Here is a 57,253-nt window from a genome sequence, read left to right on the forward strand (position 1 = left end):
GCGGGAGCCGGGCGCGGATGGCCCAGGAGCCGAGCGAGCGAAGCCCGGGTGGCCCAGGAGCCGAGCGAGCGTGGCCCAGGAGCCCAGGAGCCCAGGTGGCCTGGCGGCCGGGTCGCTGGGTCGTCGGGTCGGGCGGGAGGGCACGTGTCAGGTCGACTGACGGTCGTCCGGCTCAGGTGCCTGGTCCTGCTCGGAAGGGGCGTCGTCCGGCACCCGGGCGTCGTCGTCGGTCAACGCGTCGTCCGACGGCTTGCTGTCGTCGCCGAGCCGACGTTCGGCCTCCCGGACCTCCTGATCCAGCCTGGGGTTCTCCTCGTCGGGACCGTGCGACATGACGACCTCCATCGGACGCGACCGGGGACCTCCGAGCACCCACGACCGGGCACCTCCGAGGCACCCACGACCGGGGACCTCCGAGCACCCACGACCGGGCACCTCCGACTACCCGGCCTGACGGCGGGGACACCGGTACACGGTGCGCCGCCGCGCACCAAGAGGATCAGCTGTCGTCGGCGACCCGGGAACCCACGGCCCTGAAAACAGGCGGCTGCCTCGATCGCGAAGGTCGCATCGGGACCGGGTACCGAGCGGTTGGCTGGGTACCGAGCGGTCGGCTGGGTACCGAGCGGTCGGCTGGGTACCGAGCGGTCGGCTGGGTACCGAGCGCCGGGCCGGCCGGCGAGCGCGCCGGGCTGGAGCCCAGGAGCGTTGCCGGCCCGGCCCGGAGCCGGATCAGCGCTGCTTTAGCTCGCGCCAGGAAGGGTGGGTGCCGCGCCAGGCGTCGGCGAGGATGGCCGCCGAGGCCCGGCTGGGGCACTGCTGCACCCGCTCACGACCCGACGCCCCACCGATCTGGGCGCGGACCTCCCAACCCTGCCCGTCAGTACGGATATACACGTCCCGGCGCCCGCGCGGGGTCGTGTCTCCGTTCCACCAGTGCTCCTCGACCTTCATTCGCCGACCGTATAGCAATTTTTGCGTCGAGGGTACGGCGCAGGCGGGTGGATACCAGGGCGATAGCCATAATTCAGGCGTACTTCGACCGATCCGGTGACGGGGAGGAACCGCGATGGCGGATCCTCCCCGTCCTGAGTGGCGGATCAGGCTGTTATCAGATATCGCTGAACGCACCGGCCAGGGCATTGGCCAAGGCGTCCTGCCCCGAGGGGCTGGGGTGCGGCGAACCACCCTCCTGAGTGATCTGGATGTCACTGGGAGTGAAGGGTGGCGGCGTTGCCACCCGGACAGCCGGGTCGAACGGGACGCCGAGCTGGATAGCCCAGTTGAGATCGTTGATCACACCCCGCACGGTGCCCACCCAGAGCGGATCGATCAGCGGTTGCAGTGTCGACACCGGCGCCTCCGGCAGGTACGAGTGCACCCCGGTCGGCAGGAACGACTTCAGCTTGGCCCAGGCGTACAGGCCGACGTCGACGTTCGCCGGGGTGATGTCGTAGTACAGCATCCACACCACCTTGTCGGCGCCGGCGCCCAACAGCGAGTTGACGATCCTGGTGGCGTCGCCGGTGATGCCCGCGTACTGGGCCGGGCCGTTGTAGCGCGGCACACCGATGTTGACGTAGTAGTCCTCGCCGACCGGCAGGTCGAGCCAGAAGTTGCAGCCGCCACCATTGGTGACGATGCCGGCCTTGCCGCCCACGGCCGCCCACTCGAAGCGGAACACGCCGTACGGGTCCAGTGTCTCCGCCGCGAACTCGAGACCGCGGCACATGGCCAGCCGGGTCAGCACGGTGGTCCAGTTGGTGTTGTTCACGCCGCCGGTGGTGGCGTGGTACGCGTTGTGCCCGTCCGCCTTGGCCTTCGCGATCCGGGCGGTGGCGAGGCCGAGCGGGCTGGCCACCCGACCCCAGGCGTTGCCGCAGGCGTCGGGGCCGGCACGACCGGCGATGATGTCGCCGGTGCCGTACCCGGTGCGCGCGTAGTTGTCGTAGTCGACGACGCTGCCGTCCATGTCGAAGTAGCGCCGGCCGTAGCTGTAGACGCCGTTGTTGCCGGGCATACCTCGACCGTCGGACGAGGTCATCTGGCAGCCGGGGCCCACACCGAAGCCGAACTGGTGGTGCGACGAGCTGATCGAGTCCCCGGTGAGGGTCAGGACCGTGTCGTCCGAGACCGTCTGCACCTCACGGCAGCGGATCCGGTCCTTGTTCGCGTCCACCAGCGTCGGGTTGCCGCTCACGTTCGGGCATCCGGTCGGCGGCGGGGGTGGTGGTGGAGGCGGTCCACCGGTGGGTCCGGTGGGCGGGTCGGTCGGCGGCGGGTCGGTGGGCGACGCCGATTCGCTGGGCGACGCCGAGTCGGACGGGGAGGCGCTGCCGGACGGCGAGGTGCTCTCCGACGGCGAGGCCGTCCCGGACGGCGACGCGCTGTCCGACGGCGACGCACTGTCCGACGGCGACGCACTGTCCGACGGAGAGGCGCTGTCCGACGGCGAAGCACTGTCCGACGGCGACGCACTGTCCGACGGGGACGCACTGTCCGAGGGAGACGCACTGTCCGAGGGAGACGCACTGTCCGAGGGAGAGGCAGTGTCCGACGGTGAGGCGGTCCCGGACGGTGACGTCGTACCCGAGGGAGAGCTGCTGCCCGACGGCGAGGCACTGCCGGACGGGCAGGGCGTGCCGGTCGGTGACGCCGTGGAGGTGGGCGACCCGGTGGGCGACGCCGTCGACGTGGGTGCCGTCGCGCTCGCGTCGGGCGCCCCCTGCGCGACCGCCTCCGCCGACATCGGCGGCCGGGTCTCCCGGGTCGGCGAGGTCGAGGCCGACGGCGACTCCGTGGGGTCGGGGCAGCCGGTGGCTGCGGCGGCATTGTGGGTACGGATCTGCGTGAGCCGTGCCTCGACCTCGGCCGGGAGTTTCCCGCCCGGCTTGACGCACGGGTCGAGCAGCCAGGTCGTGCCCTCCAGCTCGCGGGTGCACGGTGGGGCGTCGTACGACACCGGCTCCGGCTTGGCGACCACGGGGGTGGACGGGGCACCGCCGGCGGTCGGAGCGACCAGCGTGGTGGCCAGGGCCACCACCACCGCCACCCCGATGGCGAAGAAAGCATTGTGGACGTGGACTGACCTGGTGGGTCGCGGTCCTGGCGGCCCGCTCGTATCCAGTTGGCTCATGCCGTCCTCCAGGGGACTGAAAGGCACCGGTAGGTGTTACCGCACGGTAGGCAGGCGTGCGGTAACCCGGTAGATCAGTCGTCCTTACCTACTGTGGAGAGCGGATCGCACCCGGTGACCTGTACCCCGCGCCCGGTTGGTCGTGGCCGAGCACCACCGCCAGCTCGTGACGATTGCGGACGCCGAGCTTGGTGAAGACCCGGGCCAGGTTGTTGTTGACGGTGTTGACCGAGAGCCCCAGGCGGTCGGCGATGCTGCGGCTCGGCAGGGCCACCGCGAGCAGGGCGACGTCGCGCTCCCGGCGGGTCAGCGTCGCCTGCTCGGCACCCGGAGCAGTCGCGGCGAGCAGTGGCGTCCGGACGGGCCGACATTTTTGGGCCAACGTCGCGGCCCGCTGCGCCACCGCCACCCGGGGCCGGCCGTGTCGGGCGTACGCGCGGGCGGCGGCGCCGAGCACCTCCGCCGCGAGCAGGGTGTGCCCACGGGCGACGAGGTCGTCCGCCGCCGTCTCCAGCGTTTCCCCGTCCTCGCGGAGGAGGCCGTCGGCCGCGCTGGCGAGCGTGGACGCCAACCCGCCGAGGTGTCCGGCGAGGTCGACCAGCCGGTCCCGTACCGGCTCCGGCGCGCCCAGCCGAGCGCACTCGTAGAGCGCGACCGCCTCGATGGTGGGCTGCTCGCTGCCCCGGGCCAGGTCGGCGGCGTTGCGGGCGGTACGGATCGCGGCGGTGAGGTCGCCCTCGGCCGCCTCCACCCAGGCGCGGTTCAGCTCGACCCACGGGTGGAAGATCCGGTTGGCGGCGCGCTCCCGGGCGTCGGCGGCGGCCAGCCACCGGCGGGCGCCGGGCACGTCACCGGCCAGGGCTCGGACGCCGGCCAGCTCGGCCCAGTAGGTGCGCACCAGGTGGTACTGGTCGTTCTCCTCCACCAGTGCGATGGCTTCCCGCAGGTCGGCCTCGGCGGCGGCGAGGCGACCCTGGGTCTTGCCGATGATGCCCCGGAACCCCGCCCACACGGCGACCATCCCCCGCGCGTCGCTGGCGACCGCGTCGCGGTAGCCCTGATCGGCCAGCTCGGCTGCCCCGGTCAGCTCCCCGGCGGCATAGCGGGCGTAGCAGAGCCCCAACCCGACCTGGGCCTCGTTCCACGGCAGCCGCTCCGGCTCGGCGGCGAGCACCGCGCGGCCCCGCTCGGCCAGCTCCGCCGCGAGCCCGAGTCGGCCGAGCATCCCGGCCGCCGAGGCAGCGCCCATGGTCGCCCAACTGGCGGCGCGTACGCCGATGTCGGGTCGGGTCAGCACGGCCTGGCCGACGTCCAGCGCCGCCTCGCATCGTCCGTCGTAGAACAGCACCCACGACCGGGTGGCCTCGGTCAGGTCGTGGCCCGGCGAGCCGGCCGGCACCATCGCCAACGTCTCGTGTGCCTCGTCGATCCGGTCCAGGCCCCAGTAGAGCAGCCCGGCGCGGGTGATCGCCCAGATGGCGAGCCGCTTGCTGCCGGGCGGCGGGGCCGGCGGCAGCATGTCGAACGCCTCCTGGCTGCGCGCCTGGTACTGCAACACCCGGGCCAGCAGCCATTGTGCCTCCCAGCCCTGCTCCGCGTCGTAGGCGGTGCGGGCCAACCGCTCGGCCAGGTCGATGTCGAACCGGTCGATGGCCTGGCGGGCGGCGGCCAGCGCGATGCCCGGGTGGCGGACGCTGCCGGAGCGTAGCTGCCACACCCCGGCGACCAGCGCGTCGTCGCGGCGGCGCAGCGGCATACTGGCGAGCACGTCGGCGAGCTGCCCGAAGACCGTCCGCGAGCGGCTGGCCGGCATACTGGCCCGCAGCGCCTCGCCGTAGAGCGGGTGGGCCATCCGCAGGGCCGTACGGGCGCCGGAGCGTTCCGCGACCGCCATGCCGCTGCGTTCGGCTGCCTCGATGGCGGCGGAGTCGGTGAACCGTTCCAGCAGGGTCAGGGAGAGCGGTTCGCCGCAGGCGACCACCTCCAGCACCTGGCGGGCGGCTGGCTCCAGGGCGCGCAGCCGGGCGCTGACCAGCTCGGCCAACCGGGGGCTGCCCGAGGCGGTGCCACGCCACCGCCAGACCCCGCGCGACTCGACCAGCCCTCCGGTGTCCATCGCGTCGGCCAGCAGCTCCCGCAGCAGCAGGGGGTTGCCGTCGGCGAGGCGCGTGAGCCGGCGACGGCTGATCGCGTCGAGCGGACCGGGTGCGGCCTCGTCGAGCAGGTGGTCCACCGCGGTCGCCGGCAGCGGGCGTACGTCCAGTCGGCGGCCGGAACCGGCCCACAGTGAGGTGAGCGCGTCGGAGAGCGGCTCACCGGAGCGGACGGTCGCCACCGCGGTCGCCAGGCCGTGCACGGCGAGCTGGTGCAGCAGCCCCGCCGAGGGCTCGTCCAGCAGGTGCGCGTCGTCGATGCCGATCAGCACCGGACGACCGCCGCCGCGCCGGGCGAAGTCGCGCTCGACGCTGACGACCAGCCCCACCGGGTCGGCGCGGGGTCGGGTCGGCGCGGGAATCAGGTGGGAGACGGCCCCGAACGGGATGGACCGGGCGGCCCCGGTCGCGGAGACCCAGTGACACTCCACGCCGTCCCCGGCGGCCCGTGTCATCGCCTCGCGCAGCAGTCGAGTCTTGCCCACCCCGGCGTCGCCGACGAGGACCAGGCCGGGCAGTTGCGCCGACACGACGTCCTCGATGGACTTCAACTCGTCGTCGCGGCCCACGAGTGGCCACTCGCCACGTGCCGGCATACCGACGCTCACCTCGCCCTCGGGGCAGCCCTGCCACCCACCCTATGGGCTTCTCCGGCACCTCCGCTCGATGGCGGTCGATGACCGGTGCGGGCCACTCACCCCTGTGCGGTGAGCAGGTAGTCGTCGGCTTCCGGGCTCCAGCGCAGGTCGACCACTCCCTCGGTGGCGGCGGCCTTGCAGAACTGGAGGAAGCTGCGGTAGCCGAGCTTCTTCTCGCTGAAGTCGGGGCGGGCCCGGCGAAGCTGGTTCTTCAAGCCGGACAGCGCCACCGGGTTTCCGCTGCTGCCCAGCTCGGCCACCACACCGCGGAGCAGCCCGAAGGCCACCTCCCGGTCGCCGTGCTCGGGCAGCGAGACCTCCGGGTCACCCTTGGCGGGGCCCTCGGCCAGCTCGATCACGGTCTGCTCGGCGAGGTGCCGCAGCAGTTCCCCGAAGGTGCGGAAGCCGTAGTCGGACTCACTGAACGTCGGGTCCTTGCGCAGCAGGGTGCGCTTGAGCCGGGAGGCGGTGACCTCACCGTTGGCGCTGCCCTGTAGCCCGGCCACGGTCTGGGCGACCAGCACGGCGAGTGCGTCGACGTCCCGGCCGGGCTCCTCCCCGGCGGGCCGACGGTCCACCTCGGGCTCGCGCTCTCGCTCCCGCTCGAGCTCCTGCTCCGGCGGGCGTTGGTCCGTGCCGGCCGGCCGGCTGGAACGGCCCCGCCGGCTGCGGGTCGGTGGGATGTCCACGCCCTCCAGCCGGTCGTAGTAGAGGAACTCGTCGCAGGCCGGCGGGAGCAACGCCGACGTGGACCCCTCGACCCCGACACCGATGACCCGCTTGTTCAGCTCGCGGAGCTTGTGCACGAGAGGGGTGAAGTCGCTGTCGCCGCTACAGATCACGAAGGTGGAGATGTAGTCGCGTTCGAAGGCCAGCTCGATCGCGTCGACGGCCATCTTGATGTCCGCGGCGTTCTTACGGGACGCGCCCATCCGTTGCGGGATCTCGATCAGCTCGACGTGCGACCGGGTGAGCATCCGGCGGTCCTCGTCGAAGTACGACCAGTCGGCGTACGCCCGGCGGACCACCACGCGACCTCGTTCGGCCAGCGCGTCCGCGATGGGCCGGAAGTCGAAATCCGCGCCGCCACGGTGGTCGCGTGCGCCCAGCGCGAGGTTTTCGTAGTCGAGGAAAAGGGCGATCCGGTCTTCTTGATCCACGGGGGTCAGCCTACGCCCGGCCGTGAGCTGGGCGGGGCAGGCAACGCGGGACATCTCAACTCGACAACCGTCCATTTCTTGCGGCCCTATAGCCCGTTATTTTCATTGTTCGATAGGCGTCTTGCAGTGCGATGTCTGGTGCTGCATCATGACGATCAATGTCGGGCGTCGGGGGAACGCCGGGCGGACCTCCACCACCACCCACTCAGGAGGGTCACCGATGTTTCGCAGCCTCATGCCGGCGCGGGGACGCCCCGGCAGGCCCAGCGGCACCGCTGTCGCGCTCGCGGCCGGCCTCGCCGTGCTGGTCGCCGGGCCCACCGTCGCCGCCGCCAGTCCATCCACGTCCGGCGGCGCCCAGCCGGTCGTCACCCGGGCCGCCCTCGACCCGGCATTGGTCGCCGGGCGCGGCGCGGACGTCGACTTCGTCGAGCAGGAGGCGGAGAACGCCCGCACCACCGGCGAGATCATCGGGCCCGACCGCTCCGCCTACACGCTGCCCGCGGAGGCCTCCGGCCGCCGGGCGGTCCGGCTCACCCCCGGCGAGTACGTGGAGTTCGTCCTGCCCAGCGCGGCCAACGGGATCACCGTGCGGTACAGCATCCCGGACGCGCCACAGGGCGGCGGGATCACCGCGCCGCTGCGGGTCGGGGTCAACGGCAAGCACGTGCGCACCATGACGCTCACGTCGCAGTACTCGTGGCTCTACAACCAGTACCCGTTCTCCAACGACCCCCAGGCCGGGCTGCTGCACCCGGACTGGTGGATCACCGAGTGCCAGTGCGTGCCGTCGGCCACCACGCCGGCCCCGGTCATCAGCACGCCGTTCCGGCCCACCCACTTCTACGACGAGCAGCGGCTGCTGCTCGGGCGCACCTACCGGGCCGGCGACAAGATCCGGCTCACCGCGCCGCCCGGCAGTGCCGCCGCCTGGACCGTCATCGACCTGCTCGACTCCGAGCTGGTCGCGCCACCGCACGTCCGGCTGCTCGCGGCGAACGTGCTGGCCTTCGGGGCCGACCCCACCGGCCGGCGGGACTCCGCCGACGCACTGGACCGGGCCATCGCCTTCGCCAAGCGCACCCACCTCAAGGTCTACATCCCGCCGGGCACCTACCAGGTCAACCGGCACATCATCGTCGACGACGTGACCATCGAGGGCGCCGGTAACTGGCACACCATCATCAAGGGCCGTGAGGTCGCCCTGCCGACGCCCGCGCCGGACGGCTCGGTGCACACCGGCGTCGGTTTCTACGGCCGCGAGGCCGCCGACGGCGGCAGCCGCAACGTCCACCTCTCCGGTTTCGCCATCGAGGGAGACGTCCGGGAACGCATCGACACCGACCAGGTCAACGCCATCGGTGGCGCGATGAGCGACTCGACCATCGACGGGCTCTACCTGCACCACACCAAGGTGGGCGTGTGGTTCGACGGGCCGGCGCGCAACGTCCGGGTCACCAACAACATCATCGTCGACCAGATCGCCGACGCGCTCAACTTCCACACCGGTGTGACCGACTCCGTCGCGGCCCACAACTTCGTCCGCAACACCGGCGACGACGGCCTGGCGATGTGGTCGGAGAAGACGGCGAACGCACGCAACACGTTCGACCACAACACCGTGCAGTCACCGACGCTGGCCAACGGCATCGCCATCTACGGCGGTACGGACACCACCGTCTCGCACAACCTCGTCGCCGACCCGGTGCGTGAGGGCAGCGGCCTCCACGTCGGTGCCCGTTTCGGCGCGGAGCCGTTCACCGGGCACCTGAGGTTCACCAACAACACCACCGCTCGCGCCGGCACGTACGAGCTGAACTGGAACATCGGGCTGGGCGCGATCTGGATCTTCGCCCTGGACCGGAGCATCGACGCGGACATCCAGGTGACCGGCGACGCCTACCTCGACAACACGTACAACGCGATCATGCTGGTCAGCGACTGGCCGGTGAAGGACCTCTACTCGATCACCAACGTGCAATTCCGGGACGTCCGGGTCGACGGCACCGGCACCTCGGTGGTCAGCGCCCGTGCGGCCGGGTCCGCCTCGTTCGCCAACGTGGACGCGCGCAACGTGGGCGCGGTCGGCGTCAACAACTGCGGTTCGTTCCACTTCACCCCGGCCGGTTCGGAGTTCACCCTGACCGACCTCGGCGGCAACGACGGCGGTTGGCTCGCCCCGTGGCTGCTGCCCAACACCATCACCTGCGACGACCGGCCACCCGTGTCGCCGCCCCCGCCTCCGGCGCAGTGGTGAACGCGGTGGGCGGTCCGACTCGTCGGGCCGCCCACCGCACGTTCAGCGCGTCCGGGCGTACGCCAGCGGCACGGTTGTCGGCTGACCGTCCCAGCTACCGAGCAGAGTGGGCCCGGTGGCGTCGCCGGGGCCCGGCCGACGGACGACGACCAGGTCGGCGGAGTCGGTGACGATGGTGGTGTCGTCCTCGTCGACCACCCGACGCACGGCGCCGACCGGTGCCACGTCGGCGTCCCCGGTGCCGCTGACGGCGATCGTCACGGTCGGCTCGCGCAGCTCACGCCGACCGTCCACCTCGAAGTACTGCTCGGCCTGACCGCCACCGGCGAGGATCGCGTGGGCGAGCGCGGCGACGTAGACCGGGTCCGCGCAACCGTCGTACACCCAGCGCGTGCCGAGCACCGAGTGCTCGGTGGTGCCGACCAGCCAGTCGTCGGCCCCGTCGAGAGGCGCGGCGCGGTAGGTGAGCGGAACCTGGTGGACCGGCCCGTCGGCGGTGCTGACCAACATCGTCTCGATGCCGACCTCGTCGGCCGGGTCGTCGAAGCGGTACGCGCCCCGACTCACCAGATCGGCGGCGGTCAGGCCGCCGGTGACGCCGGCCAGTTCGCCAGCGACGTCGGTCGGCCCGAGGAACCAGGGTTGGCTGGGCAGCCAGGCCGCCAGGAGGTCGAGCTTCGTGGGGCGCAGCGTGGCCCGGTGCAGCAGTGCCATGACCGCAGCCTAGGTCAGAGGCCGGCGCAGGGTTTGCCGTCCACCGTGCAGGTCTCCGGTTCGCGGGCCTTCGGCCGGTTGTCGCGTACGTCGAAACGGAATGTCTGCGACCCGCCGGCGGGCACGGGCGCGCCGGTGAAGGTGACCGCCCGCCCGTCCTGTCGCCAGTCCGCGCCGTCGGCGTCGTCGACGGTGCTGCCGTCGGGGAGGTTGACCACCACGACCCAGCCCTCCACGGCGGTGGCGGCAGGGTTGCCGAGGACCACTTCCCCGGTGTAGCCGAACAGCCGACTGGAGTCGGTGTCGTAGCTGGCGGTCAGCGGCGGCGGGGGCGGCGGGGCGGACGCGAGGGACGGCGACGGCTTCGCCGACGGGCTCCGGCTCGGGCGGGCGGTCGGCGACGCGGACGTTCGGGAGGGGCGTACCGAGGCGGTCGGCTGCGGAGTGACGGCGACCGCGACGGGCGTCGCGGACGGCGACGGCGACGGGGCCGAGGGCGGCGCGGCGCGCTGCTCCGATCCGGCGGGAAGTGCCACCCACGCCGCCACCCCTCCGACGGCCACCACCGCGATCAGCGCGGCGGCCACCTGCCGGCGACGCCGACGGGCACGGGCGGGCCCGCCCGGGGCGCCGACCAGCGGCAGTTCTGCCGTCATCCCGCCGTCGACGCGCCGCAGATCGACCTGTCGGAAGGCGAGCCAGTCGAGGATCGCCGGCAGCCGTACGGTCAGCGCCTGCCGAAGTTGCTGCTCGCGTGGTTCGTGCTGCTCGGCGGACCACGCGCCGTGCGTGGTGACCTCCCGCATCTCCAGCCGACAGCCCTGCTTGGTGGCCGTGACCGCACAGGTCAGCTCGCTGAGCCGGCCGGCCTCGTCGCAGGCCAGCACGAGAAGTTCGGGCTCCCGCCGCTCGGTCACCTCGACCTCGACGTTGGCCTGGAAGCCGGGCAAGCCGGCGGTGTGCAGCAGCAGCCGGTCCGGTACGCCCTCCACCGTCTCGGCCTCGGCGAACCACCGGCCGAGCAGCTGTCGGTCGGTCAGTGCGAGCCAGACCCGGTCGGGTGGGTGGGACAGGTCGACCTGCGCACCGATCTCGATCACGGCGAGACTCTAACGGGTTTCCGGCCCACCCTGCCCCGCCCGCCCGGGCCGGTTGCCGGCGCCCTGGTCATCCCCAGCGGGTCGACCGCTCGACCGCTGCGGCGAGCGCCGCCCGCGCCCCCGCCCCCACCTCGGTGACCACCTCGGCCGCCGGCAGGTCCCGGGCCAGCGGGTGCGCCTGCCCGGCCCACAGGTTGGCGACCGACGCGTCCCCGTCACGACGGGCGGCGGCGAGCAGCGGACGTGTCAGGTGCAGCACCTGGGGGTAGCCGGTCGGCGCCGCCGCGTCGTGCTGGCGAAGGAAGTCGTTGGCCAGGCCACGGGCCCGCTTGCCGGTGAACGACCGGGTCAACGCGGTCGGCGCGGCACTGGCCACTGCCGCCCGGTGCATCGGTGAGCTGCCCGCCTCCGGGCACCGCAGGAACGCCGTGCCGAGCTGCGCGGCGGCGGCACCGGCAGCCAGCACGGCGGCCACCGCGGGGCCGTCGACGATGCCGCCCGCCGCCACCAGCGGCAGGTCGCAACCGGCGGCGACCAGCCGGAGCAACGGCAGCAGCGCGTAGTCGTCGTCGTCCGGCAGGCCACCACGATGCCCACCGGCCTCGGTGCCCTGCACCACCACCGCGTCCACGCCCAGGTCCGCGGCGGCGGTCGCGGCGGCCGGGCGGGTGACCGTGGCCCACACCTCGGTGCCCCGCTCGCGCAGGGCGGCCACCGCCACCCGGTCGGGCAGCCCGAACACGAAGGACACCACCGGGACCGGGTCCGCGAGGAGCGCGGCCAGCTTTTCTGGGTACGCGTCGTCGCCGCCCACCGGTGCGCCCAGGCTCACCCCGCGCTCGGTGGCCTGTGGGGCGAGCCGTCGCGCGTACGCCTGGATGGCGGCCTCGTCGACGCCGCCGGGATCGGGCAGGAAGAGGTTGACGCCGAACGGCCGGTCGGTGCGGGCACGGACCTCGGCGACGTCGGCGACCAGCCGGCCGGTGTCGATCATCCCGGCGGCCAGGAAGCCCAGCCCACCGGCCGCGGAGACGGCTGCCGCGAGCGCCGGCGTGGACGGGCCGCCCGCCATCGGGGCGGCGACGATCGGGTGACGCAACGTGGACAGCACGGACATGGGCCCATCCTGCCGCACCGGCCCGCCCCCTCACCGACGCGCGGTGTACCTCCACCGCAGCACACCGGCCACGGCCAGCAGCGCCAGCAGGGTCCCGCCGCCGACCATCAGCGGCCAGGTCCGACCCCCGAGGCCGACGGTGTCCTCGGCGATCGGACGGACAGCGGTGGGCAACACCGGGGCGACGGATGCCGTCGGGTGTGCGGCGGTCACCGGCCCGTCGGGGGCCGGGTACCGCAGGATCGTCGGGCGGGTCCCCGGCGGCTGGTCGGCGGATTCGGAGACGGTGAGCAACGACCCGCCGTCGCGGCTGTAGGTGATCGACTCGCCCTGGGGTTCGTCCGGCAACGGGGTGATCCGCGGGGTGCCGGAGGTCAATGCCTTGACCACGTCGCCGTCGGGCACGTCGTACTCGAAGGCGTCGGCGTAGCTGCGCAGCACGACCCGACGCCCGTCCGGCGCGTTCGCCGCGCCGGTGACCACACCCCGCCCGACGAACGAGAACGGGTTGCTGGTGTCGGTCGTCGGAAGCGAGACCTGGCCGGCCGGGGCCAGCGGCGTCGTCGCGCCCGGCCGCAGCGCGGTGCTCGGCGCGTACAGGAAGACTGTGCCGCTGCCACCCTTGGTGACGATCAGGGGCTGGCCGTCCGCGTCGAGCAGCAACGCCTCGGCGTCGTGCGGGCGGTCCGGGTACGCCATCCGGTGCAGCACCGGCTTGTCCTTCCCGGGCGCGAGACGCCACACCGCGACCGTCGTGCGGGAGCGGTCGTTGTCGCCGATGTCGGCGACCCAGACGGTGCCGTCCCGGCCGACGGCCAGGTCCTCGGTGTCGCGAGGCTGGGTCGGGTAGGACACCGTCCGGACCACCGCGCAGCGCTGGTCGAGGAAGAAGATCCGGCGGCGGGCCTCGTCGTCGGCCCCGTCGTTGACCACCACGTACCCGTCGTCGGTGGCGACCATCCCGGAGATCTCCTTGAGCCGGTCGTCGCGTATCTCGCACACGGGCGCACCGGCGGCCGCCGCCGCGCCCGCCGTACCTGGCGTGAGCAGCACGGCAGGTGTCACCACGCCGGTGAGCAGGGCCGCCAGCACCGCCCCGACACGGGCACGTCGCCCCCACCTCAACCGCCCGCGTACCCGCATCGCCCACCCTCCTCGTCGCGGCCGTGACCCGGCCACCCGCCCATCCTGGCCGATCCCGGCCACCCACGGCGGTCATCCGGGGGGTAGGCGTCTGTCGAGGCAACCACCTGGGGGTCGCGCCGCAGCGCGCGGCACCGGCCGTGGCGGGTCCGGGGCCGCCCAGGGCCGGTCCCACCGGGGTACGGCGTGGACCGGCCGGGCGTCCGCTACCGGGTGGACCAGCGCTGCGCGCCGGTGCCGTTGCACGTCCAGAGCTGGGTGGTCGTGCCGTTGGCCGTGCCGGCGGAGGTCAGGCTCACGCACTTGCCGGCGGAGGTGAGCACGATCGTCCCGTCGGTGCGGAAGGTGAAGCGCTGCGCGGCGGTGCCGTTGCACGTCCAGATCTGCACCTTGGTGCCGTCGGCGCTGGCCCCCGCGTTCACGTCCAGGCACCGGTCGCCGTAGACCCGCAGTTCCCCGGCGGCGGTCCGGGTCCAGCGCTGGTTGGTGCCGCCGTGGCAGTCCCAGATGATCGTGGAGGCACCAGCGGTGGTGCTGGCGCCGGAGACGTCCAGGCAACGCCCGGAGGTCGGATTGACCAGGCCGACGGGGGCGCCCACCGGCGGCCCGCCCGCCGGAACCAGGCTGTCGGGCACCGAGCGCAGCGCGTCGTACCAGCGGGCGGCCATCTTGTCGTACCCGCCGGCATTGGGGTGGACGCCGTCCGCGAGGTCGGCGGTGGTGAGCGCGGCATGCATGTCGACCAGGTGCACCTTGCTGCCCTTCTGCGCCACGATGCCGGGGATCGCCGCGTTGTACGCCCGTACCCGGGCCTCCAGGTTCGGGTCGGACTCCGGGGTGATGGTGGCGACGAAGATGTCCGCGCCCGGAGCCGTCGACCTGATCTTGTCGATGAGACCGGAGAGTCGGGCCGGAGCGTTGGCCAGGTTGTAGTTCTGGTTCACGTCGTTCGTGCCGATGTGCAGCAGCACGGTACGCGGGTCGGTGGCCCGCAACCAGGTGACGATGTTGGCGTCGAGCTGGTCGATGCGCCAGCCCGAGTGACCCTCGTGGTCGTGGTCACCGAGGCTGGCCGGCCCGTTGAACCCCGAGCCCACGAAGTCGACCGTGTAACCGCCCGCGGCCAGTCGCTGCCACAGGTTGATCCGGTACCCGCCGGGCACGTTGAACCCGTCGGTGATCGAGTCACCGAGCGGCATCACGCGTACGCCGCCGTTCGACTCCGCCTGGGCGGGTGCGACCTGGGCCAGTGCCAGCACGGCACCGAGGACGAGCCCGAAGCCGCCGGCGGCGGCCCGTCGTGCGTTCCATCGCATGGGTGTTCCCTCTCCTCGCAGGTGGTCCGGGATCTCGGTGTGGTGCCGTCCGCCGAAAACAGCAACCACGTCCCGACACATCCATTGATGCTTGACGATTGACGAGGTGCCCCGGACCGGCAACGGCACGGGTACGAGCCGAACGCCGCGCTGGCTGCGCCGAACGGTCCCGAAGACCACCCGCCGTGCAGACGGAGGCTTCTACTGCCCATGCCGCCGGTTGCCGGCGACGCGGTACACCTCCAACCGGTCCCGAGCCCAGGACAGCGCCTGACATCCCTGCGGTCGGCACCGCTCGCACGATCCGCGTGCGTCGTGCTGCGCGACGGTCTGCTGGGCCAGCATCGGCACCCACACCGACCGGGGCAGCTCCTGCTCGATCACCGGCGATACGCCCTGAGCGTGTCCCGTGCCCAGCTCAGCATCTCGCACCTGCCGTCCTGACACTGCCCGCAACGGCCGACGATCCGATGCTCGCCCGGTGGCTCGTCATGCTGGGTGATCACTCGCTGAGCAGTCCAGATGACCAGTGCCGGCGTTACGGGTCCATCGTCCATGGCCACGGCTGCACCTCCGTAGGGGCAGGTTCGGCCACCGATCCCTGATCAGGTGACCGAACCGCTATCCGTGCACCCCGCCAGTTGCCGACCGACAGGAGCGCTACCAGAAACCTGCCATGGCTACCCATTGCTAGTCAAGCACTCTCCATGGGTGATTGAGTGGACGGTGCCGACCGATAGGGGAACCACCAGTGCCGCCGCAGTACGCCTACCAGCGCGTTGCCGATGACCTAACAAAGCGGATCAAGGCAGGAGAGTTTCCGCCCGGCTCACGCTTGCCGAGTCGGGCGCAGCTGTGCGAGCAGTACGAAGTTTCGAGCTTCGTCGCCGACCGCGTGTTCCTCATCCTGAAAATGCAAGGGCTCACGGAGTCACTGCCCGGCTCCGGCGTCTACGTCAAGGACAGCAGCCCGGACCAGTGAAGGTTAGGGGCGTTCGACAGGCGCTCCCTGCATCCTGAACGGCCACCTCGCAGTGGCCGTTTCCGTGCGCCAGCATTCCCCTCGGCGCGATACGGCCGCCAGGCGTGCGTTCATCCGCAACGGGTAGGCAGCGGCCCGGCGGCATGTCGACACCCGCTGGTCAGGAGGCTCCGATGAGCACGTACCCCGATGATCAGGGCGAGACGTTTCCTCCCCCGGAGGCCGATGCCCAAGAGCAGCGGCAGAACGCCGTCGACTACGGGCCGCCGGACCGGGTGTCGGGTGACCTCGACCCGGAGGCGTCCGAGGCGGACCTGGCCGAGCAGGGTGCCTTCCCGGCGGGCACGCTGGAGGAGGTGACGTCGCTGCCGGCCGACGCCAACCCGGCCGACGCCCTCGAACAGCGCCAGGAGATCCCCACCCGCGACGAGGGCCGTCGGACCTGACCGCGTACACCGCCGGCCCGCCGCCCACGTCGGGGCGGAGGGTCGCCAACGTGTGTTATGCCTGTGAGTCATAAAAATGACTCACAGGCATAACGCTCGTGCGGATGTCGGCGCCCGGACGGTTCAACCGGCCCAGCCAGCTCAGCCGGCCCAGCCGGCCCAGCCAGCTCAGCCGGGCCCAGCCGGCCCGCCAGCTCAGCCGGCGACGACCTGCCAGAGCAGGAAGGCGTTGAGCGCGACCACCAGGACGGCAACCAGGGACGCGGCGGCGGTGGTCAGCGGGTGGTTGACCAGGTTGCCCATCAGGTCGCGGCGTCGGGTGAAGGCGACCACCGGGATCAGCGCGAACGGGATGCCGAAGCTGAGGATGACCTGGGACAGCACAAGGGCGCGGGTGGGGTCGAGGCCGATGGCGAGCACGGCCAGAGCGGGCAGCAGGGTGACCAGGCGGCGGAGCAGCAGTGGGATCCGCCGTCGCAGGAAGCCCTGCATGATCACCTCCCCGGCGTAGGTGCCGACACTCGTGGAGGCCAGCCCGGACACCAGCAGTGCGACGGCGAACCCGAACGCCGCGGCGGTGCCGATGGTCTGGCCGAGCCCGGCGTGCACCCCCTCCAGGCTGTCCGCGCCACCCGGGCCGCCGCCACGGAAGCTCGCAGCGGCGATCAGCAGCATGGCGAGGTTGACCGCGCCGGCCGCGCTCAGGGCGAGCAGCACGTCGGTGCGTTGGCCACGGAACAGGATCCGGCGCTCGGTGTCGTCGGCGGCGGGGATGCGGTCGCGGGTCAGCGCCGAGTGCACGTAGATGACGTGCGGCATGACGGTGGCACCGAGGATGCCGGCGGCCAGCAGCACGCTGTCGGTGCCCTGGAGTCGCGGCACCAGGCCGGCCATCGCGGAGCCGGGGTCGGAGCCGGAGGCCAGCAGGTTCGCGGCGAAGGCCAGGACGATCACACCGAGCAGGACGGCGATGGCGATCTCGAAGGCGCGGTACCCGCGCGAGCGCAGGGCGAGCACGGCGAACGAGGCAGCGCCGATGATGAGCCCGCCGGGCAGCAGTGGGATGCCGAAGAGCAGGTACAGGGCAACGGCGCCGCCGATCACCTCGGCCAGGTCGGTGGCCATGGCGACAAACTCGGCCTGCACCCACATCACCCGGTTCACGGGCCGGGGCAGCCGCTCCCGGCACAGCTCGGGCAGGCTGCGCCCGGTGGCCAGACCCAGCTTCGCGGTGAGCGTCTGCACCAGCATCGCCATCAGGTTGGCGACGGCCACGACCCAGACCAGCAGGTAGCCGTAGCGGGCACCCGCGGCGGAGTTGGTGGCGAAGTTGCCCGGGTCGACGTACGCCACGGCGGCGACGAACGCGGGGCCGAGCAGGATCAACCGCCCGCGTACGCGCCCCCGGGCGCGGGCCACCTGTAGTGGAGTCGCCCTCGACGTCGTCAGTTCGTTGGTGACCATCGCACACCTCCCCGTCCACACGGATCGCTGCCGGTCCTTTCCCGTCCGGCTGACCCGTCGGTGCCAACCTCTGGCCTGCTGGTGCCAGCACCGTCGACACGCCGGGACTCCCCCTGTGACGCGCCGTGCCGGAGCGGACTCGCCGCGCCGGCCTTGACAGCAGGCCGGCCGCCGATGAAGCTGTCTACTAGTCCTACTGTCGTAGGACAACAGGAAGGATCATCACGAGTGATCGAGTTCGTACTGGACAGCCGGTCGAAGGTGAACACCTACATGCAGCTCGTGCAGCAGGTGAAACAGGCTCTGCGGGTCGGCCTGCTGACGCCGGGCGACCAGCTGCCGAAGGTCCGGGATGTCGCGCAATCCCTGGCGATCAACCCGAACACGGTGCTGAAGGCGTACCGGGAACTGGAGATCGAGGGTCTGGTCGGCGGCCGACCCGGGGTGGGCACGTTCGTCCGGCGCACCCTGGCCGGCGCCTCCCTGCCCAACCAGGCCGAGCTACGCGACGACCTGGTCGCCTGGCTCGACCGGGCGCAGGCCGCCGGTCTCACGGCGGAGGACGTCATCGCCCTGGTGGAGACCACCCTGCGCGCCACCCTCGCCGACGATGCCCCGCGCAAGGAGCACGCATGAGCGGAACGAGAGGACAGAGAATGGACATGGTCTTGGAAGCCGACCGGCTGGGCAAGCGGTACGGCAGCACCTGGGCGTTGCGGGACTGCTCGTTACACCTGCCGGCCGGCCGGATCGCCGCGCTGGTCGGGCCGAACGGCGCGGGAAAGAGCACCCTGCTGCACCTGGCCGTCGGCCTGCTCAAGCCCGACGCGGGCGCGGTCCGGGTCTTCGGCAGATCCCCCTACGGCGACACGGAGGGCCTGGCCGACATCGGGTTCGTCGCCCAGGACACCCCGCTGTACCGGGACTTCACCGCCGCCGAGCTGGTCATCGCCGGCGGCAAGCTGAACAGGCGGTGGGACGCCGCGTTGGCCCGCCAGCGGTTGGCGCAGCTCGGCATCCCACCGGACAAGCCGGTCGGCAAGCTCTCCGGCGGGCAGCGGGCCCAGGTGGCGCTCGCCCTCGCGCTGGCCAAGCAGCCCCGGCTGCTGCTGCTCGACGAGCCGGTGGCCAGCCTCGACCCCCTGGCCCGACGGGAGTTCCTCCAGTCGCTGATGGGCAGCGTGGCGGACTCCGGCACCACCGTCCTGCTCTCCTCGCACCTGCTGGCCGACCTGGAACGGGTCTGCGACTACCTGATCGTGCTCAACTCGGCCCAGGTGCAGCTCACCGGCCCGGTCGAGGACCTGGTTGCCGGGCACCGGCACCTGGTCGGCCCACGGCACGACGGCGGCGTCATCGGGGGCGTCGCCGCCGTGATCCGGGCCAGCCACACCGACCGGCAGTCCACGCTGCTGGTCCGCACCGACGGCCCGGTCACCGACCCGGCCTGGACGGTCCGCGAGGTCAGCCTGGAGGACGTCGTGCTGGCCTACCTGGCCGACGGCACCACGCAGACCAGTCACAGCGAGTGGGGAGTGGCAGCATGATCTGGCTGACCTGGCGGCAACACCGCAAGCAGGCGTTCTACACCCTGCTGGCGCTCACGGCGCTCGCCGCTCTGCTGGTGCCGATCGGCCTGTCGATGCGGCACACCTTCGCCGACCTCGGGCTGACGGACTGCGCACGCCAGCTCGCGGACGCCAATGTGGCGGCGGCGACCCGGGAGGCCTGCGACGCAGGCTTCCGGCGTTTCGGCAACCAGTACGGCGGCCTCAACCTGGTGGCCGTGCTGTTGATCACCCTGCCGGCGCTGGTCGGCCTGTTCTGGGGCGCCCCGCTGGTCGCCCGCGAGGTGGAGCACGGCACGCACCGGTTCGTCTGGACCCAGGGCGTCGGCCGGACCCGCTGGGCTCTGGTGAAGTTCGGGCTGGTGGGCGCAGCCGTCGTGATCCTCGCGGCGGTCTACGGGCTCGGCATGTCGTGGTGGGTCGACCCGCTCACCCAGGTCGCGCACGAGGGTCGGCTCGGCATGATCGTCTTCGACCTTCAGGGCATCGTCCCGATCGGCTACACCCTGTTCGCCGTCGCGCTGGGCGTCTTCGCCGGCACCGTCTGGAAGCGGATGCTGCCCGCCATGGGCATCACCCTCGCCGGGTTCATCGGCGTACGGGCGGCGGTGGAGATCCTGGCTCGACGGCACTACCAGCCGGCCCGCACCCAGACCTTCCCCATCGAGGGGGAAGGGCCACCGGAGATCAGCCGGGGGGACTGGATCCTCACCCAGGGCGTCCGAAACCCCGACGGGACGTTGATCGCGGAGGACACCCGGATCCAGTGTCCGCCGGGTGGAAAGGGGCCGGAGGGTCGGGCCTGCGGGGCGGAGCTCGGCATCGAGCCGGGCGCGTACAACTGGCAGTCGTACCAGCCGGCGGACCGGTTCTGGCTGTTCCAGGGCATCGAGACGGGCATCTTCGTCGCCCTCGCCCTGCTCCTGCTCTATCTCGCCGTGCGCCGGATCCGTCGGATCGCGTAGCGGGCGACGGGTGCTCGTCGGGGGGCGGGGGCCTCGGCGAGCACTCGTCAGCGGAGTCGGATTCCGGCCCGTCGCCAACGCGACTGAACGCATCCGTCCGATCACGATCAGTGCTCCGATGTGGACCGCGGAGCCCGTATCCGGCGGGTCGAAGCGATGGGAGCACACGCGTGAAGTCCAGAATCCTCCGTCGGGTCGCCGCGTCAGCCGTGGCCCTCGCCTGCGCCATGCTGGGCGCGGTGGCGTTGCCGGCCGCCCCGGCGACGGCCAGCCCCATCCGCAACGCGACCGCCTGGTCGGTGCTGCTGTGCAAGTTCAGCGACAAGCCAGCGGAGCCACAACCCCCGTCGCACTTCGCCAACTTCCTCACCGCGGCCGGGGTCGGCACCGGTGGGGTGGCGGACTACCTCGCCGACCAGTCCGGCGGGCGGGTGTCGCTGGCCGGCTCGGTGGTGCGGGGCTGGTACACGATGCCGTACACGTTGGCGCAGTTCCAGTCGACCGACCGGTGGACCCGGATCCAGCGCTGCGTGGACACGGCGGCGACCGCCGGCTACGCGGTGCCTGCCGGCAACCGGATCGCGGTCATGCTCAACGACTGGGTGGATTCCGGCGCGGCCGGTGGCCGGGTGCTGCTCGACCCGGGCGCCTGGAACGTCGGCTTCGCCGCACACGAGATGCTGCACGGCTACAACCTGGGCCACTCGTTCTCCAACGACACGACGTACCAGAACGCGCCGTGGTCCCAGCCGGGCGAGTACGACGACCCGTGGGACGAGATGAGCGCGATGAACATCTACGCGTTCAACACCGCGAACTACGGCACCAGCGCGGTCGGGCTCAACGGGCCGCACCGCGACGAGCTGGGCTGGCTGCCGAAGAACCGGATCTTCACCATGGGCGCCGACGGGGTCGGCTCGCGCGCCCTAACCCTGGCCCCGCTGGAGGTGCCCGCCGCGAGTGGCCCGCAGCTGATCCGGATCCCGTTCGACCCGGCCGACCTGTTCCGCTACTACACCGTCGAGTTCCGCCGCAAGACCGGCTGGAGCGCCGCCATCCCCGCCGACACGGTGCTGCTGCACGAGGTCCGCAACGGCACGCCCACCCTGCTGCGTACCGGGCCCGGCGGCGGGCCGGCCCAGTCGCTCAACGCCAACGGCGTGCAGATCGGCGTGAACTGGCTCTCCGGCAACGCCGCGTCGGTGACGGTGACCACCGACGTGGTCAACCGCTGCCTCCAGGGCTACGTCTGGCGCGAGGCCCGCGCCGGCGACCGTGTCTGTGTCACCGGTGCGACCCGCAGCCAGGTGTGGGCGGACAACGCCGCCGCGGCGAGCCGCTGGGTGAACGGTCCGTACGGCCCGCACACCTGCGTCGCCGGCTACGTCTGGCGTGAGGCGTACGCCGGGGACGACGTCTGTGTCACCGGTGCGCAGCGCAGCCAGGCCGCCGCCGACAACGCCGCCGCCGCGTCCCGGCGCAACCCGGCCCGGCTGGTGTCCGGCCCGAACACCTGCGTCAGCGGGTACGTCTGGCGCGACGCCGACCAGTCCGACTACGTCTGCGTCAGCGGCACGACCCGCTCGCAGGTGCTGGCGGACAACGCGGTCGCCGCAAGCCGCTGGGTCAGTGGCCCGTACGGCCCACACACCTGCGTCGCCGGCTACGTGTGGCGCGAGGCGTTCATCGGCGACGACGTCTGCGTCACCGGTGCGCAGCGCAGCCAGGCCGCCGCCGACAACGCCGCCGGCCCCGGCCGGGTGCTACGGCCGGGAGGCTGACGGACCGCGCCCCCGGTGGGTCGACCACCGGGGGCGCACCCGTCGGGCGGGTCAGCCGGCCAGTCGCCGGTAGCGGGCGACCGAGAGCGGCAGGAAGATCGCGACCAGGACGACCGGCCAGAGCACCGCCAGCCACGGATAGTGCTGCGCCGCCCAGGAGTCGCCACCCCAACCGGGGTTGCCGAACAGCTCGCGGGTCGCGCCGACGGTCGCCGACAGCGGGTTCCAGGCGGCCACCGCGCCGAGCCACGCGGGCATGGTGGACGGTGCGACGAACGCGTTGGAGAGGAAGCCGAGCGGAAACTCCAGGGTCTGCACGGCCACCACGGCGGTCTGCCCGCGGGTGACCAACCCGAGGAAGATGCCGACCCAGATCAGGGCGAAGCGCAGCAGCAGGATCAGCCCCACCGCCGCGAGCGTGGCACCGCCCCCGCCGTGCGCCCGCCAGCCGATCGCGAGACCCGTCACCAGCAGGACCGCGAGGGTGACCACGGCGAACAGCAGGTCGGCCACGGCCCGGGCCACCAGCGGGGCCAGCGGTGAGACGGGCATCGACCGGAGCCGGTCGGTCATCCCTCGTTCCAGGTCCTCGGCGACGGCGATCGTGGTGAGGCTGATGCCGAACACCATGGTCATCACGAACATGCCGGGCATCAGGAACTCCCGGTAGCTGCCACCGCCGGGCACCTGCAACGCGCCACCGAACAGATAGGCGAACATCAGCACGATCAGGATGTTGAAGCCGAGCGAGGCGACCAGCGGGCCAGGGTCGCGTCGCCACCGGGCCAGGCCGCGCCAGATCAGGGTGCTGCTGTCGGCCAGGAGGGCCGGCCGACCGGGCGTCAGGTCCACCACCGGGGTCGGGACGCTCGCCGCGCTCATGCCGCCACCTCCTCGGCGGTTCGTGTCGGGTGCCCGGTGAGGTGCAGGAACACGTCGTCCAGGGTGGGGCGGCGCAACGCGACGTCCGCCACCGGGACGTTCACGGCGTCGAGCGCCCGCAACACGTCGACGAGCGCGCCGGCCTGGTGGCCGACCCGAACGCTGACCATCCGCCGGTCCACGTCGACCGTCGGCTCGCGGTCGGCCACCCGGCGTACCTGGGCGACGGCGGCGGCGAGGTCGGCCGGGGCCGCGACGACCACCTCGATCCGGTCGCCACCGAGTTGGGTCTTGAGGTCGTCCGGGGTTCCCTCGGCGATCACCCGGCCGGCCTCGACCACCGAGATCCGGTCGGCGAGTTGGTCGGCCTCGTCCAGGTGCTGGGTCGTGAGCAGCACGGTGGTGCCGGCGCGCACCAACTCCCGGACCGACTCCCACACCTCGTTGCGGCCACGCGGGTCCAAACCCGTCGTCGGTTCGTCGAGGAAGAGGACCGCGGGAGCAAGGATCATCCCGGCCGCCAGGTCGAGCCGACGGCGCATACCTCCCGAGTACGTGCTGACCGGCTGCTCGGCCGCGTCGGCGAGACCGAAGCGTTCCAGCAACTCGACCGCCCGCTGGCGGGCCCGGCGGCGACCCAGGTGGAACAGCCGGCCGAAGAGCACCAGGTTCTGCCGACCGCTCAGCGCCTCGTCGAGCGCGGGATGCTGCCCCACCAGCCCGATGCGGTAGCGCACCTGGTCCGGCTGGCGGGACACGTCGAACCCGGCGACCTCGGCACGACCCTCGTCCAGTCGCAGCAGGGTGGACAGGATGCGTACCGAGGTGGTCTTGCCGGCCCCGTTCGGGCCGAGCAGGCCGCACACCGTCCCCTGCGGCACCCGCAGGTCGAAGCCGTCCAGCGCGGGGCGGTCCCGATACCGCTTACGCAGGCCTTCGGCCACTATCGCGTCACCTCTTGTCGTCACAGCGCTCCTCTCCCGCAACCACCAACGGCCGCTACCGTACAACATACGGTAGGCAATACGGGAACGATGCGTCGACTAGTTTCGGGACATGACGATTTCCCTGGACGGGCGGCGGTTCCGCGCGGTGGCGGACGTGGTCGCCGGCGAGGTGGGCACGCAGACCGTGTTCGCGTACCACGAGCGGGCCGGCGAGGTGTGGGCCGAGTACGCCGGCGGGTCCATCCGACGCGGCCACCTCGTCGGCACCCGCGAGAACGACCGACTGGACTTCCGGTACGTCCAGCTCAACGCCGACGGGCAGACGTCCTCGGGGCACTGCGTCTCGGAGGTGTCGATGCTGCCCGACGGTCGGGTCCGGCTGCACGAGACCTGGTCGTGGGAGTCCCGGCCGGGCAACGGCAGCAGCGTGCTGGAGGAGGTGCCGACTCCCTGACGGGGGTCGGCAGTCGCGGCTACGCGGGCTCGGTGGTTGCGGCCTGGCCGGCCACGCCGACGTTGAGCGGATCGGCCAGGAGTTTGTCGAACGCCAACTCGGCGGCGCCGATCAGGACGGCGTCACGACCGAGGGCCGCCGCGCGCAGCCGCAGGTGCTCGCGGGAGGCCGGCAGCGGCATGGTCTCCAGTCGCTCGCGCACCACGTCGGCCCCGGCGGTGAAGATGTCGCGCAGGGTTCCCCCGAACACCACGGCGTCCGGGTTGACCACGTTGACCAGGTTGGCGACACCGAAGCCCAGCCAGTCGGCGACCTGCTCGACCGCCTCCCGGGCGGTCCGGTCGCCGTCTGCGGCCGCGCGCAGCACCTCGGCCACCGCCCCGCGGTCGCTCGGGTCCCGGCCCGCATGCCGCAGCAACGCGGCTTCGGAGATCTCGGTTTCCCAACAGCCGCGTGAGCCGCAGCCGCAGGGCAGACCGTTCGGGTTGACGACCATGTGACCGACCTTGCCGCTGTGGCCGCGGTGACCGATGATCAGCCGGCCACCGACGATGATGCCGGCACTGATGCCCAGGTCGCCGTGCAGGTAGATGACGTCGTCGATGCCCACCGCCACCCCGCGGACGTGCTCGGCGACGCCGGCGATGTCGGCCAGGTCTCCCGCCACGAAACCCGGGCCGGCGCGGAACTCCGCCTCGAGCGCGGGGCCGAGCGTCTCGTCCACGCTGGCGATCCGGATCCTGCCGTCCGGGTCGCGGGTGGTGTCGGTGACCGCGACCGCGCCGCCGACCAGCAGCGCGTCGGGGGCCACGGCGCGTTCCATGTCACGGACCAGGTCGGCGAGGGGCCTGACGGCGTCGATCGCCGACATGCCACCGGGTCGAGGAATCTCCCGCAGATCGAGGATCTGCCCACCGAGACCGACCCGGGCGGCGCGCAGCCGGTCCGCGTCGATGCTCAGGGCGTGTGCGTAGACCCGGTCGGAGCGGGGGCTGACCACCAGAGAGGGCCGGCCGGCGCGGCGGGCGGTGGTCGGCGCCTCCTCGGTGACCAACCCACTGGCCACCAGGTCGGCAGCCAGGGCGCCGATGGTGCTGCGATTGAGGCCGAGCCGACCGGTCAGCTCGGCCCGGGACGTCGGCCCGTGCAGGTGGACGTAGCGCAGCACGGCGCCGAGGTTCTGTCGCCGAATCTCCTCCTGGCTGGCGCCGGGAACGGACGGCAGCGGGGAGTCGGTGGTGCGGCCGACGCCGGCTGGCCTGGACCGGACGGGTGTCGCCACGGTCAGACCTCCTTCCGGGTCGGTGCCGGGTGATGCGGGACTGTCAGGACGACGATGGGTCCCGGAAGAGGAGACCCGGGACCCATCGGCGTTGCTGCCTACCGTGCGGTGATTACTTGGTGAGCGGCGCGAGCTTCGGGTCGCTGGCGTACGCCTCAGCCGCGTTCGCCTTGGTGACGGCGACCGGCGGGAGCAGGTACGTGTCAACGACCTTGCTGCCGTTGTTGTAGGACTTGGTGTCGTTCACCTGCGGGGCGTTACCGGCCTGGAGAGCCTTGACCATGTTGATGGTCTCCTTCACCAGGTTGCGGGTGTCCTTGTTGATCGTCATGTACTGCTCGCCAGCGACGATCGACTTGACCGACTCGACCTCGGAGTCCTGACCGGTGACGATCGGGGTCGGCTTGCCAGCACCCTTGACCGAGGTCAGGATGGCGCGGGCCAGAGTGTCGTTCGGGGAGAGGACACCGTCCAGCTCCTTGTTGCCGTAGGTCGAGGTCAGCAGCTGGTCCATGCGGGCCTGCGCACCCTCGGCCTTCCAGCCCTGGATGGCGGTCTGCTTGACGTCCTTCTGACCCGAGGCGACGACGACGTTGCCCTTGTCGATCTCCGGCTTGAGCACGTCCATCGCGCCGTTGAAGAAGACACCGGCGTTGTTGTCGTCCGGCGAGCCGGAGAACAGCTCGATGTTGTACGGGCCGTTCGGCTTCTTGGCCTTCATGCCGTCCAGCAGGGCCTGGCCCTGGAGCTGGCCGACCTTGAAGTTGTCGAACGCGACGTAGTAGTCGAGGTCCGGCGTGTTGGTGATGAGCCGGTCGTAGGCGATGACCTTCACGCCGGCCGTGTGGGCAGCCGCGACCTGGGTCGACAGCTGCGCGGCGTCGGTCGCGCCGATGACGATGACCTTGGCGCCCTTGGTCACCATGGCGGTGATCTGAGCCTGCTGGTCGGCAACCGTGGTCGACGCGCCGGCGTACTGCACGTCACCCTGGAAGCCGGCCTCCTTGAGGCCGTTGGTGAACAGGTCACCGGCGAGAACCCAGTTCTCCGAGGTCTTGGCCGGGAGGGCCACGCCGATCAGCGAGTTCGCCGGGAAACCCTTGGCGGCCTCGCCACCGGAGTTGGAGTCGCCGTCACGGCCGGAGCCGCAGCCGGCGAGGGCCAGCATGGCGGCGGCGCTGATGGCCACCACCGACGTGCCGAAGAATTTACGCATGGTGAGGACTTGCCTTTCTAGATGGTGAGGCGGGTGGAGAGGTCGGTGGCCGTCAGCCGGACACCGCTGCCTTGGCGGGCTCGCGCTCCGCGTCCGGCGGTGAGGCGGGTGGGGCGGAGTCGTCGCGGCGGAAGGGCCGCATCAGGCTCCCGACGATCGAGAAGCGCCCCTGGCTCTTGTTGTAGACGTCGATCGCGACGGCCAGCAGCAGGACCAGGCCCTTGATGATCTGGACGCGGTCGGTGCCGACACCCATGAGCTGGAGGCCGTTGTTGAGCACGGCCATGACGAGACCACCGACGATGGAACCGCTGATGGTGCCGATACCACCGGCGACGGCCGCGCCACCGATGAAGACCGCGGCGATGGCGTCAAGCTCCCAGCCGTTGCCGTCCTGAGGGCCGGAGGCCGCCGAACGGGCCACGAAGATCATGCCGGCCAGCGCGGCCAGGATGGACATGTTCATCATGACGAAGAAGTTGACCCGCTTGAGCTTCACGCCGGACAGCTCGGCCGCCCGGGAGTTGCCGCCCACCGCGTAGATGTGCCGGCCACCGGCGGTGTTGCGGGTGTAGAAGGAGTACGCGATCACCAGGACCAGCAGGATGATGCCGGAGATCGGGAAGCTGGTGCCGACGCGACCGCTGGCGAAGCGCAGCGCCGCGAAGGCGATCACGCCGACCATGATGGCCATCCGCAGGATGGAGATCCACATCGGCGCCGGGTCGGCGTCCATCGCCCGTCGGGTCTTGCGGGCCTGGATCTCGCGCCACACCACCGCCACCGCAGCGATCAGACCGAGCAGCAACGTGGCGTTGTTGTAGCCCGTGTTCGGACCGAACTCGGGCAGGAAGCCGGAGCCGATCTCCCGGAAGCCCTCCGGCACCGGGACGGTGCTCGCGTTACCGATGAACTGGTTGCCGCCGCGGAACAGCAGCATGCCCGCCAGGGTGACGATGAACGCCGGCACCCCGATGTAGGCCACCCAGAAGCCCTGCCAGGCGCCGATCACCGCGCCGATGGCGAGGCCGAACAGGATGGCGGCGGGCCAGGGCAGATCCCACTCGGTCATCGACTTGGCGACCAGGATGCCCGCGAAGGCCGCGACGGAGCCGACCGACAGGTCGATGTGCCCGGCGACGATCACCATGAGCATGCCGATGGCCAGAATCAGAATGTAGGAGTTCTGCTGGAACAGCGCGATCAGGTTGTCCGACCGCAGGGTGAGGCCATCGGTCAGGATCTGGAACAGGACGACGATCGCCACCAAGGTGAAGATCATCCCGAACTGGCGAGCGTTGGAGGTGGTGCCTCCGAACAGGTTCTTCTGAAGGTCCTTCAATCGGCTCATCGTGTGGCCATCTTCTTCGTCGAGGTCATCTGCTTCATGAGGTTTTCCGGGGTGGCGTCCGCCCGGGCGATCTCGCCCGTGATGGCACCTTCGAACACGGTGTAGATGCGGTCGCACAGCCCGATCAGCTCAGGCAGCTCCGAGGAGATGACGATGACGCCCTTCCCCTGGTCGGCGAGCCGCTGGATGATGCCGTAGATCTCGTACTTGGCACCCACGTCGATGCCGCGTGTCGGCTCGTCGAGGATCAGCAGGTCCGGGTCGGTGAACATCCACTTCGCCAGGACGACCTTCTGCTGGTTGCCGCCGGAGAGCTTGGAGACGCTCTCGTCGACCGTCGGGGCCTTGGTCCGCAACTCCTTGCGGTACGACTCGGCCGCCTGGTATTCCTCGACCTCGCTCAGGACGCCGTGGTGCGAGATCTTGGACAGCTTGGCCGCCACCGTCGAGGACTTGATGTCGTCGAGCAGGTTGAGGCCGATCGCCTTGCGGTCCTCGCTGACGTACGCGAGCCCGTTGTCGATCGCGTCGGCGACCGACTTCAGGACGATCTCCTTGCCGTCCTTGATGATGGTGCCCGACTCGAACACCCCGTACGAGCGACCGAAGATGCTCATCGCGAGTTCGGTACGGCCCGCGCCCATCAGACCGGCGAAGCCGACGATCTCGCCTCGGCGCACCACGAAGCTCTCGTTCTTGCAGACCTGCCGGTCGGCGGAGATCGGGTGCCGGACGTTCCAGTTGCGGACCTCGAAGAAGACCTCACCGATCTTCGGGGTGTGGTCCGGGAACCGGCTGCTCAGCTCGCGGCCGACCATGCCCCGCACGATCCGGTCCTCGTCGACCCCGTCCGCCTTGACGTCGAGGGTCTCCACGGTCCGGCCGTCGCGCAGGATGGTGATCTGGTCGGCGATCGCCTCGATCTCGTTGAGCTTGTGCGAGATCATGATCGAGGTGATGCCGCGGGAGCGGAACCCACGGAGCAGGTCCAGCAGGTGCTTGGAGTCGGCCTCGTTCAGCGCCGCGGTGGGCTCGTCCAGGATGAGCAGCTTCACGTCCTTGGCGAACGCCTTGGCGATCTCCACGAGCTGCTGCTTGCCGACCCCGATGTCCTTGATCAGGGTGTCCGGGTCCTCTTGCAGACCGACCCGGGCCATCAGGTCCAGCGCCATCCGGTTCGCGGCCTTCCAGTCGATCGCGCCCCGCTTGCGCGGTTCGTTGCCGAGGAAGATGTTCTCGGCGATCGACATTCCGGGGATGAGCGCGAGCTCCTGGTGGATGATCACGATGCCGGCGTTCTCACTGGCCCGGATGTCGGAGAACTTGCTCTCCGAACCCTGGTAGATGATCTGGCCGTCGTAGGTGCCGTGCGGGTAGACCCCGCTCAGCACCTTCATCAGCGTGGACTTGCCCGCGCCGTTCTCGCCGCAGATGGCATGGATCTCGCCGGCGCGAACCACCAGGTTGACGTCGGAGAGGGCCTTGACTCCAGGGAACTCCTTGGTGATGGAGCGCATCTCAAGGAGGATGGGCACGTCGCTCATCGCTCGTACCACCTCGCCAACGTCATCGGTTGCCTCCGGAAGGTTGAACCTTCACTTGGTTTTGTTGTTGACGGCAACGTATTGCGGCCGGAGGGTCATCCGCAAGGCGAGGGCCTGTTGAAAATGTAACAATCCGGCAATATAGACGTCACGCTGTCTTCGCCCGTCACAGCCGCCCCCGCAGTCCCACCCGGCACCCTCGTGTGCCGGTGGCAACGTTGTCAAATGATAGCCACGCCGCCGTTGGCTCCAGCAGCCCTTGACAAGCCCCGCCACCAGGGGTGATTCACAACGACCGGACGAAGATCGACGCACCCGCGGGCCCCGCCACCATCGAAAGATCTTGATCGAGCCGCGACGCCGACACTCCCTCGGGGACGCCGCGGCAACCCTCGACCAACGGTGTGACCCACGCCTCTACGGATGACCCGGATCGACGACGGTCGCCGTGACACGCCCGCCACCAGGAGAGGGATCCGCACCTTAACGCCCATTAAGGTCGATTCGCGGCCGTCGACCACGATCCGACCGGTCAGCTCGGGCGCAGCACCGCCTTGATCACGCCGTCCTCCCGGCGGTCGAAGCGGCGATAGAGCTCGGGAGCGTCGGCGAGGGTGCCGTGGTGGGTGACGATCATGCTGGGCCGCGCCCGGCCCGCGACGACCAGGTCCCGCAGCAGGACGGTGTAGCGGCGGTCGTGGGTGCGACCGAACCGGACCGCCACTCCCTTGCTGAACAGCGCTCCCCACGGCGCGACCAGGTTCTCGTGGCCGTCCGCGCCAGGGCCGGGGTGCGGGTCCCGGTCCGGGTACACCCCGGCGACCGCGATCGCTCCAGCGGCATTGACCAGCCGGGCCGCGTCGGCGATGACCTGGTTGGGACGCTCCCGCTCGGGATGCTCGCGGTCGCGGGCCTGGAACCCGACCGCGTCGATGACCTTGTCCACCCCACCCAGCTTCTCCTCGCCGAGCGGCAGCCCGGCCCGGGACCGGTCGGCGCGGATCTGCTCGACCGGGTCGCCGTGGCGGAAGTCGATCGGCACGGCGCCGATCTCGCCGGCCTTGTCGAGCCGGGCGTCCACGCCGTCGACGCTGTACACGACCCGGGCGCCCCTGAGCAGCGCCGAGTAGGCGCCCAGCAGACCGATGGTCCCGGCACCGAACACGGCGACCGTGTCACCCGCCTCGACCCCGGCGAGGGTCGCCGCGGCATGCCACCCGGTGACGAACGCGTCGGCGAGCAGCACGAAGTCGTCCTCGTACGCGTCCCCCGGCTCCCCGGGCACGGGTACGCAGTTGGCGTCGGCCCACGGCACCCGCAGCAGGTCGGCCTGGGCGCCCCGGTACGTGCCCATCCCGGCGTAGCCGTACGCCGCGCCCGGCCCCTCGGCCCGGGCCCGCAGACAGGCCGCCGAGAGCCCCCGCGCGCACATCACGCACGTCCCGCAGAACAGGTGCGTGGGGATCACCACCCGCGTGCCGGGCCGGACGGTCTGCACCGCGGCGCCCACCTCCTGCACCACACCCAACGGTTCGTGACCCAGCACCAGGCCGGGCTCGGCGCTGGTCCGTCCGTCGTACATGTGCAGGTCGGTGCCGCAGAGCGCGGTGGAGGTGATCCGCACGAGGGCGTCGGTCTCCGCCTCCAGCGTCGCGTCGGGCACCTCCCGCACGTCGACGGTCCGGACGTCCGCGTAGACGACGGCTCTCATCCCGGCACTCCTGTTCGACAGCGGAAAGCCGGTCTTCCCCCGACTGCGCCGTTCATGCCCCTGGACGGCTTCGGGCATCCCCGACGGCGACAGCCCGTCAGCCCATCGAGTGCACCCGCTCGGGCTCGATGGTCAGGATGATCCGGACCTGGGCTCGGCTTCTGCGGATCCGAGATCGCCACCGCCACCCGGGGGTCACGCCGGACGTTCCGCGTCTTCTGGTGGGTCTCCACCGTGTTGATCAGGATGTGGGTGCCGTCGGTGTCCGCCCAGGTCTGGGTGAGCTGCGGCGAGCCGTCGGGCATCAGGGTGGTCAGGTAGCAGGTGCTCGGCTGAGCCACCACCACCGACCGGGCGGGCAGGCAGGCGGGCGGGCAGGCCGGCACGGTCCACACCGGACGTAGCATCGGCGGTGCACGATGTTCAGGCGGACCACTCACCCACCGGATCGGGCACTCGACATGACGACCGAGCAGACCACGTCTCCCCCGCGTACCGGCGTCGGCATCACGGCCACCGGTCTGGGCCGCACCGTCCCTGGCGGCCGCCGGATCCTGGACGACATCTCGCTGACCATCCAGCCCGGCGAGGTCGCCGCCGTCATCGGCGTCAGCGGCGCCGGCAAGACCAGCCTGTTGGAGACGCTCGCCCGGGTACGGCGGCCGGCGACGGGCACCGTGGCCCACGACGGGGCCGACGCGGTCCGCGCGATCGGCTTCGTGCCGCAGGACGACATCATCCACCGCGAGCTGCCACTGGCCCGCACCCTGCGGTACGCGGCCCGGCTACGCCTCCCGTCCGCGACCGGACCGACCGAGATCAGCGACCGGGTCGCCGAGGTGCTCGACGAGCTACGGCTCACCGAGCGGGCCGCAGTGCCGGTGGGCCGGCTCAGCGGTGGTGAGCGCAAGCGCGCCAGCATCGCCGTCGAGCTGCTCGACCGGCCCGGCGTGTTCTTCCTGGACGAGCCCACCTCCGGGCTGGACCCGGCGATCGCCGTGGAGTTGCTCCGGGTGCTGCGGACCCTCGCCGACGCGGGGACCACCGTCGTGCTCACCACCCACCAGATCACCGACGTGGACCACTGCGACCGGGTCGTGGTGCTGACCCGCCAGGGCCGCCTGGCGTTCTCCGGCACACCTGCCGCCGCCCGGGAGTTCTTCGGCCTGCGGTCCCTCGCGGAGGTGCACCTGTGCCTCGACGAGGAATCCGACCCGGCCGCCTGGCCCGACCGCTTCGCCGCGTACCGCGACAGCGCCCCGCCGGCCCGCGCGACCGATCATGGTGACGTCTCCGCGCCAGCGCCCCGGCGGATCGGCCGGCTGCGTCAGTGGGCCGTCCTCACCGCGCGCAACGCGGAGATCGTCGTCCGCAACCGGCTGACCCTGGCGATCCTGCTCGGCTCGCCGCTGATGGTGCTCGGCATGTTCGCCCTGCTGTTCCGCCCGGGGGCTTTCGACCCGACCCGGCCGAGCCCCACGGTGACCGTGATGATCCTGTTCTGGATCGCGTTCGGCGGCTTCTTCTTCGGGCTGACCTACGGGCTGTTGCAGATCTGCACCGAGTCACCGATCCTGCGCCGCGAACGGCTGGCGGGCGTCCGGCTGGTGCCGTACCTGATGGGGAAGGTCGCGGTGCTGCTGCCGCTGCTGGCCCTGGTGGACCTGGCCCTGCTCGGGGTGTTGCGCGGCATCGACCGGCTCCCACCGGTCGACGGCGCGGACTTCGCCGCCCTGTACGCGACCCTGCTGCTCTCCTCGGCGGCGGCGCTCGCCCTCGGTCTGCTGTGCTCCGCGGCCGTCTCCGACCCGGCCCAGGCGACGCTCATGCTGCCGATGCTCTGCTTCCCGCAGGTGCTGTTCGTCGGCGCGATCCTGCCGGTGCCCGCCATGGCGACCGGCGGTCAGTGGCTCAGCTACGCGATGTCGAACCGGTGGGCGTTCGAGGGTTTGGGGCACACCGCCGGGGTGGAGCGACTCTGGCGGGAGGGCGGTTCCCCGCTCGGCCCGCCGCTGCTCGCCACGTACGGTGACAGCTTCTCCCGGCCGGTGTGGGTCAACTGGCTGGTGCTCGGCGGCTTCGCGGTGCTCTTCCTGGGCGCCACCTGGGCGGTGCTGGCACGACGGGGCTCCCGTGCCGCGGCCTGAGCCGCCGCGCACCTCCCCGACCGGGCTGCCGGGTTACGCCGCCACCGGGCGGATCGACGACCTGCGTGCCACCGAGTACCGCCACCTGGACACCGACGGTCAGGTGTACCTCGACTACGCCGGGGCCGGGGTGGCGGCGCAGACCCAGGTACGCGAACATCACGACCGGTTGCTGGCCGGCCTGTACGGCAACCCACACTCGGAGAGCCCCACCAGCGCGGCGGCAGGTTCGCTGGTGGACTCGGCGCGACGTGCGGTGCTCGACTTCTTCCACGCCGACCCGGCCGAGTACGCGGTCGTCTTCACCCCGAACGCCAGCGGCGCCTGCCGGCTGGTCGGCGAGGCGTACCGCTTCGGCCGGGCCGCGCCGCTGGTGCTGACCTGGGACAACCACAACTCGGTCAACGGCATCCGGGAGTACGCGCGGGCGGCCGGCGCGTCCGTGCGCTACGTACCGCTGAGCGGGCCGGAGCTGCGGGTCGCGGAATCGGACCTGACCACGATGCTCGACGCCGGCCGGCGCGGGCTGGCCGGGCGGTGGGGCCGTGTCGGTGGTCGCGGCCTTTTCGCCTACCCGGCGCAGAGCAACTTCTCGGGCGTGCAGCACCCGCTGGGCTGGGTGGAGCTGGCCCACCAGCACGGGTACGACGTGCTGCTCGACGCCGCCGCCTTCGCGCCGACGAACCGGTTGGACCTCGGCGTCGTCCGACCGGAATTCGTGTGCCTGAGCTGGTACAAGCTCTTCGGCTACCCCACCGGGGTCGGCGCGCTGCTGGCCCGGCGCGACGCGCTGGCCCGACTGCGCCGGCCGTGGTTCGCCGGGGGCACGATCCGCGCGGTCAGCGTGCAGGGCGACTGGCACCGGTCGATGGATGACGAGTCGGCGTTCGAGGACGGCACGCTCAACTTCCTGAGCATCCCGGACGTGGAGTTCGGGTTGCGCTGGCTCGACTCGATCGGCGTCGATCTCGTGCACTCCCGCGTCAGTCTGCTCACCGAATGGCTGCTGGAGCGGCTGGTCACCCTGCGGCACGACACCGGTGGGCCGCTGGTCCAGGTGTACGGGCCGACGACGGGTGCGGCCCGCGGCGCGACGGTGACCTTCAACCTCCGCCAGCCGGACGGCACCCTGGTCGACGAGCGGTTGGTCGCACGGGAAGCCGCAGCGGCCGGCTTCTCCCTGCGTACCGGCTGTTTCTGCAACCCGGGCGCGGGTGAGGGCGCGTTCGGGATCGGGCGGGAGTCGCTGCGGCGGCGACTGTTGGCGCGGGTCGACACGATCGACGATTACCTCGCCGCGTTGCGGCTGCCGACGGGCGGCGCGGTCCGCGTCTCGTTCGGACTGGCCTCCACCGCGACCGACGCGGAACGCTTCGTCGCCTTCGTCCAGTCGACCTACCTGAACCGTGACGTCGGCGTCGACGCTGCTCTGCCGCCCCGGCTGCGCTGCTGACCTGCCCGGCGACGCGCGCTAGCTGACCTGGGCCACGGGCGCCGGGCGGTGCTTGATCTCCTCCATGAAGGGGAACTGGGCGGTCAGCTCGGCGATCGTCAGCCCGGCCTGCCAGGCCGCCGCGACCTTGGCGACCTGCAACAGGTCCATCACGTCGCCGCGCGCGAGGACCTCGCCCGAGACCCGCAGATCGATCATGAAGTATCGGGCCTGCGATCCCAGCTTCACGCAGACCACACCCTGCTCGGAGTGCAGCTCGGCACAGGTGAACCGGCTGCGCCCCTGCTCGGGAGAGGTGACCCGGCCGAGATCGAGCCCATGGCGGGCCGCGGTTTCGATGAGCGCGGGGGCCAGGCCACCCCGCTCGACCAGATCCGGGTAGAGGCGCACACCCAGCGCCGTCGACGCGTCGCTCATGACTGACTCCCACTTCCTTGTGACAGAGACCAGCAGCGCGCAGGTTACGGGGAGGTTTCCCGCACGCCTCGCCATCCTGTCCCGGGTGGACGCCTCACGGCAATAGGAAGGGTCGATTCGACCGCTATCGAGTAGCACTCGGCCACGGCGACCTGCTTCGATGGGATCACCGCCGTCCACCTCGGAGACATCGACCGGTCTCGTGTTTCGGCCGCGCGCCGACCCTCCACCGCTCACCGCGCAGCATCGGGCGGTAACGGACGGTTGGCATATTGGAAACAGTCTTGACAGAAAAGCATGATATCGACATGCTTCATTCTAGAGAGCGCTCTCCGCCCTCTCCGGCACGCAGCCTCCGCCACCCCCTCGCTGAGGAGCCTCCCGTGTTCACAGCCCGTCCCACCCTCCGCTTCCGTCCCCTCGTACTCATGGCGGTCGCCCTCGTCGCGACCGCCGCGGCACTCGTCGTCCCGCCGCATCCCGACCGGGCCGAGGCCGCCATCGGCCCGATCAGCTGGCAGGACGAGTTCAACTCCCCCGCCGGCACGCCTGTCGACCAGAACAAGTGGCGGTTCGACATCGGCGGCAGCGGTTGGGGCAACAACGAGCGGCAGTACTACACGAACAGCACCAGCAACGCCGTCCACGACGGCCAGGGCAACCTCGTCATCACGGCCCGCCGGGACAACCCCGCCAACTACCAGTGCCACTACGGGCGCTGCGAGTACACGTCGGCCCGGCTGCTCTCGGCGGCCACCTTCACCCAGACGTACGGTCGGTTCGAGGCTCGGATCAAGATCCCGCGTGGTCAGGGCATCTGGCCGGCATTCTGGATGCTCGGCACCGGCGGCGGGTGGCCCGACGCCGGCGAGATCGACATCATGGAGAACATCGGCCGGGAGCCCAACACCGTGTACGGCACCGTGCACGGACCCGGCTACTCCGGCGGCGGCGGCATCACCGGCAGCCGCACCCTCGGGGCACCGCTCGCCGACGGCTTCCACACCTACCGGGTCGACTGGGAGCCGAACGTGATCACCTGGTACCTGGACGGGGTGCAGTTCCACCGGGTCGACCCCGCCCGCCTCGGCGGCAACCGCTGGGTGTTCGACCACCCCTTCTTCATGATCCTCAACGTGGCGGTCGGCGGCAACTGGCCCGGCTACCCGGACGGCTCCACCCAGTTCCCCCAGCAGATGCTCGTCGACTACGTCCGCGTGTCCAGCTACACCTCCGGCGGTGGTGGCGACCCGGCTCCCGGCACCAGCCGGATCCGCGGGGCACAGAGCGGTCGCTGCATCGACATCCCCGGCGCCAACCCGGTCGAGGGCGCCAAGTTGCAGATCTGGGACTGCAACACCAGCGCCGCCCAGAGCTGGACCTTCGCCACCGACGGCACCGTCCGCGCGATGGGCAAGTGCATGGACCCCGCCTGGGCCGGCACCGCCAACGGCACCGAGGTCAACCTGGTCAGCTGCAATGGCAACACCGCGCAACGCTTCACCCTCAACGCGTCCGGTGACCTGGTCAACCTCAACGCCAACAAGTGCGTGGACGTGCGGGAGGCCAACCCCAACAACGGTGGCAAGCTGCACCTCTGGGACTGCCTCGGCGCCGCCAACCAGAAGTGGTCCCGCGTCTGACGACACCAGCACCGACGAGTGGGCCGTCCGAGCACAGCTTCGGGCGGCCCACCGCCGTGTGCGGCCCACCATCGCGGGCCGCCCACCGCCGCAAAGGGCCCGGATGTGCGGCCCACGCAGCGTCCGACTCCTCCCATCACCCGGGCGAATCCGAATTCAGCCGATGGCGCAGCAGGTTGACTTCTGCCCGCTATGTTCGGATTAATCCAGATACCGGCCGCTCCGGGAGTGAACTCATGTCGCACCACCTCGACACCCCCCTCGCCGCCCAGGGCGGCCAGCTCTACATCGACGACCTGTACGTCTTCAACGGCAACCGCGCGACCGTCTTCGTGATGGACGTCAACAGCTCGGTGACCAAGGCGGACATCAAGCGCGGCTTCCACGCCGAGGGCCGTTACGAGATCAAGATTCACGTCAACGGCGCCGAGATGGAGGATCTGACCTACCGGTTCGCCTTCGGCGAGCTCGACGGCGACAACAGGCAGACCCTCCAGTTGTACGAGCTGACCGGCGCGGACGCCCGCGACGACGCCGCGATGGGCACCCCCATCGCGGAGGGACGCACCGGCGAGGTGACGACCGGCGGCAACGTGCGGATCTGGGCCGGGCGGATCACCGACCCGTTCTACGTCGACCTCGACGAACTCGCCACCATCAACGGCGCGGTGAAGAACGGGTCGAGGGTGGACCGCTCGGCGTGGCGCGTCGACCAGGCCAAGAACAGCTTCGACGACACCACCGTCGAGTCGATCGTCCTCGAGGTCTCCCACGACGAACCGTTGCTGCGCGACGGCACCGAGATCGGCGTGTGGTGTCGCACCCTGCTGGCGACCGACGCCGGTGGCTGGCGCCAGATCAACCGCGCCGGCCACCCCATGATGTGGCCGATCTTCTGGCCGCACGACACCGACTTCTCGGATCCCGCCAACTTCCGCCACCCCAGTCGCGACCTCACCGAGGACGGCGAGGAGATCGCCAACGCCGTCGCGGGTGTCGTCGCGGCGAACGGGACCGCGCCCGACCCCCAGGCGTACGGCTGGAGCGTCGCCCGGCAGCTCTATCCCGACGTGGTGTCGTACAAGGTCGGCACGGCCGCCAACTTCGGCTTCGCGATCCGCAACGGGCGCACCATGGCCGACAACGTGCCCGAGGTGATGTTCTCACTGGTCCTGAACACGGGCACCACCTCCGGGCTCACCCCGGAGGTCACCAAGGCGGCTCGCGCCGCCTCCTTCCCCTACGTGGTCCCGGCCTGAGGGGATCCGCAAAGCCCGTCCCACGACGCGGCACCTCCCGCTTTCGCTCGATCCACTCGTCTTCCTTGGAGTCGGGGTATCCGGAACGTTCGGATACCCCGACTTCGCTGAAAGGCGAGTCGATCAACCATGCCCAGCGCCGTCCCGCGACGACCCGGCGCGGGAGATTCACGATCACCCAGCAGGGGTGACGCTGCCACATTCGCCCCTTAATGGGTATTTTGCGTAGTTACGCTCGAACTGCTTCTCATGGGCGCTTTAGGACAGAAGGAGACTCGATGCGTAGAAAGATTCTCGCGGGCCTGGCCGGCATTGCCGCCGTCGTCGCGCTCGCCGGACCAGCCGCCGCGGACACGACGGGCGACACGATCGTGACCCTCACCGTCGACGCGGCCGGCGGTCTGTCGATCACGGTGCCGGCAACGGCGAACATCGGGCACGGCGTGGAGGGCTCGACCATCTCCGGTCAGCTCGGCCCGGTCACCGTGCTGGACCAGCGCGGGTCGCTCACCCCCAACTGGACCGCCAACGTCATCTCGACCGACTTCGTCACCGGCGGCGGCAGCTCCGGTGAGACGATCCCCAACATCAACGTCCTGTACTGGTCCGGCCCCGCAACGGCGACCGCCGGTAGCGGCACCTTCACGCCGGGCCAACCCACCGCCGCCCAAGCAGTGATCATCAACGTTCCCCGGACGGCGATGACCCACACCGGCGGCACGGGCAACAACTTCGCCACCTGGAACCCCACCCTGGTGGTGAACGTGCCCCTCGGCACCGTCCAGGGTGTCTACACGGGGACGGTGACACATTCGGTGTTCTGACCCGCTCGGCCGGCTGGTGCTGCTGGCCTCGGTCGCCCTCGTGGCGCTCGGGGTTTCGGCGGCACCAGCCGCTGCCGTGCGGGAGCAGCGACAGGAGCCCGCCGAGGATGCCGCGATCAGCATCCGGATGCTGGACATCCCCGCCAGTCGGGTGCAGGACCCGCGGGCCCAGGTCTACATCGTGGATCACCTGAAGCCCGGGACGACGATCAACCGTCGGGTCGAGGTGCAGAACACCTCGGGTGAGACGCAGAAGATCGAGTTCTATTCCGGAGCGGCGTCGGTCGAGAACAACGCCTTCACCGTTCCCGAGGGCCGCACGGACAACGAACTCAGCGGTTGGATCCGGCTGAAGACCGCCGGGATCGAGCTGGACCCAGGCGAGCGACGGCCGGTCGACGTCGAGATCGCCGTGCCGAAGAAGGCGTCCAAGGGCGAGCGGTACGGGGCGATCTGGGCGCAGGTCACCAGCGCGAAGGAGCGCACCGGCAACGTCACCCAGATCCACCGGGTCGGCATCCGGGTCTACCTCGACATCGGTCCGGGCGGTGAGCCGCCGACGGACTTCCGCATCGACGGGCTGGCCGCGGAACCCGGATCCGGCGAGTTTCCGGTGGTCACCGCGAACGTCACCAACACCGGTCAACGCGCGCTGGACATGACCGGCACCCTGTCGCTGACCAAGGCGGCGGTCAAAGCCGGCCCGTTCAAGGTGACCAACGGCGTGACGATCCTGCCCGGCCAGAGCGGCCAGGTCCGGATCGAGGTCAACCAGGCCCTGCCCGCGGGCACCTGGGACGTCCACGCGAAGCTCGCAAGCGGCATCGTCGAGCGCACCGCGACCGGGAAGATCAGCCTGCCCGTCGCGGCGCCGATGACCGTAGCGACGTCTGCCGGGCCGAGCTGGTTGGTCTACGCCGTCGGCGGGATCGCCCTGCTGGTGCTGGTCACCTTCGCCGGCTGGTACGTCGTCCGCCGACAACGCACCCGGCTGACCTGACCTCCCAGTCCACACAGACTGCCCGGCCGTTCCCGCAAGGAACGGCCGGGCAGTGATGTTGTCAGGCCCACCCCGTTCCCCACGCCCCCGGCGCTCGGGTCCGATCCCCGTCGATCATGGAGTTATGGTGCCCGATTGGCACCGGGTGGGCTGCTTTGTCGCCCACCACAACTCCATGATCGATGAGCCGGGGTGGGGGCAGGGTGGGGGTGGGGCGGGTTGCCGAGCAACCTGTTGCCCTGGACGGGCATGGTCCTGGGACTAGATGACCGAGTGGGTCACGACGGCCGTGTAGTCGCCGGCCACCACCCCGGTGGGGAGTGTGACCCACAGGGTCGGGTTCCAGGTGACGGAGTTCGGGCCGCCGGTCTGGCCGGACCAACCAGCGGCCGTCTGCGGGGTGTCCAGCACCGCGCCGGGCTGCGGGACGAAGGTGCCGACGCCGGTGATGGCGAGGGCCGCCCCGGAGGCGTACGTGATGCTGCTGTTGGGGATCGTCTCGCCGGGCGACCCGGCGCCGGTGGTGAAGCTCGTGCTGGAGACGACGGTGACCCAGTTTCCGGAGAACGGCCCCCGGTCGTCGGTCACGGTCACCGGGCCGAGTTGGCCTGAGAGGCCGGTCGTGCCCGCGGTGGCGGCGCCGAGCGGGGAGATCGCCGGGACGGTGATGGAGAGCCCACCGAGCGGGCTGATGACCAGCTCGACCGGCCGGGTCGCCGACTGGTTGAACGAGTCGGTCACCCGGACGGTGAACGGGAACGTTCCGGACACGGTGGGCGTACCGGAGAGCAGACCGGTGGCCGGGTCGAGGGCCAGCCCGGCGGGCAGGCTCCCGGCGCTCACCGCCCAGCCGAAGGGACCCGTCCCGCCGGTCACCGTGAACTGGTACTGGTACGGGTCGTACGCCTTGCCGGGCGGCGGCGGCGCGAAGGTCAGCGTCGGTGCCGCGTTGACCGTCACCGACCCGGAGGCGGCCGACTGTGGGCCGGTCCCGGCGGCGTTGGTCGCGGCCACCCGGAAGGTGTACGTGGCGCCGGCGGTCAGCCCGGTGACGATCTGGGTCGTGGCGGTCCCGGTGAAGATCTGGGGCGTCTGCGCCACGCCGTTGAGGTACGGCGTCACGGTGTAGCCGGTGATCGGCGAGCCCCCGTTGGCCGGGGCGGTCCAGGTCACCGTGGCGGCGTTGGTCCCCGCCGTGGCCGAGGTGATCGTCGGCGCTCCGGGCAGGGTGTACGGGACCACCGCCGCCGAGGGCGGGCTGGCCGCGCCGGTGCCGAACGCGTTCACCGCCGCCACCCGGAAGGTGTACGAGGCCCCCGCGGTCAGCCCGGTCAACGTGCGACTGGTGGTGGAGGCGTCGAAGGAGAGGGTCGCCTGGGTGACCCCGTCGCGGATCGGAGTGATCAGGTACCCGGTGATCGGGCTGCCGTTGTTCGCCGGCGCGACCCAGCTCACGGTGGCGCTGGTGACGCCCGCGACGGCGGTCGGCGCGGCCGGGGTGCCCGGCGTGGACGCGTAGACGTAGTTCGCCGACCCTGCCGAGCCTCGGGTGACGACGCTGACGGTGACCGTCGCCGGGCTGGACCGGGCCGGCATGGAGGAGATGGCGAGCGTGCCGTTGGGGTTCACCGTGAAGCAGCCGGCGGCCGGGCCGGAGGTGCACGGCAACAGCAGCACCGACGTGCCCGCCTGCTGTTCGGCGGCCGTACCGATGGTGATCGCGGTCGCTCCGGTGAGGTTGCTGCCGCCCACGGTGACCGCGATGCCTCCGGAGACCGAACTCTGGGCCGGGGTGACGGTCACGCCGCTGGGTGCGGTGGCCGGCACGGCGGGTGTGGTGACGGTGGAGAAACCGGGGTTCGCGTCGATCGAGGACGAGGTCGCCACCGTCGTGGTCTGGATCAGCGTCGGCGTCACCGTGGTGCCGGTGACGGACGCCACGACCGTGATCGGCGGCAGGGAGGTGCCGCCGGCGAACGGGCCGTTGCTGTTGGTGCAGCTGATGGTCTGCCCGGACGGGGCGCCGCAGACCCACCCCGAGCCGTACGCGCCGCGCGGCACGACACCGGCGGGCACGGTCTGGGTGACCGTGATGGGCGCTGTCTCGGTGGCCCCGGCGTCGACCCCGGCTGTGATCGAGTAGGTGACCGGGTCACCGGGCTGCGGGTTGGCCCCGACGGCGCTGGTCTGTGACACGTTCAGGTCCGGCACCGGGTTGAAGCTGACCGCGCGGGCGTTGTCGACCTCGTGGAAGTCGGTGACGGAGCCGGTCGAGGCGACCCAGCCGAAGGCGAGCTGCCGGGGGTAACCGCTGGCGTTCAGCCAGGTCGGCGACGGGTACAGGCTGGGTGCCACGACCGGGAGTTCGCCCGCCAGCGTGCGGGCCGATCCTCCGACCGGGGTGAACCTGACCCGGTACTGACCGGCCGGAACGGTGATGCCGGTGTCGGTGGTGAACGGGGACGCGGTGGTGTTGGCGACCACCTCGACCGGCACCACCGAGGCGGCCCGGGTGGCGGCCCGCAGCGGCAGGGCGGGAGTCGACGTGCTTGCGGCGGTGCTGTTGATCGCGCAGTAGCCGACACCGTTGCGGCCCGGTCCGCGAACCACGACCTGGCCGGGGACCCGGCCGTTGGTGGTCGAGATGTACGGCGGGTTCGTGCAGCCGGTGCCCTGGTACGTGCTGTTGCTGAAGTTGCCGAAGACGTCCAGCCCGATGCCGAGGTAGCCGTTGGAGAGGCCTGCCGATGCGCCGTTGAACGCTGCCGAGTAGCCCAGCGAACCTCCCGGCTGACCGAGGGTGGACGGGGGTCGCGGGTTGGCCGGGTCGACGGCGGCCAGCACGAAGGCGAGGCCGTCCGCACCCGGGTTGATGCCGCCGTACTGGTAGGTGTTGAAGGTGACGTGCAGGCCCTGCGAGGTCGGCACGCTCACCGCACCCACCACCCCACCCTGCCGGGTGATGGTGGCGGGCGTGAGGCGCAGCTTGCCCGAGCCCTGCGGGTCGGTGGAGGTGAGACAACTGAACAGGGGCCCGGTCGTCGAGTTGCCGGCCGCGCTGAGACAGGCGGCGTTGCTGGCGAGAATCCCGGGCACGCCGGGCACCGCCACGGCGCCGATGCCGTTCGCGGTGTTGTTGCGGAACGGCTGGTCGAAGAGGACGGACCCGGCCGCCCGTGCCGGTTGTGGTGCGAACGCGAGGACCCCCGCAATCATGACGACCGCCAGTGCTGCGGTGCTGATCGGACGACGCCGGTCCCAAAACGACATGCCCACTCCCAGCTTTCACTCCAGTACCGATCTGGACTATATCCCCCCAAAACACCCACAGTTTCCGTACGACGGAGATCGCCGGATGGCCCCGGCCGGCGGCCGACAGGCGCAGAAGCCAACTGACCTCCTCGGCCGTGGCCGAGGAGGTCAGTGGACGGAGTGCGAAGAGCCGTCAGCCCTCGATGTCCCGGGGGTCGCGGCTGCGGGGGTAGGTGTTCTTCTCCCCGATCGTGCCGTCCTGCTTCTTGATCACGTGTTCGACGCCACGGTCGGCCGCCATCTCACGGCCCTGGGCCTGCGCGTCGGCCTTCACGTCATGCGTGCTGCTGGCCCGCTCGTGACCCTCCGGCTTGTTCTTCCACTGCCCGTCCTCGTGGTACGTCTCGACGTCACCCTTGGCCATGGCCGGCTCCCTCCCTGCGTCTGAACTGTCCCCCGAATCAGTGCCCCCCGGCGCACCGGGGCAAACTGCCCGTCCTCAGGAGACGGCCGGGCAGTTGTTGCTCACCCGCCGGAGGATCTGTTCGCGTTCGTCGGTGGTGATGCCCGACGGGACCCCGTCGAAGTGGGTCTCCACCTTGTCCCAGCCGCGCCGCTGCTCGTAGTGCAGGTGGGGCGCCCCGGAGTTGCCGGTGCTGCCGAGCCGCCCGATCTGGTCCCCCTGTGCGACCTTCTGACCGACCGTCACCAGTGGCGGTTCGAGCATGTGCAGGTACTGCGTCTCCCACTTGCCCCCGTGGTCGATCTTCACCCAGTAGCCCCCACCGCGCCCCCGTGGGCCGTCCGGCTTGTCCGGGGTACGCCCACCCAGCGATCCGTTGACGCCCGCCACGGTGACCGTGCCGGCGTACGACGCCAGCACCGGCCGCCCCCACGTCTCGCCCTCGGTCGGGAAGAAGTCGACGTCGTAGTCGTCGTGCCCGGGGTAGGTGCTCAGTTGCCACGTCTCGCCGCAGGTCACCGGCATCTGGAAGAGCGGACGCGGCCCCGCCGGTCGCAGCATCGGCACCACGACCAGCGCGACGCCGAGGACGGCAGCCACGGCGACGAGCGCGAGGAGGACCCGGAGTGTGCGGCTTCGGGGGCGGCGGTGGGAGCGGGCTGTGGTGGGGCGGCCGGTCGTCACCGACCCGAGCATGGCAGACGCCGGCAACGCCTCGACTCCGGGCCGCCCGCCCGCCGAGGGGAGACATTGCAGTCGCATCGTGAACGAGGTACGGTCGAATGCAATGCAGTCGTATTGCAACGAGAGTGGGTCCGATGCACGTGATCGCGTTGTCCGAGGCCACCAGCGAACTGCTCGACCTGGTCGGCGGCAAGGCCGCCGGGTTGGGTGAGCTGATCCGGCGCGGCGAGCGGGTCCCCGAGGGCTTCTGCGTCACCACCGAGGCCCACCGGGTCGGCGTCATCCCCACCGACGAGGTCGTCGCCGCGTACCAGCGGCTCGGGGCGGGCCCGGTGGCGGTGCGTTCCAGCGCCACCGCGGAGGACCTGCCCGACGCCAGCTTCGCCGGGCAGCAGGACACCGTCCTGAACGTCACGGGCACCACCGAGCTGATCGCCGCCATCCAGACCTGCTGGGATTCGCTGCACAGCGACCGCGCGACCGCCTACCGCGACGCCCGCCAGATCGATCACCAGGCGGTGCGGATGGCCGTCGTCGTGCAACGCATGATCACGCCCACCGTGGCGGGGGTGCTGTTCACCGCGAACCCGCTGACCGGGCGTCGCGACGAGATGGCGGTCGACGCCGCCGCGGGCCTCGGCACGACAGTGGTGGACGGCGCGGCGGCCGTCGACCACTACGTCCTCGACGGCGTCGCACGGGACAACACGGGATGCCTGACGTCCGCCCACCTGGCCGAACTGCGCGCCACGGGCGAGCGGTTGCAGGCCCACTTCGGCTCCCCCCAGGACGTGGAGTGGGCGATCGACGCCGACGACGTCCTGTGGCTCCTGCAGTCCCGGCCGATCACCAGCCTGTTCCCCCTCCCACCACGGACCGGCGAGCCACTCCCCCGGGTCTACCTGGAGTTCGGTCACGTCCAGGGCATGGTGCAACCGGTCACCCCGATGGGCATGTCCACCCTGCGGACGCAGATCACCGCGATGCTCGCCGCGCTCGGCGTACGGGTCGAGATCGTCGACATCGGCGGCCGGCTCTACGGCGACCTGACCGACCTGGCGCGGGACAGGTCGTCCCGCAAACGGCTGGTGAAGCTCCTGGCGGTCGACTTCGGGCCACGGGCCCAGGCGGTGATGCAGCACGTGCTGGCCGACCCCCGGTTCGCACCGACCAGTGATGGCACCAGGCGCGGCGGGGCACAGGGGGCCGCGTCGCTGCGGACGGCCGGCCGCGCGGTGGTGGGGATCGTGCGGGCTCTGACCCGACCGGAGGCAGCGCGGATCCGGATGTTCGAGGCGATCGAGCAGATGAAGGTGCGCTCGGCCGCACCCGCCGACCTGCGGACCGCCGCCGACCGACTGCGATTCGTGCAGGCGCAGGACCCCGACGACAGCGCGGACGCCATCATGTGGCCGATCGTCGCGGGGATGCTCGCCGCCGCGCTGCCGACCGCGCTGCTCAAGGGAGTCGCCGGCCCAGACGAGATCCACAGCGTGCTGGGCGGTATGCCGCACAACGTCACCATCGAGATGGACCTGGCCCTGTGGCGGCTCGCCCAGGGCGCGGGCGACCACCATCAGCTCCTCCTCGACACCCCGCCCGCCGAGCTGGCCGCACGGCATCTGCGCGGGACGCTGCCCGACATCGGCATGACCACCTTCCTCGACGTCTACGGTCACCGGGGCGTCGCCGAGGTCGACCTCGGCGTGCCCCGCTGGGTGGAGGACCCCACGCCGGTGTTCGCCGCCGTCGCCAACTACCTACGGGTCACCGATCCGCGGCAGGGCCCCGACCAGCGCTTCCAGCGGGCCGCGGCCGCAGCGGAGGCGTCGTTGGCGGAGCTGGTCACCCGAGCACGCCGCCGGCGGCCGGTGCGGGGCCGCCTCGCCGGCTTCCTGCTGCGCCGGGCGCGGTCGTTGGCCGGCCTGCGCGAGGCCGGCAAGTTCGCCGGGCTGTACCCGCTGCGCGAGACGCGCCGCCAACTGCTGCTCATCGGCGCCGACCTGCACGGCTGCGGGTTGCTGGACCAGCCCGACGACATCATGTTCCTGACCCTCGACGAGGTGCACGCCGCCGTACACCAGGGTGTCGACCCACGCGGGACGGTCACCTCCCGGCGGGCCGTGCACCGCCGGGAGCTGCGTCGCCGGACGGTGCCGGTGGCGCTACTCTCCGACGGCACGGACGTCGAGAGCGTCCTGCCGGCGGTGCCCGCCCGCGACGGGACGCTCGCCGGCGTGGGCGCGTCGGCGGGTCGGGTGACCGGCCCGGCCCGGGTCGTCCACGACCCGGGCACCGCCCACATCGAGCCCGGCGACGTCCTGGTGGCCGCGACCACGGACCCCGGCTGGACCCCGCTCTTCCTCACCGCCGCGGCGCTGGTCACCGAGACCGGCGCGATCATGGCGCACGGCCCGACGGTGGCCCGCGAGTACGGCATTCCCGCCGTCATCTGCGTGCCCGGCGCCACCCGGGCGATCTCCACCGGCCAGCTCGTCACCGTGGACGGTGGCGCCGGGACCGTCACGGTCCACTGACCGTCGCCCCCCACCGAGAAGGACGACCATGACCGACACGAAGGCACCAACCAGGGCGCGGGTGGGCCCACTGCTGCGCCGGGCGGCCGAGGCCGAGGCCGCGACCTGGCGCAGCCTGTACGTGTGGGCCCGACGCCGCCCGCTGCCGCTGGGGCCCGGTGACGAGCCGTTCGGCTACCTCGGCGTGGTCAAGCCGATCCTGGGCATCTTCATCGGCCTGTCGGTCGTGGAGATCCCCATCTTCGATGTCGTCGTCACCCACGTGGTGCCGTGGCGGCCCGCCCGCTGGATCGTGCTCGGCCTCGGCATCTGGGGTCTGCTCTGGATGATCGGGCTGTATGCCAGCATGACGATCCATCCGCACGTCGTGGGTGACCGGGGTCTGCGGGTGCGGCTCAGCTGGGGCATCGACGTCTTCATCCCGTGGACCGACATCGAGGCGCTGCGCAAGCGTTACCGCTCGCTGCCGTCGAGCAGATCGGTGCAGGTCGAGCAGGAAGGTGACCGTCGGGTGGTGTCCGTCTCCGTGGGCAGCCAGACGAGCATCGACGTCCTGCTGCGTCGGCCGCTGACCGTCGACCTGGCGAAGACCGGGTCCACCCCGATCCACGAGCTGCGCCTGTACGCCGACGACCCGGACGACCTGTTGCGCAGTGCGCGGGGCGCCCCCGCGAGCACCACCGTCAGCCGGTAACCGCCGTCGCTGGCGGGGTGTCCGGGTCACCCACTGTGAAACGATCGAGGCCATGCCCAAGAAGGTCGATCACCAGGAGCGACGCACCCTCATCGCGGACGCGCTGATGCGGGTCGCCGCGGATCAGGGCCTGGAGGCCGTCAGCCTGCGTCACGTGGCCGCCGAGGCGGGTGTCTCCGCCGGGATGGTCCAGCACTACTTCCGGACCAAGGACGAGATGATGGCGTTCGCGTTGAGCGTGGTGCGTGAACGCAGCCAGCTTCGGGTCACCGAGGCGGTGGCACGACTGGGCGAGACGCCGTCGCCTCGGCTGCTGCTGCGCACGATGCTCGCCGCGCTGCTGCCGCTCGACGACCGGACCCGTGACGACGGGCGGGTGGCACTCGCGTTCCTCGCCTACACGGCGGTGCGACCGTCGGCCGCGCCCAGCCTGCACGAGGACACCGCCCAGTTCACCGGGTTCATCGCCAGCGTCCTGCCCGACCGCCACGGCGCCGCCGCCGCGGCCGGCCTGCTGGCGCTGATGGAGGGGCTCGGTGTCTACCTGCTGGGCGGGCAGTACACCGCCGAGCAGGCGCTGGGCGCGCTGGACGCCCACCTCGACCTGCTCTTCGACTGATCCCGTCGTAGCTGGCCGTTGGCCCCCGGACACGGGGCGGCACCGACCAGGATGGGCGGATGAGCCGCTTCCCTCGGTCCCGGCCGGTGCTGGTCGAGGAGGCGCACCGGGCCACGACCTTCGAGATCTTCTTCGACCTGGTCCTGGTGTTCGCGCTGACGCGGCTCATCGGATTCATGGCGGACTCCCTGGGGCCACTCACCCTGTACCAGGGGCTGCTGCTCCTGCTCTGGTTCTGGTACGCGTGGAGCTGCTACGCGTGGCTGAGCAATCAGGTCCGCGCGGACACCGGCCTCGTGCTCGCCGGGATGACCGCGGCGATGGCCGCCATCTTCGTGGCCGCGCTGGTGATCCCGGGGGCTTGGCAGCGCGACGAGGGCGCCCTGAGCCCACCACTCACCCTGGCCGTCGCCTACATCCTCGTCCGAGGGCTGCATCTCGCCCTGATGCTCCACGCCTCGTCGGGCAACCCGCGGTACCGCCTGCAGACCCTGCGCTTCGCGGTGTCCACCACACTCGCCTGGGCCCCGCTGCTCGTGGGAGCCGTCCTCGGCGGAACGGCGCAGACGGTGCTGTGGACCGTGGCGTTCCTCGTCGACTACGGCGGCGGCCGGATCACCACCGCCGCCAGCTTCGGCGAGGTCCGCAGCGGCGCCCACTTCGCCGAACGTCACGGCCTGGTGCTGATCATCGTGCTCGGTGAGTCCCTGCTGTCGGCCGGGGCCGGTGCGGGCCTGACCCCGTTCGGCTGGCAGGTTCTGCTGGCCGCGGTGTTCGGCTTCGCCGCGACCGTGTGCCTGTGGTGGCTCTACTTCGTGGGCGTCGCCCCGGCAGCCGCCAAGGCGCTGACCTCGGCCTCGCCGCAATCCCGTCGTCGCCAACAGTTGGCGTCGGACGCGTACACGCTGGCGCATCTGCCAATGGTCGCCGGCGTCGTCTACGTCGCCCTCGGCATCCACCTGATCCTCGCGAGCCTGACGGATCAGCCCCCGCGTGCGGCCGGAGAGCCGATGGGGTGGTCGGCGGCGACCGTGCTCTACGGCGGGGCCGCGCTCTACCTCATCGGCCGCCTGCTGTTCCTCCGGCTGAGCGTACGCGGCTCGCCGGGTCAGCTCGTCGCGATCGGCGTCGTCCTCCTGCTGCTACCCGTGGCCCGGGTCCTGCCCGGGCTGACCGCTCTCGGGCTACTCGCCGCCTTCCTCACCGCCCTGGTCCTGCACGAGCGGCTGAAGCGGGTCGACTGACCCCTGGTGGCAGGGCCGCAGATCGACGGGGATTGTGCACGTTCCGCTGGCCGTGGCAGTCTGCGGATCGTCGGAGCCGGAGGGGGCGGTGGCACATGGTGAGCATGCACGGGGTGTCGGTCGGCTACGGCGACGCGCCCGCCGTCCTCCGGGACGTGTCGGTGACGGTCCGTCCGGGTCGGGTGCTGGCGTTGACCGGTTCGTCGGGTGCCGGCAAGACCACCCTGCTCCACGCGATGGCCGGGCTGCTGCGCCCACGAGACGGCACGGTGACGATCGACGGGCAGGCGCTACGCGGCCGAGACCACGCGGTCGAGCACCGGATCGTCCTCATCCCGCAGGACAACGGTCTGGCCCCCATCCTGACCGCGACCGAGAACGTGCAGGTGGCACTGGTCGCCGGGGGCGTGACAGCGACGGAGGCCCGCCAGCAGACCGCCGCGATGTTGGATCGGCTGGGTCTGTCCGGCCAGGCCGACCAGTTGGTCGAGGAGCTGTCCGGCGGCCAGCAGCAGCGTACGGCCATCGCTCGCGGCCTGGCGCTGCGCGGCGGCGTGCTGCTGGCCGACGAGGTGACCAGCGAACTGGACGCGGGCAATCGGCAGCGGGTTCTGGATCTGCTGCACGACGAGGCCAGCCGGGGCGTGGCCGTCGTCTTCGCCACCCACGACCCCGAGGTGGCCGCCGCCTGCGAGGCGGAGCTGCACCTCGTCGAGGGACGGGCGGAGACCGTCCGCGGTTGAGGGACATGCCGTAACCGGCAGGTCTCAGTCCGCCCGCAGGGGACAGTGGGCGCAAGGGCCCGTCGATACCATCACCGTCAATGCTGACCATCATCTGGGCAGCGCTGGCGGCCCGCCGGGCGCAGGCCATGGCCGTGCTCCTGCTCGCGTTGCTCGCCAGTGCCGCCGCCGCGGCGGCACCAACCTACGTCGCCGCGGCCGGGCAGGCCCTGTGGCGCTACGAACTGTCCACCGCGCCGCCGAGCGAGCTTCGGCTGCGATTCGCCGCTGCTGTCGAATATCCGGGGATGCCCGGCGATCCCACCGGGACGGCGTCGGTGTTCGTGGACAAGGTCCGGCAGTTGACGCCGGCCGGGTTCGACGTCGTCCTGGGCGCCCAGAGCGGCGGTGTCGCCGCCAGTCGTGCCGGCACGGTGACCTCGAACCTGAACTATCGGGCGGGGGTCTGCGAGCGGGTCACCGTGACCGGAGCCTGCCCCCGGGCCACCTCGAGGGGTCAGCTCCCCGAGGTGATGGTCAGCACGCACACCGCGGCGCGGCTCGGTGTCGCCGTCGGGGACCAGTTCACATTCGGCGCGGTGCCGGTGCGGGTGGCCGGCGTCTACCAACCGCTCGACGTGCGGGACCCGTTCTGGCTCGGCCAGGAGTTCATCCGGCCACCGGCGAGCGGCTCGGGTAGCACGTCGATCCCGGGGAGCGCCGAGGACGCCATCTTCAGCGCCAATGCCTCGCCCCTCGTCGACGATCAGGTGATCCTGTTCCGGCCGACGGCCGATCTCTATGCCACCGAGCAGTTGTTGGACAACCAATCGATGGAGGACCTGCGGGCGGCGGTCGCCGTGGTGCAGCGCGACGGGGAGCGTGAAAGTTTCGGGGCCGGCACCAGCCTGCCCAGTCTGTTGGACCGCGTCACGCTGCAGCGCGGGCAGCTGGCCGACGGCGTGACGCTGGGCGCGGGGCTGCTCGTCCTGCTCTGCTGGCTGGTCCTCTTCGTCGCGGTTGGTTCGGCGGCGGACCAGCGGCGACCGGAGCAGGGTCTGCTCCTGCTCCGCGGGGTGCAACGCCGACGACTGTGGGCGCTGGCGGTCGGCGAGCACGCCGTGCCGGTGCTGGTCGCGATTCCCCTCGGCTGCCTGGCCGGTCTGGCGGCTGCCAAACTGCTCGCCGCGCACACTCTTCCGGCCCGCGCCGACGTCGCGGTGGACGCCACCACGATCGGCTTCGCCACCATCGGCGCCGTCGGCGCACTCGCCGCGGTGCTGCTGGCCCAGGTGCGGATGATGTCCGCGCCGGTCGTCGACCTGCTGCGTCGGGTGCCGGCACGGGTACGAGGGTGGCGGGCGACCATCGGTGACGTCGTCGCGGTGTCCATCGCCGTGGCCGCCGTGGTGCAGGTGCGCTCCGGCGGATCGCCCAGTGGCCTGGCGTTGGTGGCGCCGGTCGCCGGAGCGCTCGCCGCAGGTGTGCTGCTGGCGCGGATCGCGATGATCGCCGGCGCCGCGGTGGGTGCGGCGCTGCTTGCGCGCGGCCGGACGGCGGTCGGCCTCGCCCTGGTGCAGGTCGCCCGGCAACCGCGGTTCCGGCCCCTGATCGCCCTGCTCACCGTGGTCGTCGCCATGCTCGCCTTCACCGTCGCGACGAGTGAGATCGCCTCGGCCGCCTACCGGGACCGGGCAATGGTCGAGGTCGGCGCGCCCCGCGTCGTCGAGGTCGACGCGACGTCCCGTTCACACCTGTTGACAGCCGTGCGGGCGGTGGATCCCGAAGGCGGGTTCGCGATGGCCGCGGTGGTGTCGGGTACGCCCGACGCGGCCGGCACACCGCTGCTGGCCGTGGACTCCGACCGGCTGGCGACGGTGGCCGCGCCGCATCCGTCCTACGGCGTGCCCCTGGCGGACGTCGCACGAGACATCCGCCCGGCCGCACCGGGAACACCGGTGCAGTTCCGAGGACAACAGCTCATCATGGCTGCCTCCGCCGACTTCGACGCCGAGATCTTCGCCGGAAATCGGGTCCGCCTGGCCATCACGATCTCCGCAAGGAACGGCACCCGGGTGGTCCTCGCCCGCGAGGACATCAAGCCCGGCCAGAGGGATTACGACCTCCAGGTGCCCGAGTGCGCGCAGGATTGCCGGATTGCCAAGATCGAAGTTGATGCTCCAGTGGTGGCCCGGCCACTCAAGGTCCACTTCGAGGAGCTGCGCACCGCCCAAGCCGACGGCGAAGGCGAGGCTGTCGTGCTGACCGGCGCGCAGCTCGCCGATCTGCAACGGTGGCGGCTGCTCGACACGGACAGCACGCGTCTCAGCGCCGGGAGCGGAAAGAAGGCGGGACTGGTCCTCGATGTCGAGGAGAACCGGCGGGCAAGGCCGGCCGGCGTCGCTGTCGTCGATGCGCCGTTCCCGCTGCCGGTCTACCTGACCCGCTCGAAGGGGACGGCGCTGGGCGGGTCCCATCCGTACGACGGTGTCGACGGGACACCGACCAACGGCTCGGTTCGCGGCCTGGCCGATCATTTGCCGCGGCTCGGTGGCTCCGGCCTGATCGCCGACCTGGAGTACGCGGATCGACTCGCCGTCGCCAGCCAGAACGGCAACGAGGAGGTCTGGTTGGCGCGGTCGGCTCCCGCCGACGTCCTCGACCGGCTTCGCGCCCAGGGTCTGGTCGTGCGGGGTGAGAAGACGATCAGTCAGGTACGAGAGGATTTCGATCGGCAGGGAGCGGCGTTGGCACTGCGCTTCAACATGTTCGCCGCGCTGGCCGGGGTGCTGATCGGGGCGGCCGGCCTGGTGGCGACGGCTTCCGCCGAGCAACGCGCCCGGGTGGCCATGCTGGTGGCGCTCCGCCGGCAGGGGCTGCCACCACGTGCCGTGCGTGGCGGTTACGGCTGGCCGGTCGCGTTCGCGGCCGGGTCCGGCGCTCTCGTCACGCTGCTGATCTGGCTTCTCACCCGCAGCGGGCAGCGTCTGTTCAGTGACGGCCGCTCGCCCGTCCCGTTACCCGAGTGGCCGGACCTCGGCCGGCTGCTGTTGTTCGTGGTGCCGGCGGTCGCCCTGTTCGCCCTCACGGCGGTCGTGCTCGGTCGGCTCGTCGCCGCCTCGGTGGCCCGCCGGAGCGGTCGATGACCGCCGCGCGGCAGGACGAGCCGGTGACCGCCACACCGTCGGCCGGCGGTGTGGCCGTCACGTGCCACCGGCTGATTCACATCTACCCCACCGCCACCGGTGACGTCGTCGCTCTCTCCGGGGTGGATCTGACCATCGCGGCCGGCGAGATGCTGGCGCTGGTGGGCCCGTCCGGCTCTGGCAAGTCCACGTTGGTGGCGATCCTCGGCGGGCTCATGCAACCCTCCGCCGGACGGGTCCACGTGGGCGACCACGAGCTGTCCCGACTCCCCTCCAAGGGCCTGGCCGCCCTTCGCGGGGCCACGGTCGGCACGGTGCTCCAGGGCGCCGAACGCAACCTGCTGCCGTACCTGTCGCTGTCGCGCAACATCTGGTTGGCGCAGCGACCCGCGGCGCGCCTCTCCGGGCGCCGGCTCGACCCGCCGGAGGCGATCCTGGACCTGGTCGGTCTCGCCGGTGCCGGCGCACGGCGGGTGGGCGACCTGACCCCGGGGCAGCGTCAACGGGCCGCTCTGGCGCAGGGGCTCGCCGCCGGGCCCGGCCTGCTCCTGGTCGACGAGCCGACCAGTCAGCTCGACGTGGCCGGTCGCGACGAGGTGCTCGCGGCACTGGCCACCGTCAACGCGCAGCGGGGCACCACGGTGGTCGTGGTGACCCATGACGGCGAGGTGGGTGCCCAGCTCGGCCGAGCGGTCACCATCCGCGACGGCCGGGTCGGCGCCGAGGGGCGTGACGGCCGGGACTTCGCCGTGGTGGCCGGCGACGGCACGATCCAGTTGCCGCCGGAGACGTCGGCGGCCTTCCCGGCCGGGACGTTGTTCGAGGTCGACCACACCGACCGGTCGATCACTCTGCGCGCCGTGGCCACCCCGTCGTCCCTGGGCGGGAACGACGGGGTGGCTAGCGTCAGCGGTGAGCCTGACCACGCCGCCTGAAGGGCCCGGACGGCTCAGTTCACCGTCGCGGCGGCCCGCGCCTTCAGCCGGCGCAGCTCGTCGGCGGACATCAACCAGGTGGAGTTCGTCGTGCCCAGACCGAGGAGCACCTGGTCGAACGCGTTGCCGTCGTTGTCGTCGGTGTAGCAGACGCTCACCTCACCCCAGGGCGACGCGGCGACGGCGAAGTGCTCCTGACGACCGGTCGTGGTCTGGCTCAACGCCTGGGCGGCCAGCCGGCCCGTGGACGTGCCGTCCGGGTTGAGGCCGCGCGCCCAGACGTCCGGGTTGGCACCCGACACCGTCCAGCCCACCACGACGTTGTCCTGGTCGTCGATGCCGACCCCCGGAGCGATGGCGCCGGCCCCGCTGGAGACCTCGACCTCACCGTGCCGGGCGGTGCCGGCCGTGGTGAACGAACGCGCCCAGACACCCCGTGCGCCGGTGTGGTCGGATTCCCAGCCGACGGTGAAGTCACCGGCGAAGTTCGCCGCGACCGAGGCGCGCTGCTGCTGCCCCCCGCTCTGCGCGTTGGCCGTCCGCCGCGAGAGCACCACCGCACCGTTGGCGCGGGCCAGCCGGGTCAGACCGATGTTGTACGACCCGTTCGCGTCGGCGTCCTCGTCCCAGACCACCAGCGCCTCGCCGGACGCCGACACGGCCACGTCGGGGCGGTGGTGCGCGCCCGTGGTCTGCGAGGCCGTCACCTCGTACCCCTTGGTGGTGGGCCCGGTGAAGCCGGCGGCCTTGACGGTGGCGGGAGCGGTGCCCTGCACGTCCTCCCACACCACGGCGAACCCGACAGCGGCGGTGGTCGGCGCGCCGTCGGGGTCGACAGCGACCTTCGGCCAGATCTGCTGCCCGGCGTCGCTGGCGTTGGCCTGCCCCGAGCCGAGCACGGCGCCGGTGGGCGAGACCACGCGGTACTGGATGTTGTAGACGCCGTTGCCGTCCCCGTCGGCGGCCCAGACGACAACGGCGTTGCCCCGGTCGTCGAGCCCGACGTCGGGGCTGATGTGCCGCCAGGCGGCCCCACTGGTGCCGCCGGTGGAGAGCTTCAGCTCGTAGCCGGGCGTCCCGTCGCGGAACAACCGCAGGTAGATCTCACTGTGCGTGTCGTCCTCGGGGGCGGTGCTGTCCCGGTCGTCCTCCCACGCCACCGCGACCTGACCGTTGCGGTTCATGGCGATGGCGGGCAGGTCCTGGTCGCCGGTGGCCACGCTGTTCGCGGTGGCCCAGGTGACCGCCTCGGCGGTCATGGCGGTCGGAGCTGGCACGACGTTCGGCACCAGCAGGGAGGCGGTGAGCAGTGCGGCGATTGCGGTCATCGTGGTTCTCCTTTACCCGGCCTGGAGGCCGGGCTGGCCGTCGAGGATGACGAACGAGCGCACGGTGGACGCCGCGGCGCCGTGCTCGGTCACCGTGTTGAGCGCGCGGAAGTCCGCGCGGACCTGGCTGCGGCTGATCGTGGTACGCACGTATCCGCGCCGGTCCGAGTGGAACCTCAGGTGCGGGTTGGTCGCCGCGTTCGGGATGGTGGTGCTGCCGGTGCCGTTGCCGGCGGAGGTGATCGAGGTGCAGACCAGCTCGGTGCCGATGGTGGCGGACGACGGGTTGGCGTAGTCGGCCTTGAGGTCGTTGGCCCACGACTTGTGCACGTCCCCGGTGAGCACCAGCGGGTTACGCACCCCGCGCTGCTGCCATCCGGTCTGGATCCGGCTGCGGGAGGCCCGGTAGCCGTCCCACGCGTCCATGCTCGCCGCCCCGGCCGCGTCGAACTGGCGGGCGAAGAAGACCTGCTGGCCGAGGATGTCCCAGGTGCCGTAGCGCTGGGCCAGCCCGTCGAGCAGCCACGCCTCCTGGGTCGCCCCGGTCAGGGACCGCGAGGCCAGGTCGGCGTCGGCGCAGACCTTCCAGCCGTCACCGCACGCCTGGTCGTCGCGGAACTGCCGGGTGTCGAGCATGTGGAACGTCGCGAGCTGTCCCCACCGGACACGCCGGTACAGCGGGATGCTGTTGCCGCTCGCGGCGGAGGCCGGCCGCAGGGGCATGTTCTCGTAGTAGGCCTTGTACGCGGCGGCGCGTCGGGCGGTCCACTGCGCGGCGGTCAACGTGGGGCTGCTGTCGTTGCGGACCATGTTGGCGTAGTTGTTCTCCACCTCGTGGTCGTCCGGCACGACGAGCCAGGGTGCCGCGGCGTGCGCCGCCTGGAGGTCGGGGTCGGACTTGTAGAGCGCGTACCGGCGGCGGTAGTCGGCGAGCGACACGATCTCCGCACCGACGTGCTGCCGTACGGCGGAGGTGTTGACGCCACCCTCGTAGATATAGTCGCCCAGGTGCAGGATGAGCCCGGGGTTGTCCTCGGCCATCCGCCGATACGCCGTGTAGTAGCCGGCCTCGTAGTGGGCGCAGGAGGCGAAGGCCATCACCAGGTCACGGCCGAAGCTGCCCGGCGCCGGGGCGGTCCGGGTCCGCCCGACCGGGGAGATCTGGCCCTGGGCCCGGAACCGGTAGTAGTAGTCGGAGTCGGCGGCGAGCCCGCCCGCGATCGCGTGCACCGAGTGGGCGTCCGCGTAGCGGGCGACCACCGACCCCGAGGCGACCAGCGAGGTGAACCGGTCGGTGGTGGACACCTGCCACTCGACGGTCACATCGGCGTTGGCCATGCCGCCCTGACCGTCGGCGTTGAGCGGAGAGGGTGCCAGCCGGGTCCAGAGGACCACGCTGTCGGGCGTCGGGTCACCGGACGCCACACCGAGCTTGAAGGGGTACGGCACCGCGGCGTGGGCACCCTGGCGGGGTGTCACCGCGACACCGGCGGCCACGAGTCCACTGAGGACGAAGATGCGACGGCTCAGCCTTGTCATGGTCAACAGCCTCGGGAACG

The 57,253-nt window shown here is 71.4% G+C and carries 48 protein-coding genes; 22 read left to right on the forward strand and 26 right to left on the reverse strand.

The genetic code is table 11. The annotated features are described in order from the left end of the window. Positions 1-147: 147 nt before the first annotated feature. The 3 genes from LADH09A_RS04915 to LADH09A_RS04925 form a co-directional block, all read right to left on the reverse strand. A complete protein-coding gene (locus LADH09A_RS04915; protein WP_238643527.1) occupies positions 148-333 on the reverse strand; it encodes a hypothetical protein in 186 nt (61 codons plus the stop codon). Positions 334-732: 399 nt separating this feature from the next. Beyond that, positions 733-954 (reverse strand): hypothetical protein, encoded by a 222-nt coding sequence (locus LADH09A_RS04920; RefSeq protein ID WP_030335934.1) that lies wholly within the window; start codon positions 952-954, stop codon positions 733-735. 157 nt (positions 955-1,111) lie between these two features. Next, complete coding sequence (locus LADH09A_RS04925; protein WP_238643528.1) at positions 1,112-2,200, reverse strand: hypothetical protein; 1,089 nt, start codon at positions 2,198-2,200, stop codon at positions 1,112-1,114. 58 nt (positions 2,201-2,258) lie between these two features. Here LADH09A_RS04925 and LADH09A_RS04930 point away from each other — a divergent pair, with 58 nt between their 5' ends. Beyond that, entirely contained in the window at positions 2,259-3,209 is a 951-nt protein-coding gene (locus LADH09A_RS04930; RefSeq protein WP_238643529.1) for an MSCRAMM family adhesin SdrC, read from the forward strand. 15 nt (positions 3,210-3,224) lie between these two features. Here the strand turns inward: LADH09A_RS04930 and LADH09A_RS04935 are convergent, their stop codons facing one another. Both LADH09A_RS04935 and LADH09A_RS04940 read right to left on the reverse strand, forming a co-directional pair. Continuing rightward, entirely contained in the window at positions 3,225-5,885 is a 2,661-nt protein-coding gene (locus LADH09A_RS04935) for an AAA family ATPase (RefSeq protein WP_238643530.1), read from the reverse strand. A 98-nt stretch (positions 5,886-5,983) separates the two neighbouring features. After that, the gene (locus tag LADH09A_RS04940; protein WP_238643531.1) at positions 5,984-7,087 is read right to left on the reverse strand and encodes an NYN domain-containing protein; all 1,104 of its coding nucleotides are present in this window, start codon (positions 7,085-7,087) and stop codon (positions 5,984-5,986) included. A 220-nt stretch (positions 7,088-7,307) separates the two neighbouring features. Here LADH09A_RS04940 and LADH09A_RS04945 point away from each other — a divergent pair, with 220 nt between their 5' ends. Continuing rightward, positions 7,308-9,344: a glycosyl hydrolase family 28-related protein gene (locus LADH09A_RS04945; RefSeq protein ID WP_238643532.1), complete on the forward strand. Its 2,037-nt coding sequence runs from the start codon at positions 7,308-7,310 to the stop codon at positions 9,342-9,344. A 42-nt stretch (positions 9,345-9,386) separates the two neighbouring features. Here LADH09A_RS04945 and LADH09A_RS04950 read toward each other — a convergent pair whose 3' ends face one another. From LADH09A_RS04950 to LADH09A_RS04975, 6 genes are all read right to left on the reverse strand, one after another. After that, positions 9,387-10,058 (reverse strand): CG0192-related protein, encoded by a 672-nt coding sequence (locus LADH09A_RS04950; protein ID WP_238643533.1) that lies wholly within the window; start codon positions 10,056-10,058, stop codon positions 9,387-9,389. Positions 10,059-10,072: 14 nt separating this feature from the next. Continuing rightward, positions 10,073-11,158 (reverse strand): cellulose binding domain-containing protein, encoded by a 1,086-nt coding sequence (locus LADH09A_RS04955; RefSeq protein WP_238643534.1) that lies wholly within the window; start codon positions 11,156-11,158, stop codon positions 10,073-10,075. Positions 11,159-11,225: 67 nt separating this feature from the next. Further along, a complete protein-coding gene (locus LADH09A_RS04960) occupies positions 11,226-12,275 on the reverse strand; it encodes a nitronate monooxygenase (protein ID WP_238643535.1) in 1,050 nt (349 codons plus the stop codon). A gap of 30 nt (positions 12,276-12,305) precedes the next feature. Beyond that, complete coding sequence (locus LADH09A_RS04965; RefSeq protein WP_238643536.1) at positions 12,306-13,418, reverse strand: NHL repeat-containing protein; 1,113 nt, start codon at positions 13,416-13,418, stop codon at positions 12,306-12,308. Positions 13,419-13,624: 206 nt separating this feature from the next. Then, positions 13,625-14,734, reverse strand: coding sequence for a ricin-type beta-trefoil lectin domain protein (locus LADH09A_RS04970; RefSeq protein WP_238643537.1), 1,110 nt, complete (start codon positions 14,732-14,734; stop codon positions 13,625-13,627). Between the two features lie 201 nt (positions 14,735-14,935). After that, positions 14,936-15,166 carry a hypothetical protein gene (locus LADH09A_RS04975; protein ID WP_238643538.1) on the reverse strand — a complete coding sequence of 77 codons (231 nt, stop codon included), beginning with the start codon at positions 15,164-15,166 and terminating at the stop codon, positions 14,936-14,938. A 319-nt stretch (positions 15,167-15,485) separates the two neighbouring features. Between LADH09A_RS04975 and LADH09A_RS04980 the strand changes: the two genes are divergently transcribed. After that, on the forward strand, positions 15,486-15,716 hold the full coding sequence (locus tag LADH09A_RS04980) for a winged helix-turn-helix domain-containing protein (protein WP_238643539.1): 231 nt from the start codon (positions 15,486-15,488) through the stop codon (positions 15,714-15,716). A 173-nt stretch (positions 15,717-15,889) separates the two neighbouring features. Beyond that, complete coding sequence (locus tag LADH09A_RS04985; RefSeq protein ID WP_238643540.1) at positions 15,890-16,162, forward strand: hypothetical protein; 273 nt, start codon at positions 15,890-15,892, stop codon at positions 16,160-16,162. 195 nt (positions 16,163-16,357) lie between these two features. Here the strand turns inward: LADH09A_RS04985 and LADH09A_RS04990 are convergent, their stop codons facing one another. Further along, entirely contained in the window at positions 16,358-17,626 is a 1,269-nt protein-coding gene (locus LADH09A_RS04990; protein WP_238643541.1) for an Nramp family divalent metal transporter, read from the reverse strand. Between the two features lie 228 nt (positions 17,627-17,854). On the opposite strand from LADH09A_RS04990, the gene LADH09A_RS04995 reads away from it, so the two are divergent. From LADH09A_RS04995 to LADH09A_RS05010, 4 genes are all read left to right on the forward strand, one after another. Beyond that, on the forward strand, positions 17,855-18,262 hold the full coding sequence (locus LADH09A_RS04995; RefSeq protein WP_238643542.1) for a GntR family transcriptional regulator: 408 nt from the start codon (positions 17,855-17,857) through the stop codon (positions 18,260-18,262). 20 nt (positions 18,263-18,282) lie between these two features. Then, entirely contained in the window at positions 18,283-19,173 is an 891-nt protein-coding gene (locus LADH09A_RS05000) for an ABC transporter ATP-binding protein (RefSeq protein ID WP_238643543.1), read from the forward strand. Then, positions 19,170-20,159: an ABC transporter permease gene (locus tag LADH09A_RS05005; RefSeq protein ID WP_238643544.1), complete on the forward strand. Its 990-nt coding sequence runs from the start codon at positions 19,170-19,172 to the stop codon at positions 20,157-20,159. The genes LADH09A_RS05000 and LADH09A_RS05005 overlap by 4 nt, the downstream gene beginning before the upstream one ends. A 170-nt stretch (positions 20,160-20,329) precedes the next feature. Further along, a complete protein-coding gene (locus LADH09A_RS05010; RefSeq protein ID WP_238643545.1) occupies positions 20,330-21,940 on the forward strand; it encodes a metallopeptidase domain-containing protein in 1,611 nt (536 codons plus the stop codon). A 51-nt stretch (positions 21,941-21,991) separates the two neighbouring features. Here LADH09A_RS05010 and LADH09A_RS05015 read toward each other — a convergent pair whose 3' ends face one another. Further along, entirely contained in the window at positions 21,992-22,822 is an 831-nt protein-coding gene (locus LADH09A_RS05015) for an ABC transporter permease (RefSeq protein WP_238643546.1), read from the reverse strand. Next, on the reverse strand, positions 22,819-23,835 hold the full coding sequence (locus LADH09A_RS05020; RefSeq protein WP_274529044.1) for an ATP-binding cassette domain-containing protein: 1,017 nt from the start codon (positions 23,833-23,835) through the stop codon (positions 22,819-22,821). Before LADH09A_RS05020 ends, LADH09A_RS05015 begins: the two co-directional genes overlap by 4 nt. Positions 23,836-23,878: 43 nt before the next feature. Between LADH09A_RS05020 and LADH09A_RS05025 the strand changes: the two genes are divergently transcribed. After that, positions 23,879-24,223 carry an avidin-fold protein gene (locus LADH09A_RS05025; protein ID WP_238643548.1) on the forward strand — a complete coding sequence of 115 codons (345 nt, stop codon included), beginning with the start codon at positions 23,879-23,881 and terminating at the stop codon, positions 24,221-24,223. Positions 24,224-24,242: 19 nt separating this feature from the next. On the opposite strand, the gene LADH09A_RS05030 is transcribed toward LADH09A_RS05025, so the two are convergent. From LADH09A_RS05030 to LADH09A_RS05055, 6 genes are all read right to left on the reverse strand, one after another. Continuing rightward, on the reverse strand, positions 24,243-25,505 hold the full coding sequence (locus tag LADH09A_RS05030; protein WP_238643549.1) for an ROK family transcriptional regulator: 1,263 nt from the start codon (positions 25,503-25,505) through the stop codon (positions 24,243-24,245). Positions 25,506-25,617: 112 nt separating this feature from the next. Then, a complete protein-coding gene (locus LADH09A_RS05035; RefSeq protein WP_238643550.1) occupies positions 25,618-26,721 on the reverse strand; it encodes a substrate-binding domain-containing protein in 1,104 nt (367 codons plus the stop codon). A 52-nt stretch (positions 26,722-26,773) separates the two neighbouring features. Next, positions 26,774-28,072 (reverse strand): multiple monosaccharide ABC transporter permease, encoded by a 1,299-nt coding sequence (gene mmsB / locus LADH09A_RS05040; protein ID WP_238643551.1) that lies wholly within the window; start codon positions 28,070-28,072, stop codon positions 26,774-26,776. Continuing rightward, a complete protein-coding gene (gene mmsA, locus LADH09A_RS05045) occupies positions 28,069-29,616 on the reverse strand; it encodes a multiple monosaccharide ABC transporter ATP-binding protein (protein WP_238643552.1) in 1,548 nt (515 codons plus the stop codon). Before mmsA ends, mmsB begins: the two co-directional genes overlap by 4 nt. Positions 29,617-30,148: 532 nt before the next feature. Beyond that, positions 30,149-31,327, reverse strand: coding sequence for an alcohol dehydrogenase catalytic domain-containing protein (locus LADH09A_RS05050; protein WP_238643553.1), 1,179 nt, complete (start codon positions 31,325-31,327; stop codon positions 30,149-30,151). Then, entirely contained in the window at positions 31,324-31,734 is a 411-nt protein-coding gene (locus LADH09A_RS05055; RefSeq protein ID WP_274529048.1) for a pyridoxamine 5'-phosphate oxidase family protein, read from the reverse strand. The genes LADH09A_RS05050 and LADH09A_RS05055 overlap by 4 nt, the downstream gene beginning before the upstream one ends. Positions 31,735-31,788: 54 nt before the next feature. Here LADH09A_RS05055 and LADH09A_RS05060 point away from each other — a divergent pair, with 54 nt between their 5' ends. Continuing rightward, the gene (locus LADH09A_RS05060) at positions 31,789-33,474 is read left to right on the forward strand and encodes an ATP-binding cassette domain-containing protein (protein WP_238643554.1); all 1,686 of its coding nucleotides are present in this window, start codon (positions 31,789-31,791) and stop codon (positions 33,472-33,474) included. Then, positions 33,461-34,927 (forward strand): aminotransferase class V-fold PLP-dependent enzyme, encoded by a 1,467-nt coding sequence (locus LADH09A_RS05065; protein ID WP_238643555.1) that lies wholly within the window; start codon positions 33,461-33,463, stop codon positions 34,925-34,927. Before LADH09A_RS05060 ends, LADH09A_RS05065 begins: the two co-directional genes overlap by 14 nt. An 18-nt stretch (positions 34,928-34,945) precedes the next feature. Here the strand turns inward: LADH09A_RS05065 and LADH09A_RS05070 are convergent, their stop codons facing one another. Beyond that, positions 34,946-35,344, reverse strand: coding sequence for a hypothetical protein (locus LADH09A_RS05070; RefSeq protein WP_238643556.1), 399 nt, complete (start codon positions 35,342-35,344; stop codon positions 34,946-34,948). Positions 35,345-35,727: 383 nt separating this feature from the next. Here LADH09A_RS05070 and LADH09A_RS05075 point away from each other — a divergent pair, with 383 nt between their 5' ends. The 4 genes from LADH09A_RS05075 to LADH09A_RS05090 all read left to right on the forward strand — a co-directional run bounded on the left by LADH09A_RS05075 (position 35,728) and on the right by LADH09A_RS05090 (position 40,070). Beyond that, positions 35,728-36,987: a glycoside hydrolase family 16 protein gene (locus LADH09A_RS05075; protein WP_238643557.1), complete on the forward strand. Its 1,260-nt coding sequence runs from the start codon at positions 35,728-35,730 to the stop codon at positions 36,985-36,987. Between the two features lie 236 nt (positions 36,988-37,223). Next, on the forward strand, positions 37,224-38,246 hold the full coding sequence (locus LADH09A_RS05080; RefSeq protein WP_238643558.1) for a DUF4331 family protein: 1,023 nt from the start codon (positions 37,224-37,226) through the stop codon (positions 38,244-38,246). A gap of 278 nt (positions 38,247-38,524) precedes the next feature. Then, positions 38,525-39,070, forward strand: coding sequence for a hypothetical protein (locus tag LADH09A_RS05085; RefSeq protein ID WP_238643559.1), 546 nt, complete (start codon positions 38,525-38,527; stop codon positions 39,068-39,070). 76 nt (positions 39,071-39,146) lie between these two features. Continuing rightward, complete coding sequence (locus LADH09A_RS05090) at positions 39,147-40,070, forward strand: COG1361 family protein (RefSeq protein ID WP_238643560.1); 924 nt, start codon at positions 39,147-39,149, stop codon at positions 40,068-40,070. Positions 40,071-40,331: 261 nt separating this feature from the next. Here LADH09A_RS05090 and LADH09A_RS05095 read toward each other — a convergent pair whose 3' ends face one another. The 3 genes from LADH09A_RS05095 to LADH09A_RS05105 all read right to left on the reverse strand — a co-directional run bounded on the left by LADH09A_RS05095 (position 40,332) and on the right by LADH09A_RS05105 (position 44,481). Continuing rightward, complete coding sequence (locus LADH09A_RS05095) at positions 40,332-43,340, reverse strand: fibronectin type III domain-containing protein (protein WP_238643561.1); 3,009 nt, start codon at positions 43,338-43,340, stop codon at positions 40,332-40,334. 175 nt (positions 43,341-43,515) lie between these two features. Beyond that, positions 43,516-43,746, reverse strand: a complete 231-nt coding sequence (locus LADH09A_RS05100; RefSeq protein WP_238643562.1) for a DUF2188 domain-containing protein — start codon at positions 43,744-43,746, stop codon at positions 43,516-43,518. A gap of 75 nt (positions 43,747-43,821) precedes the next feature. Continuing rightward, entirely contained in the window at positions 43,822-44,481 is a 660-nt protein-coding gene (locus LADH09A_RS05105) for a M23 family metallopeptidase (protein ID WP_238643588.1), read from the reverse strand. Positions 44,482-44,603: 122 nt separating this feature from the next. Here LADH09A_RS05105 and LADH09A_RS05110 point away from each other — a divergent pair, with 122 nt between their 5' ends. The 7 genes from LADH09A_RS05110 to LADH09A_RS05140 all read left to right on the forward strand — a co-directional run bounded on the left by LADH09A_RS05110 (position 44,604) and on the right by LADH09A_RS05140 (position 54,366). Then, a complete protein-coding gene (locus LADH09A_RS05110; RefSeq protein ID WP_238643563.1) occupies positions 44,604-47,006 on the forward strand; it encodes a PEP/pyruvate-binding domain-containing protein in 2,403 nt (800 codons plus the stop codon). A 28-nt stretch (positions 47,007-47,034) separates the two neighbouring features. Then, the gene (locus LADH09A_RS05115) at positions 47,035-47,700 is read left to right on the forward strand and encodes a hypothetical protein (protein ID WP_238643564.1); all 666 of its coding nucleotides are present in this window, start codon (positions 47,035-47,037) and stop codon (positions 47,698-47,700) included. A 52-nt stretch (positions 47,701-47,752) separates the two neighbouring features. After that, positions 47,753-48,319, forward strand: a complete 567-nt coding sequence (locus LADH09A_RS05120; RefSeq protein ID WP_238643565.1) for a TetR/AcrR family transcriptional regulator — start codon at positions 47,753-47,755, stop codon at positions 48,317-48,319. Between the two features lie 59 nt (positions 48,320-48,378). Continuing rightward, complete coding sequence (locus tag LADH09A_RS05125; protein WP_238643566.1) at positions 48,379-49,563, forward strand: low temperature requirement protein A; 1,185 nt, start codon at positions 48,379-48,381, stop codon at positions 49,561-49,563. A gap of 95 nt (positions 49,564-49,658) precedes the next feature. Then, entirely contained in the window at positions 49,659-50,306 is a 648-nt protein-coding gene (locus LADH09A_RS05130) for an ABC transporter ATP-binding protein (protein WP_238643567.1), read from the forward strand. 80 nt (positions 50,307-50,386) lie between these two features. Continuing rightward, the gene (locus tag LADH09A_RS05135) at positions 50,387-53,431 is read left to right on the forward strand and encodes an FtsX-like permease family protein (protein ID WP_238643568.1); all 3,045 of its coding nucleotides are present in this window, start codon (positions 50,387-50,389) and stop codon (positions 53,429-53,431) included. Next, a complete protein-coding gene (locus LADH09A_RS05140; protein ID WP_238643569.1) occupies positions 53,428-54,366 on the forward strand; it encodes an ABC transporter ATP-binding protein in 939 nt (312 codons plus the stop codon). The genes LADH09A_RS05135 and LADH09A_RS05140 overlap by 4 nt, the downstream gene beginning before the upstream one ends. Before the next feature lie 14 nt (positions 54,367-54,380). Here the strand turns inward: LADH09A_RS05140 and LADH09A_RS05145 are convergent, their stop codons facing one another. Further along, complete coding sequence (locus LADH09A_RS05145; protein WP_238643570.1) at positions 54,381-55,694, reverse strand: hypothetical protein; 1,314 nt, start codon at positions 55,692-55,694, stop codon at positions 54,381-54,383. Between the two features lie 12 nt (positions 55,695-55,706). Beyond that, positions 55,707-57,233 (reverse strand): alkaline phosphatase D family protein, encoded by a 1,527-nt coding sequence (locus tag LADH09A_RS05150; protein WP_238643571.1) that lies wholly within the window; start codon positions 57,231-57,233, stop codon positions 55,707-55,709. Between the last annotated feature and the right edge of the window lie 20 nt (positions 57,234-57,253).

This window comes from Micromonospora cabrerizensis (genome assembly GCF_022230955.1).
GTDB classification, from domain to species: Bacteria; Actinomycetota; Actinomycetes; order Mycobacteriales; family Micromonosporaceae; genus Micromonospora; species Micromonospora cabrerizensis.

Excerpts from the sequence above, each read along its gene's own strand:
- LADH09A_RS04915 (WP_238643527.1), bottom strand. The coding sequence starts at position 333 with ATGTCGCACGGTCCCGACGAGGAGAACCCCAGGCTGGATCAGGAGGTC.
- LADH09A_RS04920 (WP_030335934.1), bottom strand. The coding sequence starts at position 954 with ATGAAGGTCGAGGAGCACTGGTGGAACGGAGACACGACCCCGCGCGGG.
- LADH09A_RS04935 (WP_238643530.1), bottom strand. The coding sequence starts at position 5,885 with ATGCCGGCACGTGGCGAGTGGCCACTCGTGGGCCGCGACGACGAGTTG.
- LADH09A_RS04945 (WP_238643532.1), top strand. The coding sequence starts at position 7,308 with ATGTTTCGCAGCCTCATGCCGGCGCGGGGACGCCCCGGCAGGCCCAGC.
- LADH09A_RS04950 (WP_238643533.1), bottom strand. The coding sequence starts at position 10,058 with ATGGCACTGCTGCACCGGGCCACGCTGCGCCCCACGAAGCTCGACCTC.
- LADH09A_RS04960 (WP_238643535.1), bottom strand. The coding sequence starts at position 12,275 with ATGTCCGTGCTGTCCACGTTGCGTCACCCGATCGTCGCCGCCCCGATG.
- LADH09A_RS04965 (WP_238643536.1), bottom strand. The coding sequence starts at position 13,418 with ATGCGGGTACGCGGGCGGTTGAGGTGGGGGCGACGTGCCCGTGTCGGG.
- LADH09A_RS04970 (WP_238643537.1), bottom strand. The coding sequence starts at position 14,734 with ATGCGATGGAACGCACGACGGGCCGCCGCCGGCGGCTTCGGGCTCGTC.
- LADH09A_RS04985 (WP_238643540.1), top strand. The coding sequence starts at position 15,890 with ATGAGCACGTACCCCGATGATCAGGGCGAGACGTTTCCTCCCCCGGAG.
- LADH09A_RS04990 (WP_238643541.1), bottom strand. The coding sequence starts at position 17,626 with ATGGTCACCAACGAACTGACGACGTCGAGGGCGACTCCACTACAGGTG.
- LADH09A_RS05000 (WP_238643543.1), top strand. The coding sequence starts at position 18,283 with ATGGACATGGTCTTGGAAGCCGACCGGCTGGGCAAGCGGTACGGCAGC.
- LADH09A_RS05005 (WP_238643544.1), top strand. The coding sequence starts at position 19,170 with ATGATCTGGCTGACCTGGCGGCAACACCGCAAGCAGGCGTTCTACACC.
- LADH09A_RS05015 (WP_238643546.1), bottom strand. The coding sequence starts at position 22,822 with ATGAGCGCGGCGAGCGTCCCGACCCCGGTGGTGGACCTGACGCCCGGT.
- LADH09A_RS05020 (WP_274529044.1), bottom strand. The coding sequence starts at position 23,835 with ATGTTGTACGGTAGCGGCCGTTGGTGGTTGCGGGAGAGGAGCGCTGTG.
- LADH09A_RS05025 (WP_238643548.1), top strand. The coding sequence starts at position 23,879 with ATGACGATTTCCCTGGACGGGCGGCGGTTCCGCGCGGTGGCGGACGTG.
- LADH09A_RS05035 (WP_238643550.1), bottom strand. The coding sequence starts at position 26,721 with ATGCGTAAATTCTTCGGCACGTCGGTGGTGGCCATCAGCGCCGCCGCC.
- mmsB (WP_238643551.1), bottom strand. The coding sequence starts at position 28,072 with ATGAGCCGATTGAAGGACCTTCAGAAGAACCTGTTCGGAGGCACCACC.
- mmsA (WP_238643552.1), bottom strand. The coding sequence starts at position 29,616 with ATGAGCGACGTGCCCATCCTCCTTGAGATGCGCTCCATCACCAAGGAG.
- LADH09A_RS05050 (WP_238643553.1), bottom strand. The coding sequence starts at position 31,327 with ATGAGAGCCGTCGTCTACGCGGACGTCCGGACCGTCGACGTGCGGGAG.
- LADH09A_RS05055 (WP_274529048.1), bottom strand. The coding sequence starts at position 31,734 with ATGCTACGTCCGGTGTGGACCGTGCCGGCCTGCCCGCCCGCCTGCCTG.
- LADH09A_RS05060 (WP_238643554.1), top strand. The coding sequence starts at position 31,789 with ATGACGACCGAGCAGACCACGTCTCCCCCGCGTACCGGCGTCGGCATC.
- LADH09A_RS05070 (WP_238643556.1), bottom strand. The coding sequence starts at position 35,344 with ATGAGCGACGCGTCGACGGCGCTGGGTGTGCGCCTCTACCCGGATCTG.
- LADH09A_RS05080 (WP_238643558.1), top strand. The coding sequence starts at position 37,224 with ATGTCGCACCACCTCGACACCCCCCTCGCCGCCCAGGGCGGCCAGCTC.
- LADH09A_RS05085 (WP_238643559.1), top strand. The coding sequence starts at position 38,525 with ATGCGTAGAAAGATTCTCGCGGGCCTGGCCGGCATTGCCGCCGTCGTC.
- LADH09A_RS05095 (WP_238643561.1), bottom strand. The coding sequence starts at position 43,340 with ATGTCGTTTTGGGACCGGCGTCGTCCGATCAGCACCGCAGCACTGGCG.
- LADH09A_RS05100 (WP_238643562.1), bottom strand. The coding sequence starts at position 43,746 with ATGGCCAAGGGTGACGTCGAGACGTACCACGAGGACGGGCAGTGGAAG.
- LADH09A_RS05105 (WP_238643588.1), bottom strand. The coding sequence starts at position 44,481 with ATGCTCGGGTCGGTGACGACCGGCCGCCCCACCACAGCCCGCTCCCAC.
- LADH09A_RS05110 (WP_238643563.1), top strand. The coding sequence starts at position 44,604 with ATGCACGTGATCGCGTTGTCCGAGGCCACCAGCGAACTGCTCGACCTG.
- LADH09A_RS05115 (WP_238643564.1), top strand. The coding sequence starts at position 47,035 with ATGACCGACACGAAGGCACCAACCAGGGCGCGGGTGGGCCCACTGCTG.
- LADH09A_RS05120 (WP_238643565.1), top strand. The coding sequence starts at position 47,753 with ATGCCCAAGAAGGTCGATCACCAGGAGCGACGCACCCTCATCGCGGAC.
- LADH09A_RS05125 (WP_238643566.1), top strand. The coding sequence starts at position 48,379 with ATGAGCCGCTTCCCTCGGTCCCGGCCGGTGCTGGTCGAGGAGGCGCAC.
- LADH09A_RS05130 (WP_238643567.1), top strand. The coding sequence starts at position 49,659 with ATGGTGAGCATGCACGGGGTGTCGGTCGGCTACGGCGACGCGCCCGCC.
- LADH09A_RS05135 (WP_238643568.1), top strand. The coding sequence starts at position 50,387 with ATGCTGACCATCATCTGGGCAGCGCTGGCGGCCCGCCGGGCGCAGGCC.
- LADH09A_RS05140 (WP_238643569.1), top strand. The coding sequence starts at position 53,428 with ATGACCGCCGCGCGGCAGGACGAGCCGGTGACCGCCACACCGTCGGCC.
- LADH09A_RS05145 (WP_238643570.1), bottom strand. The coding sequence starts at position 55,694 with ATGACCGCAATCGCCGCACTGCTCACCGCCTCCCTGCTGGTGCCGAAC.
- LADH09A_RS05150 (WP_238643571.1), bottom strand. The coding sequence starts at position 57,233 with ATGACAAGGCTGAGCCGTCGCATCTTCGTCCTCAGTGGACTCGTGGCC.